Below are 57,671 nucleotides of genomic sequence, written 5' to 3'. Positions count from 1 at the left end.
GAGGGTTACGTTCACCAATCCCCACAAACTGACCTGCCGCCACTACTTTCACAATGCCCTCAGGCAAGTTTTCCACGGCGACGGTTTGGCCATGACCAAAAGCAATGCCTTGCTGTTGGTTGATCTCTACCACAGGGAGATCGACCAATGCCGTATCCATTGGTAACAATAAGCTGTCTAAATACGTCGACGGCGCTACTTCTTCGGTTTTGGCTTTATCAAGCAGCTGCTCAAGCTCTGCCAAGGTCACCATTTTATCACTAGGATAATGACCCACTTCGCTACGGTGCAACATAATAACGTGGGCACCACAGCCAAGCTTTTCGCCTAAGTCATCGACAATGGTACGAATGTAAGTGCCCTTTGATACGTGCACTGTCATTTGTATTTGCTGACTGGCCTCATCGTATTCGTCTAAAGTAATGCTATAAACATTAATCTTGCGACATTTACGCGGTACTTCAATGCCCTCGCGAGCATACTTATATAAAGGTTGCCCCTGATACTTTAATGCCGAGTACATTGACGGGTATTGATCGGACTCGCCTAAAAAGCTCGCTACTTCACGCTCTAACTGGTCGTTACTAATATCCACAGGACGAGTCTCGACAATCTCACCATCGGAGTCCGAGGTCGTGGTACGCTCCCCCAATTGTGCTCTAACCACATACGTTTTATCGGTATCAAGCAAAAACTGAGTAAACTTAGTCGCTTCACCAAAGCAAATGGGTAACATTCCCGTCGCCAGTGGATCTAAAGCTCCTGTGTGTCCTGCTTTTTGAGCAAAATAAATGCCTTTTGCCTGTTGCAGCGCCTTATTAGAAGAAATACCTTGCGGCTTATGTAACAATAAAATGCCGTCAACAGCACGGCCTTTACTACGCCGAGCCATTAGTCTTCCTCTTGATCTTTGCCTTCGGACTCCGGACCACGCTTAGCATTGTCTTCTTTAATCACAGAATCGACTAAGTTAGAAATGCGCATGCCTTCCATCAGTGAATTATCAATCACAAACTTAAGCTCTGGCATGATACGGGCGCGAATACGCTTACCCAGCAACGAACGGATATACCCCGTTGCTTCATTTAAAATAGCCGCACTTTGTTTGGTTTTGTCTTCATCGCTGGTATTTAATACCGTGATAAACACCTTTGCATAAGACAGGTCACGAGATACCTCAACCGCAGAAACAGTCACCATGCCCAATCTTGGGTCTTTAATTTCGCGCTGTAAAATCACCGCAATTTCTTTTTGAATTTGCTGTGCTACACGATCTGTACGAGAAAATTCTCTCATTTTCACCACTTAAAAGTTAACAATCTATGAGATCACAAATGGGGGCTAGCGCCCCCATCTCAAGTATTTTAGTAACTTACAGTTAAAGCGAGCGCTCTACCTGAACCGTTTCAAATACTTCGATTTGGTCACCGACTTTAACGTCGTTGTAGTTCTTAACGCCAATACCACATTCCATGCCGCTACGAACATCCGCTACGTCGTCTTTGAAGCGACGTAGTGACTCAAGCTCACCTTCGTAGATAACCACGTTATCACGAAGAACACGAATAGGTGCACTACGCTTAACTACGCCTTCAGTAACCATACAGCCGGCAATAGCACCAATTTTCGGTGACTTAAACACGTCACGTACTTCAGCAAGACCAATGATCTCTTGCTTAAATTCTGGAGCTAGCATGCCTGACATCGCCTGCTTCACTTCTTCAATCAAGCTGTAGATAACGCTGTAGTAACGTAGATCTAGGTTTTCAGCTTCGATTACCTTACGTGCAGAAGCGTCGGCACGGACGTTAAAGCCAACAATGATTGCATTTGATGCTGCTGCAAGCGTTGCGTCTGTCTCAGTGATACCACCTACACCAGAGCCAACAATCTTAACTTTCACTTCTTCCGTTGACAGTTTAGTCAATGAATCAGCAATTGCTTCAATTGAGCCTTGTACGTCGGCTTTAAGTACAATGTTCACCTCAGAAACATCACCTTCGGTCATGTTAGAGAACATGTTTTCAAGCTTGGCTTTTTGCTGACGCGCTAGCTTCACTTCGCGGTATTTACCTTGACGGTAAAGTGCCACTTCACGTGCTTTACGCTCATCGCGAACGACAGTAGCTTCGTCACCAGCAGCTGGTACACCAGAAAGACCTAAGATCTCAACTGGAATTGACGGACCTGCCGATTTCACATCTTTACCGTTCTCGTCTTTCATAGCACGAACACGGCCATACTCTAAGCCACACAGTACGATATCGCCTTGGTTTAGGGTACCTGACTGAACTAGGATTGATGCCACTGGACCACGGCCTTTATCAAGACGCGATTCAATAACCACACCCGATGCCATGCCTTCTTTTGATGCTTGCAATTCAAGTAGCTCAGACTGCATTAGAATGGCTTCTAGTAGCTCATCAATACCAAGACCGGTTTTCGCTGAAATGTGCACAAACTGAGTTTCACCACCCCACTCTTCTGGGATAACGTCTAGTTGTGCTAGCTCGTTTTTAACGCGGTCTGGGTCAATGCCCTCTTTATCCATTTTGTTTACCGCAATGATAAGCGGTACTTCTGCTGCTTTGGCGTGCTGCACAGCTTCTTTGGTCTGTGGCATTACACCATCGTCTGCTGCCACTACAAGTACCACGATATCTGTCGCCTTCGCACCACGTGCACGCATTGAAGTAAACGCTGCGTGTCCCGGAGTATCTAGGAAGGTGATCATGCTGCCACCGGTTTCAACGTGGTAAGCACCGATATGCTGGGTAATACCACCGGCTTCTCCATCAGCAACCTTGGCTTTACGGATGTAATCCAGCGTTGATGTTTTACCGTGGTCAACGTGACCCATAACCGTAACAACTGGCGCACGCGGTTCAAGCGAGCCTTCGTCACTGCGGTCTTGAAGTACTTTTTCTTCTAGCTCATTTTCTTTCACTAGAACAACTTTGTGACCCATTTCTTCGGCAACTAGCTGGGCAGTTTCTTGATCGATAACTTGGTTAATGGTCACCATGTCACCCATCTTCATCATGGTTTTCACCACTTCTGCACCTTTAACAGCCATGCGTGAAGCAAGCTCTGCTACGGTGATGGTTTCACTGATGCGAACTTCTTGTTTCACTTCAGCGGCCGGCTTTTGGAAGCCATGCTGTAATGAAGTCGGGGCTTTAAGCTTACCTTTTTTGCCTCTTTGTCTTCTGTTCGACTCTGCAGCATCGTCTCTACCAGACTTTTTCTTCTTCTTACGGCGAGCGCTTTTCTCTTCACGAGCATCTGACTCGTCTTCTGCTTCTCGGGCGTAAGTTGAAGTGGTTAAGTGGTGATCTGAGTTTTCCTCACGACGACGACGCTCTTCTTCTTCCGCTTTCCAGCGAGCTTCGTTTTCTTCGGCTAAACGACGAGCTTCAGCAGCTTGACGCTCGGCTTCTTCTTCGGCTTTTTTCAGTGCGGCTGCTTCTGCTTCTTGACGCAGGCGCTCTGCTTCTTTACGTTCTTTCTCTTGTTGCGCGCTATCCACTTCTTTACTCTGCTTATCATTGGCTTGGGCTGGGCGATCGGCATTTGCTTTTCGCTTCGCCTCTTCTTTAGCTTTGCGCTCGGCTTCCTCTTTGGCCTTGCGTTCAGCTTCTTCGCGCGCTTTGCGCTCAGCTTCTTCTTTGGCCTTTTGCTCTGCTTCTTGCTGAGCCTTCAACTCTGCTTCTTTGCGCGCAGCTTCCTCTGCAGCTAAGCGTTCTTGCTCTTTTTGCTGCTCGATTGCGCTCTTTTTAACGTAAGTGCGCTTCTTACGGACTTCTACAGATACCGACTTTGCTTTACCAGACGAGTTAACACTTAGGGTGCTTTTACTCTTACGCTGTAGAGTCATGCGCTCAGGACCGGTTGACCCAGTGCCACCATGTTGCTTGCTTAGGTGGTCAAGCAACTTAGCCTTTTCGGATTCAGTAACTTGGTCGCCCTCGGCTTTTGTGATCCCTGCATCTTTTAACTGCTGTAGTAATTTATCAACAGTTGTACCAATACTCTCGGCTAGTTTATTAATGCTCACTTCTGCCATACGTGATGTTACCTCCGTTAATAAATTACTCTTCGTTGAACCAACAAATGTTACGTGCAGCCATGATTAACTCACCAGCTTGCTCTTCTGACAGCTCTGAAATTTCAACTAAGTCATCAATCCCCTGCTCAGCAAGGTCTTCAAGTGTAACAATACCTTTGCTAGCGAAAACATAAGCGTCGTGACGCTCAAGTCCTTCTAGTGCTAGTAGGTCTTCTGCAGGTTCTGCATTTTCTAGACTTTCTTCATCGCGAAGTGCTTTAGTGGTAAGTGCATCTTTTGCACGATTACGTAGCTCTTCAACAGTGTCTTCATCTAAACCATCAATTTCTAAAAACTCAGCAACGGGTACGTAGGCTACTTCTTCTAATGTTGAGAAGCCTTCGTTAATTAGTAATGTTGCAAAGTCATCGTCAATATCTAAGTGTTCGGTGAACAGATTGATCAGTTTGTCTGATTCTTCAGCGTTTTTACGCTCCATCTCTTCTACCGTCATCACATTTAGTTCCCAACCTGTAAGTTGGCTGGCTAAACGTACGTTTTGACCGTTACGACCAATGGCTTGCGCAAGGTTATCGGCCTCTACCGCAATTTCCATGGTGCGAGTGTCTTCATCCATTACGATTGAAGCCACTTCTGCCGGTGCCATGGCATTGATCACAAATTGCGCTGGGTTATCATCATACAACACGATATCAACACGCTCACCACCAAGTTCGGTAGAAACGGCTTGCACACGTGCACCACGCATACCCACGCACGCACCCACAGGGTCGATACGCTTATCGTTTGATTTCACCGCAATTTTAGCACGAGAACCAGGATCACGTGCAGCACCTTTAAGCTCAATCATCTCCTCGCCAATTTCAGGTACCTCAATGCGGAATAATTCCATCAACATATCTGGTTTTGAACGAGTTACAAAAAGCTGTGCACCACGTGCTTCAGGCTTCACTTCATAAAGTAAACCACGTACACGGTCACCTGGACGGAAGCTTTCACGCGGTAGCATGTCTTCACGGTAAATAACCGCTTCAGCGTTGTTGCCTAAATCAATAACGATGGCATCACGCGTGGCCTTTTTAACCACACCCGTTACCAGCTCGCCTTGCTGATCTTTATAAGCATCAACCACTAATGCCCGCTCAGCTTCACGTACTTTTTGTACGATAACCTGTTTTGCCATTTGCGTTGTAATGCGGTCAAACTTGATTGACTCAATTTGTTCTTCAACAAAGTCATCAAGTTGAATTTCTGGCTCGTCAACCTGTGCAGCTTCAATGGTGATTTCCGCGTAAGGGTTTTCTAAAGAGCCATCTTCTTGTGGTTCAACCACTCGCCAACGGCGGAAAGTATCGTACTCACCGGTTTTACGGTCGATTGAGACACGAACGTCAATTTCACCGTCATGCTTCTTTTTTGTTGCTGTCGCTAGTGCGAACTCTAATGCTTCAAAAATCTTTTCTCTTGGGACTGCTTTTTCATTGGAAACAGCTTCTGCCACCAACAATATTTCTTTTGCCATAGGTAATGCCTCGCTTGCCCTTGTCCTTCGCACTCAAAGTTAGAATTTTGCGATGATATTGGCACGTTCAATGTTGCTCAACATCAGAATAAATTCCTGACCGTCAACCTTTAACGTGATCATATCGCCATTAACTGCTACTAAATCGCCTTTAAAGTTACGGCGACCTTCTTGCGGAAGCTTTGTACGCAAACGTACTTCTTCTCCCACTGCCTCTTCATAATGAGCTTGTTTGAATAGTGGTCTGTCAACTCCTGGAGAAGATACTTCCAAACTGTATTCATTGGTGATCGGGTCTTCAACATCTAAGATAGCACTGACTTGACGACTAACTTCGGCGCAGTCATCTACAGTAATACCGTTTTCATGGTCAATATACACACGTAGTGTAGAATGACGCCCAGCTTGGACAAACTCAAGACCGAGTAATTCAAAGCCACAGGCAGCAACCGCAGGCTCCAACATTTCAGTCAATTCTTGCTCGAGTTTTGACACAGAACTCCTCCATACACAAACAAAAAAAGGGCTTATAGCCCCCAATCATAGCTGCTTGATCTTGGGCTCAGGGTAACCCTTACGCCAGATACGACAACGCCCCGAACCAAGCGGGGCGTCACACGAATAACAAACTGTGTGGCCAAAGGCCGTGCTTGGTTTGCGAGCTGTCTCAGCCAAATTAAATTACGCTTAAGTCAATAAGCAATAATCTAAACGCAAAACGCGCATTACTAAGAATGCGCGAGATCAAAGAATAAATCTTTAAACTTGGTTGCGGGAGCCGGATTTGAACCGACGACCTTCGGGTTATGAGCCCGACGAGCTACCAGGCTGCTCCATCCCGCGCCAACACATAAAACGCAAAAACTGTTTTACTTCTGTCTTCAAAGAAGTGGACATCGGATTTGAACCGACGACCTTCGGCACTTTCAAAGTAACGAGCCCAACAAACTATCAGACCGCTCCATCCCGCGCCAACACATAAAACGCAAAAACTGTTTTACTTCTGTCTTCAAAGAAGTGGACATCGAATGGTAAACGATGACCTTCGGTCTTAATGTTCACAACGGCGTTAACCCGTTAGAACTGCCTAAATATGTTGCGTATTATAAAGACAGTAGCGCGGGATAGCAACCATCAATTAGCACTATCTGTTACTATTCTGCCCCTCAGAAGCTCGCTATTTCAGACCCTTTTATTGAATTTTCCCGATCACCAACTCATTCCTTAATGAGTACTATTTTACGCCCTCTTAGCGCTCTTTTTAGGCTCGTGAATAATGCATCATAAGCCGTCAGGCCAAAGCGCCCCACCTAAACCATTTGTCTTTTATATTTGTAAGTTAAGTCGCACACTGGTTAAGAAAAAGTCTACTAACAATGAAAGTTTGACTATACTTACATTTCCAGCGATTGGTTTTGAGCAAAGGATCCGCTCTTCAACTCACATTTGAAGAGGCGCTTATGAGCATTACCCCTTATCAATATCAGCTTTTGACTCAAACGCTTGCCAGCATTCGGCCTAACTTCCATGGCTTTTGCACCTCATGGCAAACCCAACTATTGCGTTACGACCTCAACATGGAAGTGCCAAGCAACACCAAACAATTAATCATCTGGGAGCATCAGATTTTTGACTTTATTCAAAACTGTGTGATGCGTCTGCCACAGCAAAGCAACCTACTCTACTACTTACAAAAGCAAAAACAGGTGATGGTGTTTCTTGGTACTGCAGAGCAAGACATCAGCGTATTACTAACCACGTTTATTGCCAGCTTAAAACGTCAATTGGGTCGACATTTTACTCATGCGGCTCACAATGCTTGGCAAAAAGCCTTACTTATCATCAAAAACATGCTACTTGAACAATTGTTTGGCAAAAAAAACGTGGTGGCACTAAAAGATTTTAAACAGGCACAAGTTCACGCTACTTAAGCGCTAGTAGAGCAGTGAATTCAGCGTGACTTCTAACCGCCCTAAGCTTACACTCATACAAAAGTTAATTAGGGCCAACAAAATGATTAAACAAACATTTTTTGCACTGCTAGTGACTGCAGCTGTCACCGGGTGTGATGCGTTACAGGATTCGAAAGCGCAACTTGAGCAAGACTACCTGTCACAACATCAACAATTACAACAAGCAATAACGCAAATTCGTGAACAAGGTATAGCCTCGGTAAAAGCCAGTGCCGAAACAGGCAGCGTCGCGGCTTGCGTGGCCACACAATTAGATGCCGACCCGATGGGAGCACTGGCCACTGTCGAGGGGGCGCTGCAAGATAACGCCAACCTTGGAGACATTTTAGCCGCGGTGGAAAACCTATCGACGCAAGAGATCTCACTGGACCAGCTGCCCGAATTAATTCAACAAGGTGCAGACACAGTACGCTACCTCAAGACTTTACTCAGCGAGTACGATTTGTCAGAGTTAAAACAGCAGGCCACCGACTTATTGGCAACCGGTGAAGCAAAAAGCGAAGACGTTGGCGCCCATTTACGAACATTAATAGAGTCTTGCCAAACAAAGTGAGCAAAAGCGCTGAACGCTTCGTAGTATGTCACTATGTGTTGCAGCAAAATGTGAACTATAAACGTGAAGATCGGACTTTATTTATTCGATAACGATTGCCGCCTGAGTGACAATATCGCGCTCAGGCAGCTACGAGAAAAAGCAGACCATTTGGTTTGTGTTTATTTTCCCAGTCCTAGCATTTGGACCGCGAGAAAGTCGCAAACGGAAAAATCAACGTGCGTTAAGGCATTTCAGCAAAATACCCTCTATGCGTTACAAACTGAACTCAACCAGTATCAGCAAACCCTTTTTACTTTGCCTGATCCACTTGCTCTTAGCCATCTTATTCAATTAATTAAAGACCTCAACATCAGCCATGTGGCGCGCTCAGTGCACCCTGGGTATGATGAGCAAAAAGTATGGCAAGCACTACAACATGAATTACTCGACGTTGAGTTTATTTCAGCATACAGCGCCACCTTGTTTAACTTAACAGAACTGCCCATATCCTTATCTGAGCTACCGCCAAGCTTTACTCCATTTAGGAAAAAAGTTGATCAGCTTGAGGTCCGTGAAGCACAGGCAAAACCCTCGAGTCTGCCTCCCCTGCCTCACTCAGCAAATACCCTAAGTTACTTAACCCCTGTGGCAGTTAAGTCCTTACCAGCCTGCCGCTTTAATGCGGGTTCCCACGCCGCAAAGGCCTATTTAGCCGACTACTTTAGCGACGCAACAGCACAGCATTACAAGCAAACTCGAAATGCCCTAATGGGACAACGCTTTTCTACTCAATTTAGTCCTTATCTAGCCTCAGGTGCAATCAGCCCAGTGGAAGTCGTCGCCGCATTACAGCAACACGAGCAGCAGTTTGGTAGCAATGAGTCGACCTACTGGATTTGGTTTGAATTATTATGGCGTGAGTATTTTCACTGGTATAGCCTAAAACATGGCGAACGACTATTCGCATTTTCTGGCGTTAAAGGTAAAACGCCAAAAACCAGCTTTTACCCCGAGCGCTATCACAAATGGTGTGAAGGTAAAACGCCATCACCTTTAATCAATGCCATTATGAACGAGTTGAACGCCACAGGTTGGATCTCCAATCGTGCCAGACAAATCACCGCCAGTTATTTTGTCAATGAGTTGCAGCTGGATTGGCGATACGGTGCCGCATACTTTGAGCAGCGGCTTATTGACTATGATGTCGCGGCCAACTGGGGCAACTGGCAGTACATCGCGGGAGTGGGCGCCGATCCGCGTGGTGGCCGCCACTTTAATATTACCAAGCAACAGCAGCAATTTGACCCTAATGGTGACTACATCAAGGCGTGGCAAGGCAAATCCTATCCAGACTTGGATAGTCGTGACTATGTAGACTGGCCCAAGGAGTGAGATGTGAGCAAACTAAATGGAAAGTATCAAGGTATTAGGCTTATTTTGGGGGATCAACTGAATGCGAACCATTCTTGGTTTAATGATAACAAGCCAGATTACCTTTATGTCATTGCTGAATTACATCAAGAAACCAGCTACACCAAGCACCACGTGCAGAAAGTATGTGCTTTTTTTAAGGCGATGGAAAACTTTGCTACGGCGCTGCGCTCTGCAGGCTTCCATGTCCTGCACCTCACTTTAGATGACAGCAAAAAGTACGCCAACCTCGACGCCTTAATTCAACAGCTCTGTCAGCAATATCAGGTACAAAGTTTTCAATATCAACGCCCAGATGAATACCGCCTACTGCGCCAGCTTGAACAACTGAAACTCGATGAGTTGAATGTTAAAGTCTATGACAGTGAACATTTCTTAGTGGGTTATGATGAGTTCGATGACTACCTCAGCGCTGGCAAGCATGCCACCATGGAGTTTTTCTACCGTAAACTCAGACGTCGTTTTAATATTTTAATGCAAGACGACGAGCCTGAAGGCGGCGAGTGGAACTTTGATGCCAACAACCGCAACAAGCTGAAAAAAAGCGACTTAAAAGAGATCCCCGAACCCTTATGTTTCAGCGATGATGTCAGTGACATTTTAACCCGAATCGAAAAGCACAACGTCAATACCATAGGGCAAGCGAACAAACAGCTGCTGTGGCCTACCACCCGAGCACAAGCCAAGGAGTTACTGCAGTTTTTCTGTGATCACTTGCTTATACGTTTCGGTCAATTTCAAGATGCCATGACCTGCAATAGTGAGCATCAGTGGTCTTTGTATCATTCGAGGTTATCGTTTGCACTCAACAGCAAAATGTTGCACCCCAAGCAGGTTATCGATACCGCTATCGAGGCTTATCGTAACAATAAGGACATTGACATTGCACAAGTGGAAGGGTTTGTGCGCCAAATCCTCGGCTGGCGTGAGTTCATTCGCGCGATTTACTGGTTGAATATGCCTGATTATGGCAACAAAAATTATTTATTGGCGCAGCGTAATTTACCGCAGTACTTCTGGCATGGTGAGACCAAAATGCGCTGCCTTAACGCCACCATTAAGCAAAGTCTTGACTACGCTTATGCGCACCATATTCAGCGCCTAATGGTTACAGGGAATTTTTGCTTACTTACGGGCATTCACCCAGACCAAGTCGATGACTGGTACTTGGGAATTTACATCGACGCCATCGAATGGGTTGAAATGCCTAATACTCGAGGTATGACCCAATTTGCTGACCACGGCATTGTGGCCACTAAACCCTATGCTGCCAGCGGCAACTACATCAACAAAATGAGTGATTACTGCCGCGATTGCCATTATGACGTTAAGCAAAAAAGCACTGATAATGCCTGTCCATTAAACAGTTTGTACTGGCACTTTATGGTACGACATCAAGAGAAGTTTGCTAAAAACCACCGTATAGGCATGATTTATCGCAATTGGCAAAAACAAGACGAAGCCACACAACAAGCGACACTTGAGCGGGCACAATGGTGCTTAGACAACATAGAATCGCTGTAACTAAGCAGAAGTTGGCGCTTAAAACAGGCGCCAACGCCGCTTTTTGGTTTTTACTTCATGCACCCAGTTCACTTCAATGGTAGTCACCGCCAAAGTATCGCGAGTGCGTTTCGAGATAAGCTCATAGCTGACACTCTCAGCTGAACTAAAATCCAGCTCGTATTGAAACTGATTGACCTGTGCCCAGCATTGCAGAATTTTCTTAGATACGCTCTCTCGCAGGCAGTAGTTGCCAGTTTCAGGGGCATTCACCGTGATTTTAACATCGGCATAGCAGGTACGTCCTTGGTTCAATGCCACACATTTGCTCGGCACCGCATGGAGTATTCCAACCGGATCTTTACTATCAGCCAAGGCGCCGAAAGATGCCGAAAAGCCGGTCAACATTAGCGTCCATATTGCCAACTTAGAACACATACTTCACTCCAGAAAAGAACACTCTGGCGTGACGTGAGCGCACCAATGGGCTATCTAAGGTATTTTTAGAGCCCATTAACCAAGAAGCGCCGGCACTAAACACCCAGTCTTTGGCAATGGGGTAGTTCAATTGTAACTGTGCAAACACCGATGACGCGGCGCCTGGTTGATAGGGAAATAAGTAACCATTGCTTTCTGCTTCGCCAACACCGAAGTAATAATTATTAAAGTTGCTGGAGTAATAGTTAGCGCCAAAGTTCAGCCAGAGATCCCAGTTTCTAAGCTCAAAGGTACGGGTTGCTTCAAGGTGAAAAATCCAACCTTCAGTGTCGCCAAAGACATCATAGGCAAGCTCAGCGACAGCCAAAAACTCCCCCACATGGCGATAATAAGAAAACCCTAACGAGTTATCTTGTTTGCGCCGACTGATCCCCTTCAGCTCTGGCACAACGGCATTAGAGTCATCATAGCCACGTTCGCTGAATGGCAACATATAACTGCCATAAATCGCATCTACGCCCCAGTTGCCTTGGTCTACGATTTGATAGCCAATGTCAGAGCCACCAAAAAAGTCACCGGAATGAGAGTTAAGGTAAAAGTTTTTATATTCAAGTTCGGCATCAATTAAGATGGTGCCATGGCGAAAAGTAGGATCGGCTCCCGCCAGCTCTGGCATGCTCATATCGATATAAAACGCACCGAAACTTAACTGCCAAGCAAACTCGTCTTCATACAAACTTTCACTGTGCTCTTTCGAAGCCACGCAGAGAGGGAGCAACAAGGCAATGAACAGCATTAAATTTTTCATAATTATTATCGTTAACGCGGGACAGCTGAGGGTGTACCGGAGATCATACCTGAGTCATTTCTGAGCAACAAGTTTCTTTTAATAAACAATAAAAACACTAAAACCTTAACTTTATTTTAATTAAATTTTCACACAAATTCTCTTAAATATCGAGCTTTAACTGCGCTCACGCATCACTATGTCAACCACAAAGAGGCAACTATGCTCAAGTACATCTTACCTGTTGCGGCCTTAATGGCCTGCTCTAAAGCCGACGCATTCAGTCAAGAAACCCATAAACGCATTGTGATTGATGCGGTCAATTACATGGCCCAACACCCCACCACAACTCAATACGCTAAGCTACAAGCCTATGCACAGGCCAACAATATGTCGGTTGCGCAATTGGCTGATGTACTTGGTCAAGCGGCATTTGACGTGGATGATTTTGAGGACACTTTCTTTTGTGGCGCCATTACCGGAGACTGCGTGCAAGCTCCTTTGTGGGGAGCTGCCGAAAGTATTGTCAAATACACCAGCTATTGGCACTTTCAAAACCATACCCAAGGTCCAGATAGTCATGGTAACGATTTTGGTGGCTATAATTATGAAAAACTCACGGTATGGGGCGACATAGACAATATGGCTGCGACCTGGTTAAAAGGCGATTACCTCGATGATGGTCAAGGAGGTGAAACCGGTTGGTTTAGTGCGGATGACAGCGAGTACAATAGCTATGGCATCACCGAAAAGCACTACCGCATTGATAGCCACTCGAGTTACAGCATGTACGATGACTTCGAAGAAATGCCCTTTCAACCAATCGATAATCTCGGCCAATACTGGTATCAAAGCTATGTCGACAGTGGAAACCCACAAGTATTAGGGTTTGTTTTCCATACCACGGATTTACTTCAGCCTCATCACACTTGGACCACTTCAGCACTGAATCATGCCGGTTGGGAGTCGTGGGTAAAAGACTATTATGACCAAGAATCTTTAAATGACTTCACCCTAGTAAGCCAAGCCATGACCAGCTTTAGTCCAGTAGACACCAATTCAAGCGATATCCGCCCATTACTCACCCAAGGCGGGGCATTTTCTTATGCTCAAGGCGGCATCGTTTTAAACTCTAAAGACCATTACGACCGTGTGGATACTGCAAAACAAGTGATCCCGCACGCCATTGCCATGGTTGTGCACCTGCTTAACCACGCCATGGAAGTAAGATAATGGTCTTACGCGTGTTTTTATTGGTAGGCTTTCTTAGCCTACCTGCTTTTGCCACAGAGACCATTTCACCTGGGCTGGTAAAGCTGGTGCATCAGCTCTACTTGGCGCAAGGGCGGGAAGTCAGCACAGCACAAACTAAGCAGCAGCTATTACAAAATCAGTTTTTACTCAGCCTTTCGCTATGTAAAGCAAGTCCATGCCAGTGCAGCACAGTTTAGTCAGCGTCAGGATGCTGTTGAGTTTCGCCAAGCAGTGCAAGCTAGTTCCTGGCAAGACGCGGTAAAACACTTACAGCCCTCCCTAGTCTGGCAAGCCCAGTTAATGCCAATTAATCGCGACAGCCAACCACGTTGGCAGACACAGCTGGCTTTCACTTTAGAGCCGGGCACAATAAGCCCAGTGATCAGAACGCCAGCGGCCAAATGGCTGGTTCTGACCACGCAATCGCCTGTAACAGACTACTACCCAGTCGATAGCGAAACCGTGCGCTACCAAGCTATGCAGACACTAACTCGGCAAGTCGCCCAGCAGCGCTTTAATGACAAGTACACCGCTTGGCTCAAGCAACGTAAGGAGCAGTTATAATGAACCTCTGGCGCTGGCTGGTTATTATGGTGTTGCTGAGCTTAGTGGCGCACTTTGTCTTTACTTATGCACCGGTGAGATGGCAAAACGCAACAACCCAAGCGCTACCGGCGACCACGGTGGCAAAAGCCAAGGCGCCTTTACCCAAGCCCGCTCCTAACAACCCAGCAACTCAAGCAGCACAGTCTAATACAGCGGTTTCAGCTAAAGTGAAAGCCATCACCGCGCCAAGTTATTTGCCACCCATTGCAACACGGCAGCAATCAGGCTCAAATTATCTGGGCGATTTGGCCGATAAGCACGCCTATCAAGCTTACTTAGATGACCAAGAAGTGGCATTAAAAAGAAGTTATATCGACGCGGTCGATACCAAGGTGGCAACATTAGAACGCCTGTTACAGCGCGGTATTAAAGCTGGGCTGCCGCAACCACAGCTGCAACAAGCCAGAGACAAAATAGCCGGGCTAAAACAGCTGCAGGAGGAGCTTAAACAGGCGTTGGACGGCAAGTCGCGCTAATTAACTTGCAAGGTCACTTCACCGCTAATCACTTTCGGATTTCGCATTACCGCATTGAGCATCATATCTAACTGTCCGCCTTGATACTGACTCAATACTTCTTCTAACACGCTCTTAGGCGTGCTGGGGTTAGTTAAAAGCGCTAAGTGCATCGCAAAGTCTCGCTTAAAGCTTAGAAAAATAAGCGTATTGCGAGGAGTTGCAGGGTTTTGTGCTACGGCCACATCAATCACATCACCGTGAGCGGGGAAGTACTCAATAAGCCCCTCTAATTTTACTGCCGCCGTCGTTTCATCTTTCGCGGTTGCCAACGCGTCAACATGCCGCTGCATAAATAGCAGTATATAAAGCGCTAACAACACCACCCCTGCCCACAACACTAAATGACCGTATTTGACTGCTAATACCAGACCATCGACATGCATATCATGCCGTGCGGCGTGCATTTTGAGAAAGAAATAACTAAAAATCGTACTGAGCAGCCAGAGCAAAAAGCTGTATACCAACATCATGTCCACGCCACTGTCTGAGGCAAATGGCGAGAAACTAACGTCATGGTGAAACTGCGCCGACATTTGAAACAACACCGTGAAAAAAATAGCGGTGAGAACTAACGACCCTCCACCGGATTTTAGTAATAACACTAACTTAGCTTTTAATTCCATGGTTTCCTCGGCAAACACATATCAACCAGTGTCACCCTACAGGGAAACAACACGAAAATACACCTCAGCGAAGACGCCAAAAAGCGAATAACAGTGGGCTAAAAGCAGTCAAGCTCACGGTATCGTTTATATATGCAAGATAGACTACGCAGTGATAGCCAAGTTACAACACCTTGTTTGATGGACTAAAAAAGCGCTGTAACAAGGTTGTATATATTGCTTCTATTGCTTCTAAGTCAGCGACAGAAACACGCTCATTCACTTGGTGGATGGTGTCGTTCTTAACCCCGCACTCAATCACTTGGGTTTTGTCTGAGGCAAAAAAGCGTCCGTCAGAGGTGCCACCTGCAGTGCTCAGTGCTGGGTATTGTCCTGTGCTTTGGTGCACGGCTTGCTCGACTAAAGCTAAGAAACATCCTTGCCCTTGATGGCCGGTGTAAAATGACTCACATGGTCGCTCCCAAGTGATCTCATGGGGGCCATTAAAACGTGCTAATGTTGCCTCTATATACTCTTTCACTTCGGCGCTTTTGTAAGCATGGCTATAACGAATATTAAAGGTGATCTCGCATTTAGCCGGCACTAAGTTATCAACAATATTGGGGACAGTAACCCCAGTTACTTGCAAGCTGGTTTGTGAGCCTGCTTCATCTTTCCACCATGGTAGCTCAGCAAGCTGGCTCACCATTTTGCCAGCCGTGTGAGCGGCGTTGCTGGTTTGTTCTGGATACGCCACATGCCCAGCTTTTCCTTGCACCGTCACTCTGCCCGAGATAGCCCCGCGACGACCGTTTTTAATGGTATCTCCCACCTGATGATGAGATGTGGGTTCGCCCACTAAACAAGCATCAAGTTCGACACCTCGTTTGGCCAAGCGCTCGGCAATGACTTTTGAACCAAACTCAGCCTCCCCTTCTTCATCTGAGGTGAGTAGCCAATAAAAGTCCCCTTGCAAAGACTGCTTTGTTTCTAGCAAAGCTTTGCTTGCTGACAGCATGGCAGCCACCGCCCCTTTCATATCGGCAGCTCCTCGGCCGTACACCACTCCATCAATCACTGTGGCACTAAAAGGCGGCACCAGCCAGCCTTCGTCGCTGGCGGGCACTACATCAACATGGCCGGAAAAGGCCAGAGCCGGCCCCTTGCCAAAATGATAGTGCGCAATCAAGTTTTTAACCCCTGATACCTCGAACTGTTCAACGGTAAAACCCAGCGCGGATAATTGCTGTGCCATAAAAGTGATGGTACCGGCATCACACGGAGTCACTGAGGGGGCTTGGATCAACCGAGTTAAGGTGTTTAGGGTATCAGAATGTTTTACCAGTTGGGGTTTACGTTGTGTGGCCATGTAAAAATCACGCTTGGGAAACTTTAATGCTATTAAAAAGCGCCACTTTGACCACAGCATTGCACTTTTAATGCAATTCCATGACAGCCAAAACTTAATCTAAATCAAGTTTTCAGAAATTTCTGAAACCTGGCAATTTAAAAATTGATCTAGGACAGTTTTTCACCCTGCCACTGCCCTTATGATGACCTCATTGAAAACGAATACTCACACATAAAGAGTTATACCTCGCATAGGTTCAGGAGAAGAAAATGAAAACTTTAAGCGCTGCACTTTTATCAACCCTACTGGTTGCTGCTCCCTTCGCTCAAGCAAAACTCAGCGTGAATGTTGGTGCTATCAATGTTAACCCTGACAACACAGCATCTGCTATCAATGAAAATAACGCCCTTGGCTTAGTTGCTGACTCAAATACTCAGCTAGGTATTACGTTTGACTACCAATATAGCGATAACGTGGTATTTGAATTAGTAGCGGCAACGCCGTTCTCACACACAGTTGAAGGCGCAGGCGGTTTGGCGGGTGCAGACATTGCCGATGTAAAACACCTACCACCAACGCTACTGGCACAATACCACTTCTTTGATGCCACGGCTAAGTTCCGCCCATTTGTTGGTGCCGGCCTTAACTACACAGTGTTCTTTGACGAAGAGCCAAGTGCAGCACTAAAAGCAACACTAGGTACTAATGACGTGGAGTTGGATTTAGACAGCTCATTTGGTATCGCATTACAGCTTGGCTTTAATTACGACTTAAATGAAAAATGGGGTCTGCATGGCATGATCTCAAAAATCGATATCAACACTGACGCAACCGTGTATGCAAATGGCGCTAAAGCTCTGACCTCAGACGTTGAGCTTGACCCAGTAGTTGCTATGTTCGGTGTTAAATACAAGTTCTAAGCAAATAATTTACTGTTACTTTCTCAATCCCCAAGGCCACAATGATGTGGCCTTTTTTATAGCCAAAACAATGCTATTTATTGATGGCGACCATTATTACTTTTTTTCGCCTCGAGCATGGCTTTCCAATGCATAATTTCTGCAGGCAAGATAGGCACCTCACCATCAAAGCCAGCCACCTCTAACATTTCTTCTACGCTCACCACGCCACCTTTGCGCTTAAACACACCGCGCACATAAGCAATAGCATGTAAGCCTCGAGAGGAATGAAACTTTTGTTCAATATAAAAGTATTTATGATCCCAGCCCACCAAACGCGTTGACACCGTAAACTTCTGCATTGGTTTAATATCACGTATGTAGGTGATAGCGGTGGCATTGACAATAGGAAACCAACGGCGCTTCATCACTGCAGCAAATAACCCAACGCGCTCGGTCATCCAAGTGCGCGCTAAATCCATAAACGCCAAGTAGCGGGAATTGGTGAGGTGCATGTTAATGTCACAGTCGCTCGGCAGCGCTCGATACTCAATATCAACAGACTCTAAAATGGAGTCAGTGACGGCGCGGTTTTTTCTTATTTTCCAAAATAATAGCAATAAGCGGAAATATAAATTCATAGTAATGGTCTTACCAGTCAATCGTGTTTCGATTCTAGCATAGCGAGCAGGTTTATCATCCCATTATTTATTACTGACGAAATGACGTATTTATCATCCCCCATGCACCTAGACACTTGCAGTAACTCTGCCGGTAATCTAAATTAAAGAAAAAACAGAAGTGAACCTATGAACAAATTAACCTCGCTTGTTGCCACCACGTTAGTGCTTTTTTCAAGTGCTTGCTTCGCCGATTTCGACTATCAGGGTAAAGGCACCCTGACCTACCCTACTGGAGTTGAAAAAGCCTTTGAGTTTGGCTTTGGCTGGCAAAAATCCGCTGAAAAGTTTCGTATCGGCAGTAATAACTACGATATGTCAGAACTGCCTGAATCCTACTCCGTGGCCATTACTCTCAGTAAAGATGATACTCGAGTCTGGGTGCAAGAGTTTAACCAAGGATTTATTTCCGGCTTTACTTGGCAGATTGCAGACCACACCATTTCACTGCAGAAAAAGCAATTTAAAGACGCCGTTAAAGGCAATTATGTGCTCAGTGTCAATGGCATTGATTACTTTTTTGCTCGCGATAATGTCAGTATCACTTTGTCATTCAAAGACGAAGGCATAGAAAACATTAAAGTGGATGGGGTAACTAAGGATATGGGCACAAAATCTTAATCTAGCCACCGAGCCATAGGTGGTGACTCGGGAGCTTTGATTGTCTCTACACTTTCACTGTTTTACGATTAATACCGTACTCGCGCAACTTATTGGCCACTGCAGTGTGGCTTAATCCTAGGCGTTTAGCTAACTGTCTTGAGCTTGGGTAAGCCGGATATAACTTTCTTAATAAGGTCGCCTCAAAACGTTTTACCGCTTGGTCTAACGTGCCTTCAAAATCCGATTCCAAATAGCCTAAATCATGAGTAAAGCTTGGCAAGTTAAGGTGCTCAGTACGTAACTCTTTATCATCCAGCAACGACACTGCACGATAAATCGCGTTTTCCAGCTGCCTAACATTGCCTGGCCAAGGATACTGCTCTAACAATTCAATGCACTCAGGGGCAATGGTGGGAGCCGCGTGGCCATTTTGCTGGGCATATTTTTGAATAAAGTGCTCAGCGAGTGGGCCAATGTCCGCCTTTCTGTCTCGTAAGGGCGCAATCTCTAGGGTCAAGACATTGATGCGATAATAAAGATCTTCTCTGAAGCCGCCTTCTTGCACCATGGCCGGTAAATCTTTTTGAGTCGCGGCAATGATCCGTACATTGACCTTAACCTCGTTCTCATCGCCTACTTTTCTAAACGTACCATCTTGTAAAAAGCGCAGTAGTTTGGTCTGGAGCTGCGTGGACATTTCACCCACTTCATCTAAAAACACCGTGCCACCATCCGCTTGCTCTAACACACCTCGCTTCGGCGCGGCATTTTCCTCGTACCCAGCATAACCAAACAGTTCAGATTCGGCAACGTCGTCGGGTAAAGACGCACAAGACAAAGCAATAAAAGGCTTTAAAGAACGATTCGAAGCATAGTGACAGGCCCGAGCTAACAGTTCTTTTCCGGTACCCGTTTCGCCAGTAATGAGTATTGGCGCCTCAAGCTGCGCCATCTTACGCGCCTCTCTGACCACTCTGCGCATGGCGGTGCTGTGATTATGAATGGTGGCAAAGCTTTCTTGACCATAACGACGAAAGGCGCTCACTTGCTGGCCTAGACGTGATTGTGACTTAATATTAATTACCGCGCCCGCCAACACGTCTCCTTCTCCCCCTTGGGGCACCGAGATCGGCAATATGTCGGCAATGTAATCTTCGCCGCCCACTTCGACTCGGGTCGTTTGGCCTAAGACTTCTTTGCCCTCTAACCAACGAGTAAAATTAAATCCCTTAAGCAAGTTATTAATGTTCGCGTCTATTACTTCTTGCTGCGGTAGGTTTAAATCACGACACGCCGCATCGTTACAATGGCGCACCCATCCTTTGGCATCAATTGAAATCACACCATCAGGCAAAGCACTTAACAACGTGTTGAGCTCGTTGTGCTCACGTTCAGAGGGTAAATAAGCAGTAGTACGCACATCTTCCACACCATCAATTAAGCGTATTTCTGGCATGATCTTTTGAAACTGCTCGAATTCAATGGGCGGAAAACTAACGTACATACGGCAGTTAACAGAGTCGACTTCAATGCCTTTTAAGTCAACTTGATAACTTACCAAAATATTTAGTATTTCTTGGGCAATACCAATACGGTCAGCACAATGTATCTCTAGACGCATCTATTCCTCGAAGCGGATTTCAACAAGTGACGGGATCATACTCTAAGAATAGCTGGCCGACTAGCAAAACGTAAACAATATTGAACAGCTTTTTGTGCAATCAAGTGCCTTTACGGTAAATCAAGGTGCTTGCTGCGAGTGCAACTGCCTCAGGTTTTGCTGTTAATGCTTGTTAAAAAGGAGTATTTATTGCCACCCACTTGCTTTTCGGATATAATAAAAAAGGACTAGAAACATTCACAGGGTGTATGATTACTTTATTCACTTCATATAGATAGGCAGTTTAGCAATGAAAAGAACTCTACCCGTATTAATGTTAATTTTGCTAAGTGCTTGCTCAGTTGAAGACCCAAACGATACCGGAACGTCGCAGCTAGACCAACAAGAAAAAGAACAACAAGACAAACAAGATAATACCGCCCTCAATGCTAGCGTAAAGCTGCTCAGCGATGCACAACTTCCCATCAGCAACGCAACCATACAAAGCGGCAACCTCGAGCTTACCTCAAATGCCAATGGTGAAGTGGACTTATCTCAGCTTAGCTTAGGTAATCATATTGTTGAGATTAGCCACCCAGATTATCTGCCCCTAGTCATGACGGTGTCTCTAAATGAAAAAGACACGCAAGAATTCGACGTAACATTAACCCCGCGCTCAAGCTCAGTTAAAACCTTGTTATTTGCTGGTGATACCATGTTCGGCAGACGCTATTTTAATCCTGAACTGATCACCATGGGCAATAGCCTACCCAGCTCGTCTGATGCTCTTATTCAACCGAGTACCGCCGCTCAGGATGCCAGAAACATTGTGCGCTTTATGCATCCTTTGTTTGACCATGTGGACTTTGCCTCGGTTAACCTCGAATCCCCCGTGCTGGAAAACCCAATCAGTGTCCATCCAACAAAAGAGTACGCATTCTTTAGTTTACCGGACTCACTTTCAGCCCTTAACGACCTCAATATTAACTACGTGGCACTTGGTAATAACCACGTTTACGATTACCTTGATGCAGGGCTTAATGACACACTTATGAACGTCGAACGCTTTGGCCTGCAGCACAGTGGTGCAGGAACCACAGCAACCGCTGCCTATGCCCCATTTACAATGGCGTTAGGTGAAGCCACGCTCAGTTTAATATCAGCAACGTCCATCACCGGTGAGAAACATGACATCAGCTACATTGCAACGGATAGCAAAGCCGGTGCGGCTGATTTAACCAATACCGAGGCATTGCGCAATACCATTGTGGCGGCGAAAAGTAATGACCAATTCGTTATTACCCAACTCCATGGCGGCGATGAATACTCCTATGCCCCAACGGCCTACATTGATAACCGCTTTAAAGCCGCGGCGCAAAGCGGTGCTGACTTAATGATTGCCCACCACCCTCATGTGGCGCAAGGGTTTGCTGTTTATGATGGCGTCCCGGCTATTTTAGGCTTAGGTAATTTTGTGTTTGAACAAGCGCGTCTAGAAACATTTTTAGGAGTGATCACCGTGGTGGAGCTAGACACCGCAGGTGAGCCAACAATCAATAGTTTAAAAGCTTACCCAGTGTATCTTGAAGATTATGTCCCGAAACTGGTGAGTGGTGATTTGAGTAATCTGTTATTGAAAAGAATTGCCGAGTTTTCTGCGCCTGAAGTCGGTATTTCACTTCACTCCGGCTACGCTGAGGTAACCTTTGATAAGCCGGTAGAGCCAAAAGCAAGCCACCAGAAAACGCTGGTTTTAGAGCCAGGTGAGCACATCATCGATTTAAGACAATACGCGCAAAGCCACCAATTTCTGAGTAAATTACAAAGTTCTAATGACGCGGTTGAGCTTACCCTCGGCCGTGACCTACTCTTTTTCGGTGATTTTGAAGATTGGGATACCGACGATGAAGTGGCTGAAGTGTCACGCTGGTTACATGAGGCCCAAGATATTAGCCCCTGTTTAACTGGCGCTTACCGTGGTAGTCAAGGCTTATGCCTGCAACGTACGCAATACAATGAAACGGCCACTCGCGTGCCGTTTAAACATACGGTTCGTACCATGCCAATCACCCCAGCGGCCAGCACGCAAGCGGCCTATCACGAACTTTCTTTAATTGGTTATGCCAAAGGCAGTAATGCCGGTGAGTTCAGTGCCGACATTCGCATACTAACGCCGGAAGACAGCTTAATTTTTTCCGAGACATTCCCGGTGCTAAAAGCTGCTGGCGATTACGACTGGCAGAGCTTTCGTCATGATATTACCCTACCAGACGACTCCGTCGTCCTAGGTGAAGAAGCAATGCCAGCGCGAGGCGTGCAATTCGGTCTTGCCATGCAACCGCCTGCCAGCGGTGAAGCAGCATTGCTACTGGATGATATGGCGATGATTTCATGGCAACGACCTTTGCAACTTGAAAGCCAACAATGGCAAACAAAACAAATACATGGCTTCGAATTTATTGCAGTAAAGAGTAGCGAGACCGTTGAATTGACCCTAAGCTTTAGTCAACAATAATAGAAATACAGCTTTTATGTCGATATTTTCTCAAAGTCAGTTTTTTAGACCGCAAAAACAGTGGTGGCTTTTTATTAGCCTCTACCTGCTACTGTCTTTACTGGCTCTGACCAATTTCTACAAACAAGTTAATTTTTATAGCTTACAGTGGTTCAACCAATTTAATCCCAGCACGCAATCTGAAGTGGCGTTAATTGAAGCGCAAAACTTGCCGCAGCAACATACCGCGCTGATGCAATCTCTTATAGCCTCCGAGCCTAAGGCCGTGGTGGTACTCTCAGACACACAATTGGAGCAACACCATAAGCCACTGAGCTACTACCCACTGCAAGACCCTGAGTATTGCTTAACTCGAAGTCAGCACTGGTTTGCCACCAGCATTCAACTGCAACGCCCAAATAGGCCTTGCACGGTGGTGTGGTCTCGCATTTTTGATAACAACGCCGAATACCATAATAAAATTGTCGACGCGCTGCTGCCTTTACACGCACTGCCGAAATACACCGCCGAGCGAGTCATATCAGGAGACGTCTTTGCCGCCCAATTGCAAAACAAAACTCTGTTAGTAGCTCAACGAAGCCAGCTGTATAACAACCTAGTGTCAACCAGTGGCAAAGACATCTGGCCACCACTTTATCTGCAAGCACTGATAGCCAATAGCTTTGCCAACGACCGTTTTGTGGCGCAATTATCTGACAGCATCACATTTCCTCTGGTTTTTTTACTGTCTATTGCCTTGTTAATTTGCTACCAGAAACTCACTACAAAACAAAACTTTACGCTGGCAGTTACCGCTAACCTATTGGTTATTCTTAGCAGCTATCTATGCTATCGCTTTTATGCCCTGTTGTTGCCGGTTGGCGAATTATCAACGGCTATTTGGTTAACGCTGTTGTGGACTTTTATGGTGCTGCGTTTTTCAGAAGAAGCCAAACTCAGCGCACTATTGCTAAGAGCCCAGCAGCGTATGACGGGGCGCTACCTTCCGCGCCAGTTTACTGAGCTTGAGGAGCCATGGGATGCCATTGTTCGCTTAGTAAACCAGCAGTTGAATCTCAATCAAAGTATTTTCTTAACGCGCTTGGAAGGTGACCATCGGGTATCAGAGATCAGAGCGGTCAACTGCCAACTGGATGATATTTTGGAGCAGCGCCGCGATTACCAAAGAGCTCCATATAGCGATGCCATTAAAGCCTCAGGTGTCGTTAGAGTAACGCGCCCTTTCTTTAAGCACCGGGCAGAGCAAGAGCAGCAATACATAGCACCGTTAATGTACGCTGGCGATATTCGTGGCTTTTGGGCGCTAACGGTATCGCCGCAGCCTGATTTCGATGAACAGGCGTTTTGTCACAATGTTAATGCCTTTGCGAAACAAGTGGGCGAGCTGTTATTCCACCATAAAATATACTCTGCGGAACAATCCAAACGCAATAGTCTGCTGGCGAAGGTCATGACCTTCTCGGTCAAGGCGTCAATCGCTTCACAGGTGAGAACCGCCGTTCTCAACATGGAGCAAAAACTGACGGCCATTGAGAGTGTCTTTAATCAGTTACACAGTGCCAGTGTGTTGTTTAACTTATTTGGCCAAATTGTTCAGGTTAATGAGTCTCTTGAGCAGTTCGCCAAACGCCATCAGATCACCATCTTTGATATGTCTGCGTTAGATTTGCTGTGCTTTTGCAGCGAATTAACTCTAGCGCAAGCACGCGGAAAATTGCGTTACCTGACACTCAAACAAGGTAAGGTCACTATACCGGTGTACCTCGATGAACACTTTTATTTATTGAGTATTCGCTCTTTAATAAAGCAACCGAACAACGCCGACACCACCTCGCCGTTCGAAAGCAGCGGTCTGTTGTTTGAATTTTTTGACTTAAGCGCGCAACTGCAGCATACCGATAACGCGACACAATTGCTGCAACGCTTGTCAGAGCAACTGCAAAATTCAACATCTAATGACGATGGAGTGAATCACTAAATGGAGTGGCTAATACCGCTATTTCCGGCGTCAGGAGGGCTGGGTCAGTCTGTTATTACTTGTGTTTGGATTGGTATTGCGGTGGTGGCTTTTTTCAACCTGCGTTTTGGCTTTCCGTTAACTGGACTGGTAGTGCCCGGTTACTTAGTACCCTTGTTTATCATCAGTCCGACCTCGGCGTGGGTCATCATTATTGAAGCCGTGATGGTATACGCACTGATGCGTTGGCTGGCGAAATCGCTGCTAGAGCGCCTGGGTTTTGCTGAAATGTTTGGTCGTGACCGCTTTTTTGCCATTGTGTTACTCAGTATTTTGGTGCGTGTGGTCATGGATGTGGTGGTATGGCCTTGGCTTGGAGGCTATCTAAGCCTTTGGGATATTACTTTTGATTATGCCAACCAGCTCTACAGTTTAGGGCTTATCATTATTGCCCTGACTGCCAATGTCATGTGGAACAGCGGCTTTTGGTATGGTGCCAAAGTCACCGCTATCCAGTTGCTAGTGACCTACCTTATCATTCGCTTTGGTCTGATTGCTTTCACTAACTTTAATATTGCCAACTTAGCAGTCATGTATGAAGCCGTGGCCGCTTCCATTATTGCCGCGCCAAAAGCTTACATTATTCTCATTATTACCGCTTTTATCGCTTCTCGAGCCAACCTTAAGTATGGCTGGGAGTTTAATGGCATCATGCTGCCGGCGTTATTGGCGCTGCAGTTAATGCAACCAACCAAACTGCTTACCTCTTTAATTGAAACCGCGATTATTCTTTGCTTTGGCTACCTGCTGCTGACGTTTACCCGGTTAAAGCACGCCCATATTGAAGGTGCGCGGCTGATTTTACTGTTTTTTAATATTGGTTTTGTCTACAAGCTACTACTGAACTATGCCGTCATTGCCTATTTCCCCAGCTTGAAAGTGACTGACACCTTCGCGTTTGGCTATATGCTATCGACCTTATTGGCGCTCAAAATCTATCAGAAAAACACCCTAGGGTTAGTGCTAAGAGCCACCTTCCAAACTTCCATTGTCGGTGGTTTTATTGCTATTTGTATTGGTTTTATCATCATGACCATCCCCACTTTGTTTACCACTAATCACGCACAACTAGTAACACCAAAGGGGCAACAAACCTCACTCAGCCAAACCATTAACGACTATCAAAGCCGGCTTTACACCCAAAGCCAAGTTGTGACACAGGCCAGCCAACATGTTTATCAACAGCAGCGCCATTATTTTCGCCAGGCCATTATGATGCTTAACGAATCGGGTATAGAGCGCTATGTCGAAGCCGCTGACTTACTGGCTCGAGCCAATTTTAGCGTCCGTCGACAAGGCGCGTTTATTGTTATTGAAGACAATCAACAGCAGCTCAGTCGTGGTTTGTTTGTTATTAACCTATCGCCACAACGGCAACACAGCATCAGTGTGCCTTTCCCAACGTCAGAGCGCACGGCGGCGGAGGCCAGCGAAATCTTACTGCAAGCTTGGCAAAGTAAAGCGTTAGCCCTAGGCAGCGCTAAACTGATGCCGGATGGCCAAAGTAACACCAAGCAGAGTGCTTTTTATCAAGACTTTTTCGCGGCCATGGCAAACACCGATGTGGTGCAGTTACGCGAGCTAACCCGCCATGTCCGAGAGACAATGCAACAACAGGGGCACAGTAGCGAGGCACAAATGTGGATTTACAACCGCATTCCTGAGTCGGTGCAACAAACCCAAATCAGGCAGCTATTTACTATCAATACCGCCCAGTTTGGCATTGCTGGCCGTGAAAGTTTGCCCTTCAGCGGCTACCCCGGCAATCTGGTTGAGGTATACCTCGACTCCAATAGCTACTCGAGCTTGCTGGCCGCTGTGGAAAAACAATCCCAAACCCATGCAAAGCGACCATTAAACACCATAAACATGGAATTGACTGAACGCGTTGCAGCATTTAGTGAACACATTAGCGCTAAAGGCAGCGGTCAGTTTCAACTGCTAAGTCAGCAACAGGCGGCGCTGTGGGAGTTTGAAGTGATAAAACCACTGCTATCGCTATCTCAGGACCCTGCCATTTATACCTCGCCAAAAGTACTCAAAAACCGACTGCAGCAAATTAATGAAACGGCAGGACAACTGGCTTATCAAGTGGAGTTACTGAGCAGCAACAGCGGCCAGTATGTGGTGTTGGCGCCGCAACCAATGCCTACAGCATATGCCCTTGGTCAAGGCATGTATGTCATCGCTTTAGGCGCAAAAGACGACTTAACCATCGCTGTACCGCGGCCTTTATTTGAAAGCAATACCTTACAGTTTGCCAGCCAGCTGATGTTCACAACCCAAGCTAAGCTATTACTGATAGCGGGTGCTCACCCTGAGGCAAACGCCCATGCCAATGTGTTGTCGGCCAGTAATATCACCACCTTGTTTAATGTGGTACACCAAAGCACACAACGGTTTTACCAACACTCTGCGCTGTTGAACTTGCAGATCCGCAGCCACAGTGCCCCCTCTGCAGTGCGGCCATCGGCACTGGCGTTGCAAAACACCTTTATCGATGAACGGTATCAATCGACGGTTCGCCGTTTACAAGATGCGCTATCGAGCTTAGGTGTCACCACCCAACTCGTGCAAGGTCAACAGGCAACCCGCGGACTGGAGCTGGGTACCACGCCACAATCAGGTTATCAGCTCTTTACCACTCACAGTGAACAGGCTGCACTGTGGTTAGCCGCAGACTATAAGTCGCACTTTGCGCAGTCACAAGAAGTATTAAAGGAGCGCTTGTTAGCGATTTCTGAGACCTTGCAGCTTGCCTCGCTCAACCTTGCAGCACTGGCACCGAGCGACTGGGCACCGGCTCCAACGGCGCTGCTATCTACCTTACAAAGCGCAACGGCAAAATACGCTCAAGAGCATAACCTGCCTGCACTTTATAACGTTTGTGTGAAGGCAGCACCAGACTGTCGTATTCAAGCATTCGAAACCATGCAATTTGCTGAGCTGGGGCTGGCTTTTTATATTTCTGATAAGCTCGCTGCGCTCTATTTCCCCAAGCGAGATCGGGTGATCGATTTCCAATATTATCAACATGCTGTGTCGCAGGGTCGCTATGTATTGGATTAAAAAGAGCATTATCATTCTCGCTTATTTGCTGTTGGCGGCAACGGCTGTGATGCTTGGCAATACCTTGCTCACTTGGCTCAGCTCTGCCGAGCCCACCATCAACAGCACTGAGTTCAATACCCGCTCACAAGTACATTGGCTAAGTGACAGCAAAGCATTGCACTACTTTTATCCAGCTAAACGCGCCGTGTCATTGCGGGTGTTATCTAATGGTATTTTTGCCAGCCAACCGCTAGACAGCGAGCCTGTCCACTATGCCATTGAATACAAACTGCTTGATGCCAGTGAGCAGGTTGTTTATCAGGGCGTCTATCATCACGCTGCCAAAGCCGTATCAATCGGACAACAACAGCAAGTAAAACAAATCATTGAAGACCGCGAAGTGTTGCATGTCGCTTCCGGGCAATCGTTTTATCTACCCAGAGAGCACGTTGCCAATGCCACGGTCTTAAGCCTTAGACTGATCCCTGAAAGCGCTCAATTACAAGGGGTGGTTGTGCGAGTCCATGCAAAAACCAGCAACAGCAATACCAACCCGACTAAGGCCTGGTTGCAACGTCCAACCGAATGGCGTCAACGGGTAATGAATTACCATAGCATTGGCGCCACTGCCCTCACTGATGAAGAAAAGTTCAACGCGGTGCGCTATGACTGGCAAAAATTAGCCCCTCAAGGACTGCCCAATGTGGGTTTTAAAGCCGACCGTCTGTACGAATCGCTGCCGTTTAATGTCGCCAACCCCGAGTTTATGTCGCAGGTCAACCTAGATAAGCTGGTAGTGGATGGTCACCGCCAAGTAAGCTTCCGGGCAATGCCTGGCTCGTATTCAGTGGTCGCCAACGACCCCTCTGCCTTACAGTTTATGTGGCATGATTTAACTCAGCAGCAAGCACCGCGGGTGTTAACCAGCGCGCCAGTAACCCCAGAAACCGCCAAAGTATCTATTACTGAGCCCGGCCTTATCACAATCGCTGCTACAGCCCCCCAGGCAATCGAGATTATTAGCGCCGATGAGCAAAAAATAAGGCCACTGCACAGTTATTATTACGCCATATCACAACAGCAAAGTGTCAGCTTTAACGTTGAACCAGATAGCAACTTGGCACTTGAGTGGCGAGCTCCTATAGGCACTGAATTGACCATCAAGTTATTTGCTAATGGACAGTTACAGGAGCAGTACCAGGTTAACGCCACCGCTGAATTATCCCCCTTTGATCGCTTAATTAGTGAGGACACCCAGCGCCTGGATATTAATGAACCAGAGCGGCGCTATCTCGCGCCTGCGAGCAGCATTGATAGAATCGAGATCCACAGTGAGCAAGCGCTGGTTCGCTTGCAATCACGTAATGACAACTTTCATTATCGTCGTATCCGCTGTCTCGAGTTTTGCCAACCGCCGCAAGCCAATCAAGGTGATGTCAATGCTTGGTTTAATCAAGACGCCATTGATCATCACCTGTTTGTGCAACAACAGCGCTTAGCTAGGGTGCGGCTGTTTGAGTCGCCACCTGAAATACCAGAGCCACTTCCCCATTATGCCAGTCGGGATTTAAGTGCGGATTTGACCACATCGGCGGTGGCTTTGCTGCCCATTAGCAACAATTATTATCAACCCAAAACACAACTTCAAGAGTATGAGTATCAACAAGTGAACCCTGCTGAGATAACGCAGCTGCCAACAGCACCGCGCTACCCCATTGATGTCATCGTGCAGCAAACAGCGCCGCCCTTTTTGTATGAAACTGAGCTATCTCGCCTTGAACCTGACACCACCATGCGCCGTGCTTTTATCAACTATGGCGAGGCTCGCAGTCATCGTAAAGTGAGGTTGTATAAGCTTGACCAGCAGCAACCCCTGACCCTTAATTTGAATAACACTCCACAGCCTACGGCTTTGATTATCAAAGTGTTTAACAGTAAACCTATGGCTGAAATACGGGCGGATGTTAGTCTTAGTGGTGGGCCACGGGCACACTTTAGTGACCACTACACCATTAGCAAAAGAACGGAAGTATTAACGGCTCAGCAGCCAAAAGAGCAGTTATTCTTGCACCCTAACATCACTAAATTATATGAATATCCTGCTATTAGCGTTATCTTAAATGAAGATTTAAAACACATGAATAACATCAGCGTGCGGTTTTCGACTCCTGTTTGGCTCAGTATCATGGCACAACACACTCAACCAACTCCAACAATGAATTGGTGGCGCAATGAACATCCGTAGTCTTATGTTTCTGGCATTAATGCTCAGCCATGGCGCCATTGCGGTGCCAACACCAGCGACCATGAGCGAATGGTTTACCCAGCCAAAGTCACTGCCTGGCTGGGGGCTTGAAACCCGCGACAGCAGCTTTGTTTTACAGCCCCATAAACAAGGCAACCAACACGGTGAGGTGCACTTCAACCAAGAGCGTCAACATTGCATTATTTCAGTGCCACATCGTTTTTATGATAAGCACACCTTAACCATTGGCACAGCGCTGTTCCAACAAGCCTGCCAGCTACTGGTTACGAACACGCAACACCGTCACAGTGCTGAGCCAGGCGCTGCAAGCATGGATTACTCAAAACAATTAGTGAACATTCATAATGCCGCAATACAGGGTTATATATCGCTTTACCCTAATACCAAGGTGTTTCAAATTCATGGCTTTAGTCGCAACAAAAGGAGCACTACGGCGGGCAAAAACAGCGACATCATTTTGAGTCAAGGCCACAGCAACGACGTTAAACTTTGGCAAATGCAAGCCTGTTTTGCTGCCATTGGCTATCGAACAAAGGTTTACCCGCAACAAGTCACCGAGTTAGGTGGTACGCGCAATGTCTTACATGGACTGGGTATAAGACCTCACCATTTCATCCACATTGAGCTGAGTTACCAAGTAAGAAAACAACTTGTCTCTAATCAACAACAATTACAGCAGTTTAGCGAATGCGTGCAGTTATACTAACCTTATTGTTATTATTTAGCCCTCTGGCCCTAACTCAGTCTGCAGTGCTGGAAGATGCGGTGCAGTGGCTAGACATGAGCACCCAAGAGGTTGAGCAGAGGCGTGCCCAGCAGCCGTTCGCTAAAGGGCAAACTCGTTGGTTATTCCTGCCCCAATCGCACTGGCTCACCACCACCCCAGAAGCACTGCAGCACTTTCGCTTTAGCAGCGGAGAAACTCACGCACTGCAGCGTCAACTTGCGCCATCCGACTGGGTTTGTCGCGAGCAGCGTTGTCAACTTGCAGCAACAGCACACCACCGTGTGATCCAGGTTTCATTACCTGACACGCAGCCACCTCGCAGTCTGTCTATACGGCAAGGTGCCCTACAACAATACCGCTCAGCTTATCGCCGCGCCCTAACCTTACCTGGCCTAGAGGCAGTAACCTTACGTAGCCAGCAGCAGCGGGAGCGGTGGTTTTATTTAGAGCAGTCTCAGACCACTAAGATATACTTTCCAGCGGCAAAAAAATTGCGCCTCAGCGTCCGTAAAGATCTCCGCCACCAAACACGCAACGGCGAGGTGGTAATAAAAATTAATGAAGAGGTCGCGAGTATTATACCAGCGTCTGATATCCGTGCCGCGGAGTTCAAGGAGCGCGCCGTCAGTGTGCTAGCGGATGACTATATTGCGGTTCCCCAAGGGGCTTACCTCAGTATCACCAGTTCAGTGCCGGTGTATGTTGAACTGCGCCAAGCGCACCGCGGCATTTTTGATGATACCGTTGCCGCAAAAGAGCAAGAGCAGCTACTCAACCCTTATTGGTCAAAAGCTTTAGCCAAGACGCTAGAAGACATCTATTTGCAAGGTGATTTTAGCGCCTTGCAACAACGCTCCAGCGCTCCCTTGCTGGTGCAGAAGCGCCGTGAGTCGCTATTGCAGTTGGTCTCCAATGCGCAATTTATCACGCCAACGCTTAGCGATAGCGCCCAGCAACATAACTTAGTGGCATCGGTGTCATTGGGCGTGCGACTGGCTCGCAGCAACCTATATACTAATCAGCAGCCACAGCAACTTAGCTATTATCCGTTGCCACAGAAGCTCAACTACTCGATGGCCCATTTGCCTCGTGTTGACCAGCAAGTCACCCTGTATATCAGGGCTTTCGCCAACACCCAGTTATTACTGCAAAGTGATGATAAAGACCACAAGCTGACGTTAACTGCCAGTCCGCACTTTCAACGTATAACCGTGCCGCTCAGCCATACCGCAACCAAGCTCAGCATTCAAAAGCTAAACTCTCATTCCGTCGACATTGCCGTGCGGGTTAACACCCTTGCAGCACTGCCAAAACACACCCTTTTAACTCAACATACGCTGGCTCAAAGCTCACTTATTGACACGCTAATTGCCAAGCAACAACAACATAGAGCCGCCTCATACCAGCTGGGGTTGAGTAACTTAATACCGCCTACGGTTAAGCCGTATGGTTCTGAGCAACGCTTCGATGCCATGCGCCATCTGGCTGAGTTACAGTTGAATATGGCTTCAGAGCCCCTTGCAACATTAAAGGGGCTCGAGCCATATCTTGATCAGCATAGTCCGGAAGTACTGCAAGTGGCTTGGCAGCTTCGGCACAAACTGTTAAAACAGCTAAATAACCATGGCAGCGCAGAGTTACTGTTAAAGTCTCTGCTGGTTACAGACTCGCCGGAACTGCAGAACTTTGCTGCGCGCACGTTGCTGGCCGCCTATCAAGAAGCTGGAGACAATATTCAGGCAGTGGGCTTATGCGCCGCGTATTTATCGGCTGAGCCGGCCTGTCAGCGTTTTACCCTGAGCTACTTGCTCGATGCACATTATAATAACGAAGCAGCTTGGTATAGTGAGTCGTTCCCTGCTACGGCAAAACAAACCAGCGCTTTACTTTCGCGCAGCAACAGCACCAAACCAGCGCCTCAATACCACATTAGACACAGTGGCAAAACCGTTATTTCAGGTCTAAGTGGCGCCTCTGAGCGCCACCGCTTAGATGACTCCGCGGCCATTCGAGTCACAGCGCAAGCCCCCTTAACGGTCAATATTAGCGCTCGAGGTAAATTCACAGGCGCTGACAGCAACACCGTTCAGTGGTTGTTTTACCAGCTGCAAGAAGCCACGCACATTGTGCCTATTTTTGCAGATGTTGCCAGCAACTACCAAGAGCAGGCCTCTAAGCAGCGGCTCTCCATCGCCTCATCAGCAAGGGTTGAGCTGCAGCCTGGTGAGACACTCACTTTATTTTCCTCTTATGACCTGCTGCTTGATATCGCTGCGCAGCCGTTAGCTGCGCCATTGCTAACCAGCCACAGCTTAGCGGCACCTCTGTTGCCAGATCTTACTCGGGATCACCCAACAAGACTCGATGTGTCGCATTGGCGCCTCGCCATCAACGCACTGTACCACCTCAGTCAACAGACTTTAAGCAACCACCAGTACAACAATATATTGCATCGCTTACAGCCGTATAGGGCTGATTCACCAAGCTTTAATGCACTCTACTCTCGGCTTCTGGGGTTTGGTCGCTGGCAACAACTCGAGCAATATATCAGCTATGCTGGCACGCAGAAGGTCAACACTGAGGGTAACGCGAGCCAAAGTTATGCCCAACAACTGAGTAATCATTTAACTGGGACCATGGTATCGGCCTTACAGCTTAGACCTCATGAAACGCTTGCCATGGATTTGTCTCAGTTTGCACCGCAGCGGCTCAGAATACGGCTGCAGTTTTATGGCAATCGTTATATCAAAACCGCCGCAGCCCAGGTGAGCATCAATACCGCCAACACAACCGAGGTGGTGACACTTAAGCCCGGGGATACCGGCTACTTTGGCATTAAGCCACACGAGCTCGGCGCTATTGAGTTTACTTGGCGCAATGGCGCTTGGGGTCAGAGTGTCAACATACAGCCGCAATACTTTGATGGTCAGTCGTGGCAAAACATCACCGTGGACAAGCGGCCAATTTTCTACCGCGCCACAGAGCAGCAGCCTGCGGTGGCATTACTTAAGCAAGACAGCCGCATCAAACTAGAGCGTATCCAAAACGGCATTCGCCAAGAGTCAGTCTACTTTCACCCTGCCGGTAAAGTGGCTCTTTCAGGTGGTTCAGAGCAAACCTTAGTGCGCCTTTCTCGCTGGCAGCTGCGCCCTACTCTTAGCCAAATAGCACTACAACCGTTGCGGCCATTGGTGGTTAAGCCCGAGCCCTCACCGGCTCTTGGCAAACGGCCACAAGACTTCCATCACTCCAGCATAATTGCAGATCAAAGCAAGCTTGGAGTAAGCGCCTTTGCCTCGTTCGATTATGACGACATTACCTTAACCACCGCACCAACGTCTGCTCGCGTAAGCCAAGACTTCGGCGTGGCTCTTCGCTGGCAGCGCAACAATCACTGGTACCATGTTGAAGGGGTATACAGCAAAAAAGCCGATTACTACGATAGCTACGCTTTAAACGGCACTTACCACTGGCTCGCTGATGATCATAATTGGTTTGGCGAGCTCAATATCCGTAACCGTTGGCAAAACACAGCAACCGTCGGTGACTTAGCGAGAACCTCACAGCTGGCCGTTAAACTGGGTCAAATCACGCGCTATAACTCAGGCTGGCGTCAAACTTGGTGGTGGCAACCTTATTACTATGATACCAGTATTGGCAAAGACGAATTTATAGCTGATGACCAAATATCGCCTGATATGTATTCCTTTTTCCGTCAAAACCACCACAGTGGCTGGCGTGCGCGTTATGGTTGGCGTTACCAGCCGTGGCTAGACAGTTACTTTGATGCTAACGCCACCTTAGTGTCTAACTCCGATTGGCACAGCCTCGACAGTGCGACTTTCACACTTGATTGGCAACAGTTTTATCAAGGCCATATGATTAACGTTGGGCTCAGCTCCAGTTACGTGTTTGCCGACGCCAATCGGCCTAATGCCACTTGGCAGTACCTCAGTCACTTGGGTTGGCAAACCGATATCCAGTTTTCAGACACCTTATCGGGGTGGATAGGCATTAATTGGACTCAAGACTGGTTCTACAATCACCATCAGCTGGGGTTGCAGCTTCACTTTGGCAATATGCCACAAACCCTGTATGCCCCTTTTGCCCCCGATGAGCTGTTATTTCGCTCCTTGCGAGTCCAGCACCTAATAGAGCAAAGTTCGTATGATTTCTGACTCTCTGAAAGCGCGCCTAGAAGCATTCTTTTTTGCCGATACCGAGAAGTTTTGGTTTCGGCTGCAACGTCATCAATTCCATCGCTTGCTTGATGAGCTCGGTGACTGGGAGTTATTGCAAAACCGGCCCGAAACCGAGTCCGAAGATGACTGGCTGCTACTGCAAAGCATTGCCTTTTTGCGCCATAAAATAACCACGATTAACGACCAACTGGCACGGCTTGAGGTCAATCACAACCACTTTTTACAACGTGTGCAAAGCACCGAGTTTAGCAAAGAAAAGCAACTGCATATTCTCGATTACGCCAAACAATTGGGTGCTTCGAGCCGTGAGTTAGAACAAGACAGTAAAGCCTTCGCGCGCTGGTTCGATGAAGCCGCCATGAGCGCACGTTATCAAGATAAAGTGTCGCGGCAAATGCAATTGCTTAAATTTTTAATGACTAAACTGGGAACCCTTAGCAATCGCTACCTAAAAAGCAATCAACACAGCCTGGCAGCGGCCTTTACGCGCTTAGATATCGAACCCTTTTTTGTCACTTTACTGGGCCAAAGTCAAAACCAATTTATTCAACACAGCCTGGTTCGAGCATTGGTCAACATGATAGCAACCGTGCACGACCTCGGTGCTGAGCATGAACTCAGTGCCGACCTCATTGCCCAGTTAATTGAGCTGCTGGAGTCAGAGCAACTGCATTATTTGGCCATTGCCGATGTCCTTGAAATCCTTATCCATCAGCGGCCAACGTATATTCGTGCCCACATGTGGGCTATGGCACAGAGCGATGATGCCACCGCGGACTATCAAGCCGTTAATGCCGATGCACTGTACCTTTTGAGTGTTATGCCGAAAATTTTGGTGGATCAAGTCAAGCTCAATGACAAAGACTTTTCGTTGTTACAGGTACTTGCGGAGCATAATTTGCCCCGGGTAAGACAAGCCACCTTAGAGTATATGGCTTTTTATCCCACGGACTTTGCCACTAAGCTTTTACAGCAGCGCTTTGCAGCGGAACTCGACAACGCAGTGCGCTTTACCTTATTAAAGCAAATCACCGCACCTAGGTTTGTCCAACATGATGTGGCTTTTACTCTGTGGAGTAACACCCTACAAGGCAACTACCACCCCCAAATTAAACGTTTAGCATTAGAGCTCAGTGCCAAAGTCATGCTGAATATGCAAACAGATTCGTGCGCGCCAGAGGAGTGCTTCCAGCGCTTTATTGCGCTACTGAATGCTTGCCTAGAAACAGAGCAAGTAACCAGTGTTTGTCGTCATATCACTCGGGCGCGAGAGCAGTTAGCGAGCTTCTATCAGCAACACATTGTTTCTGAGCTTTATGCCGGACTTGAAAGCCGCAGTGAATTTACTCTCAGCTCTGACGTTAGTCGCGACAACCTTGGCCGCGCCTTATCTTATTTAGCCCAGCACAATCAAAGCATGAACGCGGAACGTCACCGCGGCGGCTGGCGGGTGATACAACACTACAAGCTGGCGCGGCGTTTTTGGCGACTTTGCCATGAGTTAAGAACTCCGGCTACCGATAAACGCCAAGGCTTCTCCCACTCAAAAGCCAAAAAACCCAGCCTTGACGTTCATGTACCCAGTTGCACCACCGCGGAGATCAGCGCCACTCGATTACCTGGCGAGTTACAATACCTGCAAAGCGAACAAAGCAGTCGCGGTCATTTACCCTTACTGGACTTTTTGCTCAGCGTACTGACCCACGACCACCGCACAGAAGTGGCGAAAACCTACACTCCAGATGGCATCTTAGCGGTGGCACCACCGCCCTCTTTACTGCGACGACTGAAAGCATACTGGTTAATTTCGTGGCAATACGCCGAGCTGGATGAGTTGCGCAAAGGCAATCAAACCGAACAACAAAAATACCTGCACACCCTAAGAGACATGGGCTTCGACATTCAACTGCTCCCTTATGGCAATATTGGCAAGGCGCAGTTTCCACTCACACCTGATCTTAAGACGCTGTTCAACGGCGCTGCGATTATGCCTTTTTTATCCACGCTTTGGGGCAACTTTAAAGAGTACTTCAGCGCGGTATACCAAAACACGCTTTCTCAGCTGGTGTTTTTTGTGGTGACCTTTATTAGCTATTTTTGGGCTCGGCATGCCTATGTTAGCCGTAAAATAAGGCGTGATCGCGAGCACATTCCGGTCTCTATTGGCGGCTGGGGCACGCGCGGAAAGTCCGGCACAGAGCGACTAAAATCGGCGTTATTTAGTAGCTTAGCGCTGCGTGTTATTAGTAAAACAACCGGCTGCGAGGCGATGCTCATTTACTCTAAAGTATCCGGTGAACAATATGAGGTTCCCCTTTTTCGTCCCTTCGACAAAGCCAGTATTTGGGAGCAAGCCGACGTGTTAGCCTTTGCAAAGTCAGTAAAGGCCGATGTGTTTTTGTGGGAGTGCATGGGGTTGACCCCGCGCTACGTAAAAATTTTGGTTCGCTGGATGAAAGACAATTTTGCAACCATTACCAATGCTTACCCAGATCATGAAGACATTCTTGGCCCTTCCGGATATGACGTGGCCCAGGAAATGACCGCATTTATTGGCCAAAACACCCAGGTATTCACGGCCGAACAAAATATGGCACCGGTGCTCAACCTCGCGGCGAGACAAAAAAACACCTCCTTAATCCAAACTCACTGGGGGGAAGGATTTCAAATCACGCCCGACGTTCTCGCCAAATACAGCTACTTTGAGCACCCCGATAACATTGCCTTGGTGGCAAAAATGGCGCAATACATTGGCATCAGTAAAGATTATGTTTATAAGGAAACGGCAGCCAGAGTGCTTCCGGATGTTGGCGTACTGCAACAGTTTCCCACGGCCCAGGTGGCGGGAGTACAACAAACCTTTATCAACAGTATGTCTGCCAACGAGCGCTTAGCAACACTGGAAAACTGGCGCCGCCTTAACATCGTTGAGCAAGGCCAAGATGGCCGCATTATCGCGTTAATAAACAATCGCAATGACCGCATCGCCCGTTCACAAGTGTTTGCCAATATTTTGGTGCATGATCTGAGTTTTGATGACATTGTGGTGATTGGCAGTAATGTTGATGGCTTTGAGCAATATTTCCAGTCTGCGTTACAACAGCAATTACACCGGATCATGCAAAATAGCGACAAACAGACCCTAACCTCACTATTGCAACGCTTTCGTATGGACAGCAGTGCCACAACCATGGCAGCTCTGGTTACTAATACCTTGCCAGATATCCCTGCAGACTGTCACCTCGATGCCGTGAAATTAGAGCAACACCTCGACTTGAGCCATGCCACTCATCGCTCCCTGTTGCAGCGCGTTAAACTGTGGCAGTTAGGGCAAACACTGGCACAACTAGCACCGGCACCTCAACATAGCGACCAAGTGGAAACCTTTGCCAGTGCCATCACAAAACTAAAATGCCATGTCATTCATCATTTTGATATCTCACCTGACGAGCTTACCAACGACATTGCCAACTTAGCCCTCCAGCAAGAGCGGCAAATTATTGTGGGGATGCAAAATATTAAGGGCCCGGGCTTAGGTTACGTCTATATGTGGCAAAAATGGCACCTGCTAAACAAGCATTGTGAGCGCTTGTTTAGTCGCGCCATTAGTCAAACTGAATTTCGCGCTAGCATCCACTTTATTTTACAACAGCCCCACCTGAGCTTATTGGAGTGCCAGTTTTTACAGGAGCAAATCGCCGCGTTAAAAGCACTGCCTATCGCGCAAAATGAGTTTTGCCAAGCAGAACTTGAGCAAATTCAACAACGGGTAGAACAAGGACTGGTAGCGGTAGAGCGCCATGAGCAGACCACCACAGCAAGACCGCTGATGACGTTTTTACTAAAAGTTGCCGAATCCTTTTTAGAGGCGGGTGAAGCGGTTAAAAGGAAAAAGCTGGCGACGCAAATTTACCAAGACATTGCCAGCTTTCGTATTTCCATTGAGCGGGCCACCACCTTGCTACATGCACTGAATAAATCGCAAAAAGCCGGTTGGCTAAGCACCAAAGAGAAACCTGGTAAGTCTAACTAATCTCACTGTTGCACCACTAGCATATAAATGAGCTTGATGATGAGGGTGATCATCAACAGTGGCAGCACATATTTGGCATACTTTTGCATTTTATCCAGCCCTAGGCGCTGTTGGTAGCGTTCCAGCAAAGGGATCAACACCAGCAGTGCTAGCACCAAACTGACGAGTAAAATAACAACATTCATATCCTGTCCTAATGGGTTGATAGTGGCAGTAATGCCGTGCTGGGAGTTCAGTTGCTCCTACTCCATTAGCTTGCCATCATGAGCGTCACAAACGCAACCGAGCAATGTTACTTTTACTATTTCCAATTTCAATAATTGCCGTTATGCTAACAACACATCAGACCAGTTTAAGACTTTCTCATGAAAACAGCGATTACCGAATTACTAAACATTGAAAAACCCTTAATTTTACCCGGAATGAGTTGGATTTCCACGCCTGAGCTGGTCGCCGCAGTCAGTAATGCCGGTGGCTTGGGTATTTTAGCAACGGGGCCATTGAGCCAAGCAGAAACGCAAGCCGCCATTGCGAAAATACGCCAGCTCACCGACAAACCTTTTGGTGTCGGTGTGACCTTGATGATGCCCGGCGCCAAAGCGAATGCCAAGGTGGCCTTGGACGCCCAGGTCCCGGTCATTAACTTCTCTTTAGGTAAGGGAGACTGGCTAGTGCAAGAAGCAAAAAAATACGGCGGAAAAGTGATTGCCACTGTGGTCACGCAAAAACATGCTTTGGCAGCCCAGCGCTCTGGCGTTGATGCCTTATTAGTGACTGGCCATGAAGCAGCGGCACACGGCGGTGCAGTCACCTCTTTGTGCTTAGTCCCCAGTATCGCCGATATTGTCGATATTCCCATTATTGCCGCTGGGGGCTTTGCAGATGGCCGCGGTTTAGCCGCTGCATTGTCGCTAGGAGCTGATGCTGTAGCCATGGGCTCGCGCTTTGCCACCTCGGCGGAAAGCCCGCTACACCAAAATGTCAAAACCACGGTGGTAGCAAAAGACGTTGAACAAACCATTTACTCCAAAAACTTTGATGGCTTGTATGCCCGAGTAATGAAAACCCCAGCAGCAGAGCAAGCAACCAAGAAACCAATGAACTTCTTTATGGCGGTGGTAAAGTCCTTTAAAGCCGCGAAAATGGTTGATATGCCGCTGTGGAAATTACTCGCTGGACTGCTGTCGCAATTCGATAAGATCCGCATGCTGTCTTTGTTTGGCGCCGCCACCGAAAAACTCGAAGCCGCCACCATCAAAGGCGATCTTGATAATGGCGTGCAGTTTATTGGCCAATCACAAGGAGTGATTAACGACATAGAGTCGGTGGAAAAAATAGCAAGTCGAGTAATGACCGAGGCCGACACAGCGTTAAACAAATATAATCGCACCTAATAGCAGCGCTCTGCTGGCAGATAATTTGTTAAAGCGGTAAGATCCCTTGAGTTCTGACGAGTCTTGCGCCCGTACTGCTTACTCAGTATGGGGTTTTGGCTATGACTCGCTCAAGGTGCAGGCATTAAGGGAGCTTACCTAAACCCTATTTCGCCCGTTTTTTCTTATGCAATAAAGTGAAGTCCGATGCAGAAACACTATCTTTTTTACGTTGAACAACCCTATAGCTTTGCCATATTACGACCATTACAACAGGCCATAAGAGACAATGGCGATGTTGTTAAATGGTTTCTTAAGGGTGATAATGTTTCTGCCACTAGCCTAGCAGCGGATGAGCAGCAGCTTTGCAGCGTGGCAGCCGTCAAAGCCTTTAACCCCAGAGCCGTGTTCGTCCCGGGCAACGTGGTTCCAGACTTTTTCCCTGGCGCAAAAGTACAAGTGTTTCACGGCTTAGAATATAAAAAGAAAGGCCACTTTGGGATCCGAGGCTTTTTTGATTTATATTGTACCCATGGTCCCCTCACCACCGACCCTTTTAATCGCTTGGCTAAAAAACATGGCTACTTTTATGTTATCGAAACCGGATGGCCCAAGTTAGACCCATATTTTGACTACCATAAGTGCAACAACGAAAAACCCGTGTTGCTTTATGCACCAACTTTTTCACCTAACCTAACTTCGTTAGACGCCCTGTATGAGCCGCTGAAAGCCTTAGCTGAATCCGGCCAGTATAAAGTGCAGCTCAAGTTTCACCCAAAAACCAAGCCGCATTGGCAGAGCATGTATGCTGAATTGGAAGCCATAAAAGACTTTGCCATCGCCGCTGACGATAACTTGATGCCGCTTATCCAGCAGGCTGATGTGGTTATCTCAGACACCTCCAGTGCGGTCGATGAATCCCTGTTATTAGGTAAGCCGGTGATCACCTTTAATAACCAGCAACCGCAGCAAGCGCTATTAAACATAACCACAGCCGAACAACTACCACAGGCGGTGGAGCAAGCATTAAACCTCAGCCAACAACAAGCAGAAGAGATTGCTCACTACGTTGAGCAGGTTCACCCATACCAGGATGGCAATAGCGCTCAGCGCGTACTGAGTGCAACAGAAACAGTCATTGCCGCCGGGCTAAAGCGCAAACCTCTTAACCTATTGCGCCGCTACAAGATCCGAAAAGCACTGAATTATATGAAATTAAAGTAGGCGAAACGGGTCATAGGACTATATTAAGCATCTTGCTCACTATCCATCAGGTCGGCCATCCGTGCGATTAGCTCCGCTTCACTGTAGTCATGCTGATGGGTAGCTATGGTCCAAATATGGCCGAACGGGTCTTGCAACGTCCCCGCCCTATCGCCATAAAACTGCTCGCATACCGCAGATACTTCGGTTGCACCAGCAGCAAGTGCACGCTGAAAAGTGCTATCAACATCATCAACGTAAAGCAGCAAAGACACACTGGTTCCACCCAGTGTTGCAGGAGCTTGTTGTGGCAGTGCTTGGCAACCATCACAAAGCATAAAGTGGGAGTCTGCCACCTTGATCTCAGCGTGAACAATACCGCCATCGGGCATGGGAAGCTGGCGTTTCAGTTCAGCTGCAAATGCTTGGCGATAAAACTCAATCGCTTTTGCAGTGCCTTGCACAGTTAAGTATGGGGTAATGGCATGATACCCTTTAGGACGAGAGGCTGTGGCCATGAGCAACTCCTATCACTAAAACTCAGGTATCATAACCATAGTCGATATTCGCTTATTTGTAGAGTGCGACCCGCGGCTCACGGGTAAGACTTATTACTTCGCTTTCACCGTCACAGAAATGGCGCAGTGATCGCTGAGCATTTGATCTTCTTGCATCTGTTTAAAAAAGTGCACCTTAGGCTCATACTGCACCGCAGCATATAAAGGCTCACTAAAGAGGATATGGTCAATCGGTGCCGGGTATCGTGGGTGACACCCCTTCATGGTTGCCGTGACATTGTAACTTTGAATGCCTTCGCTCAACTCTGACCAAAAGCGGTTATCGTTTGCTGCCAAACGATGATTAAAGTCTCCAAGCACAATCGCAGGCTGATTTTGCTGTTGTTGTAACCACGCTTTTAACACCGGTAATTGTGCACCAATTAAGTCACAGGCAGGCTTGTCTGATTGAGAATAGTTGGCCACAAAGCAGCCACTTTTTAGATGCACATTCAACAGGCTAATATCACCCAGCGGTGTGGCGACATTGACCTCTAAACCATGGCGCAGTCCCACTCGCTGTAATGCCAAGCTAGCCAAGTCTTGATGAGCGTTTACCTTTAGGCCCTTACGAATGGCAAAGGCGGTTTTTTGTTGTGTCGAGGTGTGGTTGCTACCACGACATTCGTAGGCAGGACTGTCTTGACGGTCAGAGAGAATAAACTGCCATTTTGTGTTATCAAACACCTGCTCTAATGCCGCCACGGAATGGACCTCTTGTAAAGCCACGATATCAGCCTCTAAGCCCTCGGCATAACGACGCAATGCCTGAATCTCCCGCGCATTTCTGGGTTTACAGCCAGTGTTTGCGGGATAGGCAAGGTGCTCAATGTTCCAACTTGCTACGCGCAGCCGCGATTCAGACTCACTCTGCGAGGTCGGCTCTAAAGAGGAGGTGGCATTGCTGCAGCCATTGGTAAAAAATATCGCGGCGGCAACAAAAGCTGTTGCCAATACGTTGCTTTTCATAGTGCTCTCTATTGTAAAAAGGATTTTATTATTGATGTGTTTTATTTCAGCTTGATGATGCTACTTTATCGTAAAGTCAATGATACGCTATGTGCACTCGGGTGCGCTACATTTTCGCTTTAAGTTACGATAATGCCCTGTGGCAATGAGCACAGAGCCTAATACGGTGAGTGGCACTTCGACCAAAGCGCTCACCGGGGCAACTAGCAGAGGCAAAATTAGACAGCTGCAACCTACACCAACTAATAACAACACGCTCTTAGAGCCATGTTGTTTAAACCCCGCCAGCACCGCCAGCAGGCTAATAGGTAACACGGCAGCCAACAGCCAAGTATGCACCGCTTCGTTGCTTAGCAGCGCCAACCCAGCCACATAAGGCAGGACGGCAACCAGTAGTGGCAGCACCAAGCAATGCACAATACACAAGGACGATAGGCCTATCGCCACATTGTCTGCGAAAATCTGAGTTTTCATCTAAGGTCCTCACCAATAAAAGTGATAATATAACATATATCAATCGATTTATTAATGAGAACTCAATCAATTAATGAAAAAAAGTTTTCAGTATTTTCACAGCATAGTGAATTAAACCATTGAGTCGAAATGCTTCGCGGCTTTTGACAAGGGCTCGACGCTCTCGGCAATGCTGTCTTGGTGACCGTTACTTAATCGCTCTGTCAGTGCCGCCGGCTTGCCAAATAAGTACCCTTGCATGTAATTAACGCGCATCTCTCGGAGCACTTCGGCTTCGGCCTCGCTTTCAATTCCTTCGGCGATCACCTCAACACCGTTATCGTGAGCCAATTGAATTAAGTGAGAAACAATATTTTGTTTATGACGATTGATGTGGATGTTGCGCACCAGATCCATGTCTATCTTAATGTAGTCGGGGCGCAGTTGTGCCATCATATTTAAACTCGACCAGCCAGAGCCAATGTCGTCCAAAGCAACCCCAAAACCACAGCTGCGATAAAACGCCAATATCCCCTTCAAATGATTAATATCACGAGCTTGGTGGGTTTCGGTCACCTCAAACACAATGTCTTCAGGGCGAAATCCCAGTTCATTAATGGCAGTAGCAGTAGAACGCAGACAATAAGAAGGGTCGTAAATGCTCGATGGATTAAAATTAATAAATACCTTGCCTGAAAGCTGTGCACGAGCAGCATGCTCTACCGCCGAGCGACGGGCGATAAGGTCAACCGAATACAACAAACCACTCTGATCGGCTAAATTAAACACAAAGGCAGGTGGTACCACGTTGTTGTCCTCATCAAACAGACGAAACAATGACTCATGGCCGAATATTTTCGGCTCTTGAGCGGTGGAATCCGCGTGCACAATCGGCTGATACCAACTTTGGTAACTTTCTTTTTCAACCGCAGTTTTAATCCAGCGGGCTTGAAAGCGCCTTACCATGGTTTCTACGCTGGCCACTCTGGCAATGGCAACTAAATCGGGGGCTTCTGGTGTGCTGGTTGTGGTGACTTTAGACTGGCCAAACTCAGGGCCAGAAAGACAACCACCAAGACTGGTTAAAAATGCCGTGATTTCTTCGCGCGCCAGTGTTACTCGAATACACTTATCGTTGGCGTGCATTGACTCCCAGTTGTTCTCACCACACATCATGGCAACATTGTTGAAGGCATTGCCACTGGGTAAGAAAAGCCAAAAGTAGGTTGTATCAAAAAAATAGTCGTCAATTGTTTCACAGTCTGGACACCACATAGCCGCTCCTCCATTAATTATTACCCACAGGCATACGAAACGAATAACTTATTTGTTCACATTGACTTGAATTGAACTAAATCAACACGTCATTCGTACACCTACCTCTGTTGTGTTACTAGGGGTATTCATGTCTTTATTCTCAAGCTTTAAAAATCAATTTCACCAGCAAATTTTAGATCAAGCCGTCGATGCCGTGATTGCTATTGATGAACACAACTGTGTTCAATACTACAATCGCGCAGCCGAGAAATTATGGGGTTTTAGCGCCCAAGAAGTCATTGGTGAAAATGTAAAAATGCTGGTACCAAGCGAGTTTAGAGGCAATCACGATAACTATGTAAATCACCATCGCAATACCGGACAAGACAAGCTGGTGGGTAGCAGTGTTGAGCTGTATATTGAGACTAAAAACAAGCAAAAAGTGTGGTGTTCTTTGTCACTGTCCAAGCTCGAGGTAAAAGGCAAGCGCTGGTACTCCGCCATTGTTAAAGACATTACAGAGGAGCGCGAGACCAAGCAGCTATTTAACCAAACCCTTGAGCAATGTGTTGATGGCGTAGTTACCATTGACGAACACAACAACGTGATCTTTTTTAACCGCGCCGCCCAACAGATTTGGCAGTGCGACCGTGAGCAAGTCATCGGTAAAAACGTCAAAGCGCTGGTGCCTGCGCCTTTTAAAGCCAACCATGATGACAAAGTAAATCACAACCGCCGCACCGGCGAAGACAAGCTGGTGGGTACATCGGTTGACCTAAATATTGAAACCTTTAGCGGCGAATCGAAATGGGTGTCTCTAGCGCTGTCGAAAATTAAACTCGACGAGCGCATTTTATACACCGCGTTTGTGCGCGATATCACAGAGGAATATTTAGCACGTAGCGAATTCAAACGGCTGTCGTTGGTGGCCAATAACACCAGCAATGCCGTAGTGATAACCGACTCTCAAGGGTTGGTGGAATATGTAAACAGTGGCTTTACTGCCATGACCGGCTATACCTTAGAGGAAGTGCGCGGACAAAAACCGGGCCACTTATTACAAGGTGAGCACACCGACGCCGATACGGTGCAAACCATTCGTGACAACCTCAAAGCACAACAAGCTTTTTACCAAGAAATTTTGAACTACCATAAGGATGGCACACCTTATTGGATTTCTTTGGCCATTGACCCTGTGTTTGATAACAATGGTCAACTTATTCACTATGTGGCTATTCAAGCCGACATTAACGACACCAAAAAGCGCTCGTTAGAAAACGACGTGCGCTTGCATGCCATTAATGCCACCAGCTTAATGCTTGAGCTCAGCCCAGACGGAAAACTGCTCGATGCCAACAACCTGTTACTGGAAAGCTTAGGTTGCAGCAGCCAGACTGAACTGCAATCCCATGTTGGTAATTTTGCTAAGCTGTTTAAGCAACACGACTGGCAAGCGGCAGTCAGCGGTGAAAGCATTAAAGCCGACATTAAAACCCAAAGTAAGCAAGGTAAAAGCCTGACACTGAGCCTGGACACCACTGCCATTACTGACCTCAATGGCAAGGTTACCAGCGTATTGGTTTATGCCGATGATGTCTCGGAGAAAAATGCGGTAGTAGAAGAAACTTACGTGGCGATGTCAGAAGTGCTGGATAAAATCAGTGGTATTGTTCAGTCGATTAATAAGATTTCCAATCAAACCAATTTACTGGCGCTTAATGCTGCCATTGAAGCGGCCCGTGCTGGTGAGAGTGGCCGTGGCTTTGCCGTGGTGGCAGACGAAGTGCGCGACTTGGCCGGCAGCTCCACTCAGTCCGCCGAACAAATCGAAGCCTTGATCGCTCAAACTCGTGAACACGTTGAGCACTTGTCAGCCTATTTGGGCAATTAACGTTGCAATACTAATCGCGGCGTAATCTTACGCCGTATTATTGCTATCGCAAGCAAAGAGAGAAGTACATTGAGTAACCGAAATCGCAGTGTGCCATCATCACGCTTCAGCCGCCTTGCCCATTTTGGTGGCCTTGCAGGTAAAGTGGCCTCCAATGTGATGGTCGCAGGAGCCAAACAAGTGTTACGTGGAGAGCGCCCTGAACGTCATAAATTATTGCTGCAAAGCAATAACATTCAGGCTCTCGCCGATAAGCTGTCGCATCTCAGAGGCGCTGCCATGAAGCTAGGTCAGCTGTTATCTATGGACGCCGGTGAGCTGCTTCCTGCGGAGCTCAGTGTATTACTCGAACGCCTGCGTGCCGAGGCAACCCCCATGCCGCATAAACAACTGGTGCAGGTGTTAAAAGCTGAGCTTGGCAACGATTGGCTCGACAAATTTAGTCACGTTGAACTGCAAAGTTTCGCCCAAGCGTCTATTGGTCAAGTGCACCGCGGCAACGCTGAAAATGGCCAAGCCCTAGCAATTAAAATTCAATACCCTGGAGTGGCACAAAGCATTCATAGCGACGTTGATAACGTTATGAGCTTAATTAAGTTAAGCGGCTTATTACCTAAGGAGCTTAACCTTGAACCACTGGTTGCGGAGGCCAAAACACAACTGTTAAACGAAACCGACTACCACCAAGAAGCGCAGTACTTAAGCCAATTTGCCAGCACACTTAGCCAAGACTCACGCTTTAAGGTGCCCAAGGTCTTCCCCGAGCTCAGTAGCGGCCACATTTTAACTATGGAGTTTGTTGCCGGCGAGCCACTGGAAGCCATGACCGCCTTGGAGCAAACTAGGCGCAATGACATGGTGTTTGCCCTGATAGAGCTGTTCTTTCAAGAACTGTTTGAAATTGGCTTAATGCAAACCGACCCGAACTTTGCCAATTACCTGTATAACCCCTCAACGCAGCAACTGGTGTTACTGGATTTTGGCGCTACTCGAGCTATAACCCGCGACATTGCCGGTGGCTACCGCGCCCTTCTCACCGCCGCTTTGAATGAGGATCGCGACGCCCTTGATAAAGCCGCAGTGGACATTGGCTACTTTGATGCCGACATCGAGCAAAGCTATCGCGATGCCGTACTGGAGCTATTTATGCTGGCAACCACGCCACTGCGAAGCCAAGGCGCATTTGACTTCGGTAACAGCAATCTGGCTAAAACCATCAGTGAACAAGGCATGCAGCTGAGCACTCAATCAAAGCAGTGGCACTCGCCACCGGTGGATGCCTTATTTATTCATCGTAAGCTTGCAGGGCTTTATTTAATCGCCGCAAAGCTCGGCGCTAAGGTAGACTTAACGCCTTTGTATCGCTACTTACGGGTTTAAAACATGCTCTTTAATACACCGTCTTTGCGGATAAAATGATGGTGTAGTGCACCACCCATGTGCAGCAGTAATACTGCAATCAGCAACAGCACTGCATAACCATGAAATTCGCGAAAAAAGCCATAGAGGCGAATATCAGCAATAAACACAGCTGGTATGGTGAAAAGCTCAAAAACCGATACTGGCCGCGCGCCAAAGTATTGCATTGCCAGCCCACTGACGGGGATAGCCACCATTAAGGTATACAGCAACCCGTGACTAACCCGCGCCGCAACCGCTTGCCAACGGGGAATATCACTTGGCAAGGGCACAGACGCAGAACGCCATTTTATCACTAAGCGCACTATCACCAGCAGCGCAGCAACAACGCCAAAAGATTTATGCCAAAACAATAAGGTTAACTGCCACGGCTCAAGACTTTTTACCATAGTGGCTCCTGCCATAATTAAAGAAAGTAGCAGTAGCGCCATGGCCCAATGTACAATACGCATACTGAGGGGAAATTTAACTGGGTTATTGCTCATTGTCACTTTCCTTCACGGCATTGAATAACTGCTCTTTAGCACGGCGGCGATACGACTCAGCATAAGCGGCTGAACGGGCGCGTAAAATAGGGTCGGCGGTGGCAGCAACTCCGGTGGGCAACACCAAGGGATCGAAGTTCATGCCATGGCAGGGTCCATCAAGTTGCGGCTGCCACTGCTCAATGGTGATGGTGCCGGCATTAATTTGCGTGCGGTCCGAGGGCCAGCGTTTTGCGGGATCATTTTCATCATCACTGGGCTCTGCCAACGTGAACTGCCAGGCAAATTCAACCGGCGCTTGCAGTAACCGCTCAGCCAGCTCATTTTGCAAGGCATCTTTGCCATCATGCTGACTGGCCTGTGGCTTGGCCAGCGGCGTCATTTGCCAGCGTACGGCCTGACGCTGACCTTGCTCATTAACGAGATAAAAGGCATTAATGCTGTGATAGGTTTCTGTGGCCAAACTCGAGGTCGGTTGATAGTCACGCTTCCACGCCAAGAAGTCGGCGCTCTCAGGGTGTTCGGCAAAAAAGGTCTGGATCGCCTCTGCGCCTTGCTTAATCGCCACCAGCTGTTGGTAGAAGCTATGAGGGCTAGACACGGCCATCACTGGCGGGGTATTCATGGCAATATTAAAGCGCTCAGCGCCACTAACAAAGGTTAGTGCCAAGCTGCGCACTGGGGCTTTTAAATCTGGTGCATAAGGGTTGTTGCCGGCAATCGAAAAGCGGCCAATAAACTTGCTCACTCCTTTGGCGAATAGGTCGCTTTGGGAAAACTTGCTGAGGTTACCATTAGCGTTAAACTCACCGGCAATACATATTCCCTTGGCATGAGCTCGGCGAAAACCTGGAAATTCGCTGTCCCCTTGCTGTAAATCAACAAACTGCTGCGCTGTGACTGTTGGCGCCGCGGCCAAACTCACTGCACTGTAACAGGCAAGAGCCAGTATCCCCACTCGATAACCTATAAAGGTTGCTATGTGTGTTACTTTCAATGCGACCAAATTGCCTCCTTAGATGTTTAATCACTTGCCAACTCCCCCACTAGACCCAAGTAACAGAGAAAAAATTTCATCGCCAAGGAGTGCATTGCTTAATACGCTTAATTCCTGTACTCTTGCCCGCCGCCTATACAAGAGTAACGAATCATGAGCTTTAGCCATTTAGGTTTAGCGCCCGAAATCAATCAAGCCGTTGTCGATCAAGGCTACGACAAGCCCACCGCCATCCAAGAGCAAGCCATTCCTGCTATTTTAGCGGGCAAAGACGTAATGGCCGCAGCCCAAACTGGAACGGGGAAAACGGCAGGCTTTACCCTACCGCTACTGCAAAATCTCAGTGGCGGAGCAAAGCCAAAGGCAAACCGTGTTAGAGCTTTAGTGCTAACCCCAACCCGAGAGCTGGCCGATCAAGTGTGGCAAAGCGTTACCTTATACGCAAAGCATTTACCGCTCAGTTGTGAAGTGGTTTATGGCGGGGTGAAAATCAACCCACAAATGATGAAGCTGCGTAAAGGGGTGGACGTATTAGTCGCAACTCCAGGACGCTTGCTCGATTTGCATCAGCAAAATGCGGTTAACTTTGCCGATTTGGAAGTGCTCATTTTAGATGAAGCCGACCGCATGCTAGACATGGGTTTTATTCATGACATTAAAAAGATCATCAAGGTGCTGCCGGCACGCAGACAAAACCTCATGTTCTCGGCCACCTTTTCGGAAGAAATTCGCACTCTTGCAAAAGGCTTGATCCACGACCCAGTTGAAGTCTCGGTTGCACCAGCCAATAGCACCGCCAAAAGCGTGACTCAATGGGCCTACCCGGTTGATAAAAGCAAACGTACTGGGCTATTAAAGCATTTAATCTCCAGTAATAACTGGCAACAAGTGCTGGTTTTTACGCGCACCAAACACGGTGCTAACCGCTTGGTTAAAGACCTCGAAAAAGACAAAATCAATGCCGCCGCGATTCATGGCAATAAGAGCCAAAGTGCTCGTATGAAAGCCCTCGCAGGCTTTAAAAGTGGTGACGTAAGAGTGCTTGTGGCCACCGATATTGTTGCTCGAGGCTTAGATATTCAAGAGCTTCCCCACGTTATCAACTACGATTTACCGAATGTCTATGAAGACTATGTTCACCGTATTGGTCGGACTGGCCGCGCTGGAGCATCTGGTGAAGCCATTTCATTCGTGACCCAAGAAACCGCCACTGATTTATTTGGTATTGAACGACTTATTCAACAATTAGTTCCGCGTATTATTGAGCCGGGGTTTGAGCCGAAGTTAGCCGTACCTGAGTCTAAGTTGGATACGCGCCCAATTAAGCCGAAAAAACCCAAAAAACCCAAAAAACCAAAGAAAGCCAAAGCTTCTGACGATAACAGTGGTCAGGCTAAACCCAAAGCCAAGCCAAAACCACGCTCTCAGCACGGAGAAAAACCGAGCGCGAATAGCAACAAGCCACGTAGAAGACCAAGACGCGGTGGCACCGGCAGTAGCCAAGCTAAGGCCGCTAGGCCAAACCCCAACGCATAATACGTTAAATTAAGAGATAGCCATTTTGACTCAGCAACTATTTTCCAGCACCTCGCTCTCCAGCGCGCTACTCGATAACCTCAGCGCACTGGGGTATGAAACCATGACCGAGATCCAGGCCAAGGCCTTGCCCTTAATCCTTGAGGGAAAAGACGTGATTGGCCAGGGGAAAACCGGCTCTGGCAAAACCGCCGCCTTTGCTTTGGGGCTGTTGCACAACCTCAATGTTAAACGTTTTAGAGTGCAAGCCTTGGTGGTGTGTCCAACCCGAGAGCTGGCCGACCAAGTGGCTGTTGAAATTCGCAAACTGGCACGTGCTATTCACAATATTAAGGTGCTCACTTTGTGCGGTGGCGCCCCCATGGGACCACAAATAGGCTCTTTAGAGCATGGTGCTCACATTATTGTTGGCACCCCAGGGCGTATTGAAGAACACCTCAGAAAAGGTCGTTTATGCTTGGATGAAGTAAATACTTTTATTCTCGATGAAGCCGATCGCATGCTGGAGATGGGCTTTGAGGTGCCGTTACAATGCATTATTGACCACTGCCCGAAAGCACGCCAAAACTTACTCTTTAGCGCCACCTATCCGCCGCAAATTAAGCAGCTAGCTCAACATGTTATGCAGCAGCCAGAAAAAGTAACGGTCACAGCAACCCATGATGACAGCAGCATAGAGCAGCACTTTTATGAAGTACAAAATAACGATGAGCGGCTAGTGGCAGCGCAAAAGTTGTTGCTGCAGTTTCAGCCAAGCTCTGCAGTGGTGTTTTGTAATACCAAAGCCGAGTGCCAAACCGTATGCGATAGCTTGCAACAATTAGGCTTTGATGCTGCAGCGCTTCATGGTGATTTGGAGCAGAAGGACCGCGATCGTACCTTAGTACGCTTTGCTAATCGCAGTGTAACCATCCTAATTGCCACCGATGTCGCCGCTCGCGGCCTAGATGTGGATCACGTTGAATTAGTGCTTAATTACCATATTGCCCACGACCCTGAAGTTCACGTACACCGTGTGGGTCGCACCGGCCGTGCGGGCAATAAAGGCGTCGCCTGCTCCATTATGAGTTATAAAGAGTCTCATAAGGTCAATGCCTTGGAAGACTATCTTGATATCACCGTTTCGCCATCGCCATTACCCAGTGACGCGGTATTAAATAACCAGATAAACCGCGCTGCCATGATCACCTTACAAATTGATGGTGGTAAAAAAGCCAAGTTACGACCTGGCGATATTCTTGGCGCACTTACCGCCAATAATGCCATTCAAGGCAGCCAAATTGGTAAAATTAAAGTCACGGCAATAACCTCTTATGTTGCCGTTGAGCGCAAGATTGCCCCATTAGCGCTGAAAACCCTGAGCGAAGGGAAAATGAAAGGCCGCCACTTCAGAGCGCGAAAACTAACTCGTTAGCGCAACCTGAGACACTTCGAGGTGGCGCCCAGCTAAGCGCGCCGCCTTGGATTATCCTTTTTGTTAGAAAAACCTTGCCTTTATTACTCGCCTTAGGTATTCTACTCAACTTGCTTGTTATTTCCTCTCATGCAACAAGCACTGCAGTAATGCCTCCTTGCCCTGATCCAGTAAGTCCGCATCAACGTAATAACAAGAGCTTAATATAGTCAGGCGAAATACAGCTGTGTCACATTTATCAGCGCACAGCGTTGGGGATTCGCTAAAACTGTAATGAAGCTCGTTTATAGTAAAAACAACTAGCTAAAAAGCTAAACGTTAAAAAGTGAGTTTTATTATGTCTTATACACATAACGGTACAAAGATCCGTATTGAGCAGCCAATTCGCTCAATCTCGGTGAACAAATCTAGGGTCGTATTTGCTGATGGCGCTGGCCGCAAGGTCACCCAGTTTGCCAATGGCAACGAAGCCCGCCAATTTCTTAATTGGCTAACCTCAGCGGTTTAATACTACGCTGACGCGCCAAGCCGCGGCAAAGCTAAGCACTTTTTGCTCTTGCCCACTTGGCGCACACCTCCACATAAACCATTAATACTGATCCCTAACCTCCTCCAGCACGTTTAACTTTGTTCACAACTTACTGTAACCGACCAAGGTGAAGCGAATGTTCTCTCTATTTAAACGCGACCCAAAAAAGAAAATGCGCAAAGAGTATGACGCGCTATTAGAAAAAGCCATGCACGCACAACGTAACGGCGATATCAGAACCTATTCGATGTTAACCGCAGACGCTGAAGCGCTTTGGTTAAGAATTGAGGCCCACGATAAAGAAACGGCATCCTAGCCATATACCACAGTGTTGGTCAGTGACCTTAACGGCAACGTTTATTATGGCAACTGGCCAAGATAGATGTCACTGTCTTTATGTGTTTGGCTGGTGCATAGCCACCAATATCCACCTTTTTGGTCTTTTTTGCCAGCGTTCACATGTAAACAACTTTCTGGAACTGCAATACTTATCTGCTTATTAAGGTTACTGTCGTAGAGCTCGATACGTCGCCCTTGAGGGCCTTTTTGTAACACCGCCAACTGGCCTGCCAGCAAAAAGGCATTGATATTCGCAGCCGGTGTTGCCTTGGTGATACTTCCCCAATGCAGTGATTGCTCCTTTACCACGATTGCTAGACCATCTCGGTCCTGCCCAGCAAACTTCACATTCTCTGGTTGCCAACGCTTATTGTTGCCAGAAGACAGGTTGTGGCTGTAGAGCTTACCTGAGTGGCTTTGAAAAACGATACGGTCATCAACTTGCCAAGTAAACACTCGATCGCATGGCTCAGGGGTTGTTAATGTCGTGTCTCCACCCAACTCTTTACCGATAATAGTCAGCTTACCAGCAACACATAATGCTAAACCGTCACCACGGTCAGACCAAACCATTGGCGCAATAAACTCTTCCTCGTTGGGGTTATCAAATAATAACCGTTGCTGTCCAGCTGCATCCAAATACACTTTGGGCGTACCTGAGCGCTTAGATAAATAGGCTATTTCACCAAGGTGATTGACGCTCCCTTGATAGTCGAGGTACTTGCTATCCACAGCTGTATGTTGGACGTTAAAGTCGGTCCAATATAAGTCACTGTCATTGTGTTCATACACCGCAACAAAACTATCATCAGCGTACTGCCGAGCGATGAGGTTTTTATTATCTGCCACAAGATCTAAGATATTTTGCTGCTCGAGCACATAAAGCTCACCACTGAGGGTATCGACAAGCTGCAGCTGTTGTTGTTGAGGTTGCCAAGCCAAAGTTGCAAAGGCGGGGACCTCAGCACTCAGGGTAATCAAGCTATTATCAGGCAGCAGTTGCAATAATCTGCCAGCATCACCTGCAGAATACTGGATCATCACGCCATTGCCGGTGGTCGCAAAGGCGACATTTTTTAACTTCGCTGGTAATGGTTTTACGGTATTGACTTGCATTGTTTCTAAGTCGAGTTCCACTAATGCGTAGCTTTGCGCTTTGACCGCTAGCAGTAACTTAGTCGCAGATAACGGCGCGGCAGCTAATACTTTTTGCCATAAAGGAAACTCCCCGAGTAAGGCACTGACCCCGGCCCCCTGCTCTAATTGATCAATACGAATAAGTGAGATGGGTTGGGTTTTATTGCGTTTAAACACCAATAAACTGTCATTATCATGCCAAACATACGTCAGCACTCCTTGTGCTGCCTTTATCACTTTAGTCTCACTCGCCCCAGACGATACTTGCTGTTGAAACAGCAATTGTCGAGTTTCTCCCGCTCGAATATAAGCTAAGTGTTCACCTGACGGGCTAAAGCGTGGGTTGTATTCCCTGTCTTGACTGAAAGTTATCTGCTCAGTTGCAGGACTCTCGCTTGGGACCATGAAAAAGAGCAAGACCAATAACGTCGCCACAAGACTTAAAAACACGCTGATGTTTTTAATGCTAAACCAAGCCCTTGGGGTACTGCTCACCTCAGTGTCTGCAATTAAGCGATAACCCAACTTAGGGTGTGTAAACAGCACTTGTGGATGTTGGCTTGAATCTTCCAGCGCTCTTCGGATCAAAGCAATGATACGCTGAACTGAGCTGGGGGAAAAAACTCGACCAGGCCAAATAGCCGAAAAAATAGCTTGTTGCGATACCACTTCACCAGCATGTTGTCGTAAAAAGCATAACACCGCCATTGCTTTAGGCTCTAAAGTATTGACTTGGTTATCCTTTTGCACTGTGCCTTTGCTCGGAGAGACCTGCCAGCCTCCAACTTCAAAATCTGACATCCTTCTGAAATCCCTAGATATATTTTCCCTAAGATTAACCTTAGAAATTTTTAAGCGTTTCTCAATTGCCACTTTCTCAGTAAAGCGCAAATTGGCCTGAGCGTATCAAAAAACAGGAGATCACAATGAAACGCCATGCTTTATTATTTATCATTCAATTCTTTGCCTTAGCTGCTGTCTATGCCAGTCCAGCAAAATTGGGACAACACTTTACGATAGAATCCACCCATTTAAAACAATCTCGAAATATTGTTGTGTCAGTGCCCGAATACTATGACACTGAGCCTCATCAACGTTATCCAGTGCTTTACGTAACCGATGCTGCGGCGCAGTTTGATCACTTGTCTAGCACCATAAACTACATTGGCGGTACCGTCAGCCCAATGATCGTTGTGGGTATTTATCAGCAAGACCGCCGCGATGAAATGATGCCCTTTGACCAAAAAAGCCAACCGCGCCAAAAGAGCCAGCGCTTTTTAAAGTTTATCGCCGACGAAGTGAAACCATTTATAAAGGAAAAGTTTCGTACCGTAGATCACAGTCTGTTGGCCGGTCACTCGATTGGTGGTGCTTTCACCCTTCATGCTTATTTAACTCAGCCACAAGAGTTCGATGTTTTCATAGCACTGAGCCCGAGCTTAGCGTGGGGGAATGAACAAATGTTAGAACTATTACCAGCACACCTCAACCGCACAGGCCAGCCAACACTGCATGTTTATTTTGAAGGGATCACGCCATTTCCAACACCAGCAAAAAGCTATAAAGCGCTGAGTGCTCTGTTTGCTAACGCCAAAGAGCAAGATAAGCTCGCAATTGACATCAGGAATGATGAAGATCACGTATCTATTACTCACTATGGTGTCTATACCTCGTTAAAAGCCATATACCATGACTGGTTTTTATATATTCCAGAAATAGTCAAAGATAAAACCGCGTTTACTAGCCACTTTTCGAATCTATCTCGACGTCTTGGATTTAATGTTAAACCGAGTGAGTACTATATTCGTGGACTGGTAGGAGCAATGCTGGATCAAAACCAAATTGACACGGCGCAGTACATTGCCAGCGAAGCGGTAAAATTATACCCCAACTCACATCAAAGCTTTGAGCGTCTTGCAGAAGTAGCAGTAGCGAAGCAGCAAACTAGCACAGCGCGCAAGCACTTAAACCAAGCGCTGCAATTAGCCAGCACTGATGAAGTGAAAGTGCGGATAAAAGAAAGCATTTCTGAACTTTAGATAACTTGCCAGCGCCATGGTTTTTTATCATGGCGCTGTGAGTCGCACTTTTAACGCTTAAGCAGCGCCTTTAATTCAGGATCCGTAATATCCGCTTGGGCTAACTGGTTAAGCAGCCGCTGTGATGCGGTGTTATCATTATTCAGGCGATATAACTGACTCAGACGGTATTTGGCCCAGGTTTTCGGTGGGTGTCCGGGCTCTAGCGTCTCTGTAAGGTATTGCTCTAGCGCCATTATCCCCGACTTGATAAAGCGTTCTGCCAACACCGCAGTACGACCTAACTGATATAAACTGGCAATGCGGTGGTAATTAAGCCCCGCTGCCGATGGTGGGCTCTGAGCTTTAGTAAAGCAGCGCTGCGCCAATTCGTAATACTTCTTTTGCTGTGCTGCAAGCCCTGCTTTAAATAGCCACTCTTGGTCTTTACCAGCCTCTGCTAAGCGAGTTTTTATATATTCTATCAGGGTTTGATCGTCACTTTGCTCGCTATGGTAGTTAAGCGTCAGCAATGCTGCTTTATGACTATCGATGGCATCGACACTCTCTATCTGTTGCCATGCTTTTTTACTCGAGCCACCAGCAATGGCTGGGGCTGAGAGGTAAAAGTAAAACAGTCCAGTGTGTGCTTCTAGGTGATTTGGCTCGGTTGCAATAGCCTGCAAAAAGGCCTCCTCTATGGCACTGGCATAACTGGGTTTAGCTAAAATAAACGCGTCTTTAATCAGCTCAGCATTGGTTAATCCTAGCCAATAATATTCATCGGCGTGATTAGGGGATTGCGTTATCGCCTGCTCGAAATACTCCAGTGCCTCTTCAAACTCACCTTGTTGATAGTAAATTCGGCCTAGGTAATACCACGCCGTATTTGCGTCTTGCTGTTGTAATTGT

General features: G+C 47.3%; 46 protein-coding genes and 1 tRNA gene (2 of these 47 cut by a window edge). 26 read left to right on the top strand and 21 right to left on the bottom strand.

Annotated features, from left to right (window positions below; all coding sequences use genetic code 11):
* The 6 genes from truB to ACNKW2_RS04660 form a co-directional block, all read right to left on the bottom strand.
* On the bottom strand, positions 1-892 hold the 5' portion of the coding sequence (truB, locus tag ACNKW2_RS04685) for a tRNA pseudouridine(55) synthase TruB (RefSeq protein ID WP_419147493.1). It extends 53 nt beyond the left edge of the window; the window shows 892 of its 945 coding nt (coding positions 1-892); its start codon is at positions 890-892; its stop codon lies beyond the left edge, outside the window.
* On the bottom strand, positions 892-1,296 hold the full coding sequence (gene rbfA / locus ACNKW2_RS04680) for a 30S ribosome-binding factor RbfA (RefSeq protein ID WP_336567072.1): 405 nt from the start codon (positions 1,294-1,296) through the stop codon (positions 892-894). The genes truB and rbfA overlap by 1 nt, the downstream gene beginning before the upstream one ends.
* A gap of 82 nt (positions 1,297-1,378) precedes the next feature.
* Complete coding sequence (infB, locus tag ACNKW2_RS04675) at positions 1,379-4,066, bottom strand: translation initiation factor IF-2 (protein ID WP_336567073.1); 2,688 nt, start codon at positions 4,064-4,066, stop codon at positions 1,379-1,381.
* A gap of 25 nt (positions 4,067-4,091) precedes the next feature.
* Entirely contained in the window at positions 4,092-5,591 is a 1,500-nt protein-coding gene (gene nusA, locus ACNKW2_RS04670) for a transcription termination factor NusA (protein WP_419147492.1), read from the bottom strand.
* 39 nt (positions 5,592-5,630) lie between these two features.
* Positions 5,631-6,086: a ribosome maturation factor RimP gene (gene rimP, locus ACNKW2_RS04665; protein ID WP_336567077.1), complete on the bottom strand. Its 456-nt coding sequence runs from the start codon at positions 6,084-6,086 to the stop codon at positions 5,631-5,633.
* 271 nt (positions 6,087-6,357) lie between these two features.
* A tRNA-Met gene (locus ACNKW2_RS04660) sits at positions 6,358-6,434 on the bottom strand.
* 617 nt (positions 6,435-7,051) lie between these two features.
* Here ACNKW2_RS04660 and ACNKW2_RS04655 point away from each other — a divergent pair.
* The 4 genes from ACNKW2_RS04655 to ACNKW2_RS04640 all read left to right on the top strand — a co-directional run bounded on the left by ACNKW2_RS04655 (position 7,052) and on the right by ACNKW2_RS04640 (position 11,054).
* Positions 7,052-7,522: a hypothetical protein gene (locus tag ACNKW2_RS04655; protein WP_336567079.1), complete on the top strand. Its 471-nt coding sequence runs from the start codon at positions 7,052-7,054 to the stop codon at positions 7,520-7,522.
* Positions 7,523-7,604: 82 nt separating this feature from the next.
* Complete coding sequence (locus ACNKW2_RS04650; protein ID WP_419147491.1) at positions 7,605-8,117, top strand: hypothetical protein; 513 nt, start codon at positions 7,605-7,607, stop codon at positions 8,115-8,117.
* A 63-nt stretch (positions 8,118-8,180) separates the two neighbouring features.
* Complete coding sequence (locus ACNKW2_RS04645) at positions 8,181-9,491, top strand: DASH family cryptochrome (protein ID WP_419147490.1); 1,311 nt, start codon at positions 8,181-8,183, stop codon at positions 9,489-9,491.
* 3 nt (positions 9,492-9,494) lie between these two features.
* A complete protein-coding gene (locus ACNKW2_RS04640; protein WP_419147489.1) occupies positions 9,495-11,054 on the top strand; it encodes a cryptochrome/photolyase family protein in 1,560 nt (519 codons plus the stop codon).
* Between the two features lie 18 nt (positions 11,055-11,072).
* On the opposite strand, the gene ACNKW2_RS04635 is transcribed toward ACNKW2_RS04640, so the two are convergent.
* Both ACNKW2_RS04635 and ACNKW2_RS04630 read right to left on the bottom strand, forming a co-directional pair.
* Positions 11,073-11,471 (bottom strand): DUF3019 domain-containing protein, encoded by a 399-nt coding sequence (locus ACNKW2_RS04635; RefSeq protein WP_419147488.1) that lies wholly within the window; start codon positions 11,469-11,471, stop codon positions 11,073-11,075.
* A complete protein-coding gene (locus ACNKW2_RS04630; RefSeq protein WP_336567088.1) occupies positions 11,461-12,279 on the bottom strand; it encodes a MipA/OmpV family protein in 819 nt (272 codons plus the stop codon). Before ACNKW2_RS04630 ends, ACNKW2_RS04635 begins: the two co-directional genes overlap by 11 nt.
* Before the next feature lie 201 nt (positions 12,280-12,480).
* Here ACNKW2_RS04630 and ACNKW2_RS04625 point away from each other — a divergent pair, with 201 nt between their 5' ends.
* The 4 genes from ACNKW2_RS04625 to ACNKW2_RS04610 are packed head-to-tail and all read left to right on the top strand — an operon-like array spanning position 12,481 to position 14,594.
* Complete coding sequence (locus ACNKW2_RS04625; protein WP_419147487.1) at positions 12,481-13,491, top strand: phospholipase C/P1 nuclease family protein; 1,011 nt, start codon at positions 12,481-12,483, stop codon at positions 13,489-13,491.
* The gene (locus ACNKW2_RS04620) at positions 13,491-13,709 is read left to right on the top strand and encodes a hypothetical protein (protein WP_419147486.1); all 219 of its coding nucleotides are present in this window, start codon (positions 13,491-13,493) and stop codon (positions 13,707-13,709) included. Before ACNKW2_RS04625 ends, ACNKW2_RS04620 begins: the two co-directional genes overlap by 1 nt.
* Before the next feature lie 34 nt (positions 13,710-13,743).
* Positions 13,744-14,076 carry a hypothetical protein gene (locus tag ACNKW2_RS04615; RefSeq protein ID WP_419147485.1) on the top strand — a complete coding sequence of 111 codons (333 nt, stop codon included), beginning with the start codon at positions 13,744-13,746 and terminating at the stop codon, positions 14,074-14,076.
* Entirely contained in the window at positions 14,076-14,594 is a 519-nt protein-coding gene (locus tag ACNKW2_RS04610; RefSeq protein ID WP_419147484.1) for a hypothetical protein, read from the top strand. The genes ACNKW2_RS04615 and ACNKW2_RS04610 overlap by 1 nt, the downstream gene beginning before the upstream one ends.
* Here ACNKW2_RS04610 and ACNKW2_RS04605 read toward each other — a convergent pair.
* Both ACNKW2_RS04605 and dapE read right to left on the bottom strand, forming a co-directional pair.
* Positions 14,591-15,259: a hypothetical protein gene (locus ACNKW2_RS04605; RefSeq protein WP_419147483.1), complete on the bottom strand. Its 669-nt coding sequence runs from the start codon at positions 15,257-15,259 to the stop codon at positions 14,591-14,593. The two genes, ACNKW2_RS04610 and ACNKW2_RS04605, sit on opposite strands and share 4 nt — an antisense overlap.
* A 163-nt stretch (positions 15,260-15,422) precedes the next feature.
* Entirely contained in the window at positions 15,423-16,607 is a 1,185-nt protein-coding gene (dapE, locus tag ACNKW2_RS04600) for a succinyl-diaminopimelate desuccinylase (protein WP_419147482.1), read from the bottom strand.
* A 251-nt stretch (positions 16,608-16,858) separates the two neighbouring features.
* On the opposite strand from dapE, the gene ACNKW2_RS04595 reads away from it, so the two are divergent.
* Positions 16,859-17,509: an OmpW/AlkL family protein gene (locus tag ACNKW2_RS04595; protein WP_336567095.1), complete on the top strand. Its 651-nt coding sequence runs from the start codon at positions 16,859-16,861 to the stop codon at positions 17,507-17,509.
* Positions 17,510-17,586: 77 nt separating this feature from the next.
* Here ACNKW2_RS04595 and ACNKW2_RS04590 read toward each other — a convergent pair whose 3' ends face one another.
* On the bottom strand, positions 17,587-18,129 hold the full coding sequence (locus ACNKW2_RS04590) for an acyl-CoA thioesterase (protein ID WP_419147481.1): 543 nt from the start codon (positions 18,127-18,129) through the stop codon (positions 17,587-17,589).
* A 168-nt stretch (positions 18,130-18,297) separates the two neighbouring features.
* On the opposite strand from ACNKW2_RS04590, the gene ACNKW2_RS04585 reads away from it, so the two are divergent.
* Positions 18,298-18,789, top strand: coding sequence for a hypothetical protein (locus tag ACNKW2_RS04585; protein WP_419147480.1), 492 nt, complete (start codon positions 18,298-18,300; stop codon positions 18,787-18,789).
* A gap of 46 nt (positions 18,790-18,835) precedes the next feature.
* On the opposite strand, the gene tyrR is transcribed toward ACNKW2_RS04585, so the two are convergent.
* On the bottom strand, positions 18,836-20,392 hold the full coding sequence (gene tyrR / locus ACNKW2_RS04580; protein ID WP_336567100.1) for a transcriptional regulator TyrR: 1,557 nt from the start codon (positions 20,390-20,392) through the stop codon (positions 18,836-18,838).
* 289 nt (positions 20,393-20,681) lie between these two features.
* On the opposite strand from tyrR, the gene ACNKW2_RS04575 reads away from it, so the two are divergent.
* From ACNKW2_RS04575 to ACNKW2_RS04545, 7 genes are read left to right on the top strand one after another with little or no spacing between them, the layout of a single operon-like run.
* On the top strand, positions 20,682-22,886 hold the full coding sequence (locus ACNKW2_RS04575) for a CapA family protein (RefSeq protein WP_419147479.1): 2,205 nt from the start codon (positions 20,682-20,684) through the stop codon (positions 22,884-22,886).
* 16 nt (positions 22,887-22,902) lie between these two features.
* Entirely contained in the window at positions 22,903-24,864 is a 1,962-nt protein-coding gene (locus ACNKW2_RS04570) for a hypothetical protein (protein ID WP_419147478.1), read from the top strand.
* Positions 24,865-27,972 (top strand): poly-gamma-glutamate biosynthesis protein PgsC/CapC, encoded by a 3,108-nt coding sequence (locus ACNKW2_RS04565; protein WP_419147477.1) that lies wholly within the window; start codon positions 24,865-24,867, stop codon positions 27,970-27,972.
* Positions 27,959-30,199 (top strand): hypothetical protein, encoded by a 2,241-nt coding sequence (locus ACNKW2_RS04560; RefSeq protein WP_419147476.1) that lies wholly within the window; start codon positions 27,959-27,961, stop codon positions 30,197-30,199. Before ACNKW2_RS04565 ends, ACNKW2_RS04560 begins: the two co-directional genes overlap by 14 nt.
* Positions 30,186-30,926, top strand: coding sequence for a hypothetical protein (locus ACNKW2_RS04555; RefSeq protein ID WP_419147475.1), 741 nt, complete (start codon positions 30,186-30,188; stop codon positions 30,924-30,926). Before ACNKW2_RS04560 ends, ACNKW2_RS04555 begins: the two co-directional genes overlap by 14 nt.
* The gene (locus tag ACNKW2_RS04550; RefSeq protein ID WP_419147474.1) at positions 30,908-35,125 is read left to right on the top strand and encodes a hypothetical protein; all 4,218 of its coding nucleotides are present in this window, start codon (positions 30,908-30,910) and stop codon (positions 35,123-35,125) included. Before ACNKW2_RS04555 ends, ACNKW2_RS04550 begins: the two co-directional genes overlap by 19 nt.
* Positions 35,115-39,182 carry a poly-gamma-glutamate synthase PgsB gene (locus ACNKW2_RS04545; protein ID WP_419147473.1) on the top strand — a complete coding sequence of 1,356 codons (4,068 nt, stop codon included), beginning with the start codon at positions 35,115-35,117 and terminating at the stop codon, positions 39,180-39,182. Before ACNKW2_RS04550 ends, ACNKW2_RS04545 begins: the two co-directional genes overlap by 11 nt.
* 2 nt (positions 39,183-39,184) lie before the next feature.
* Here ACNKW2_RS04545 and ACNKW2_RS04540 read toward each other — a convergent pair whose 3' ends face one another.
* The gene (locus ACNKW2_RS04540) at positions 39,185-39,367 is read right to left on the bottom strand and encodes a hypothetical protein (RefSeq protein ID WP_419147472.1); all 183 of its coding nucleotides are present in this window, start codon (positions 39,365-39,367) and stop codon (positions 39,185-39,187) included.
* Between the two features lie 180 nt (positions 39,368-39,547).
* Between ACNKW2_RS04540 and ACNKW2_RS04535 the strand changes: the two genes are divergently transcribed.
* Both ACNKW2_RS04535 and ACNKW2_RS04530 read left to right on the top strand, forming a co-directional pair.
* Complete coding sequence (locus ACNKW2_RS04535) at positions 39,548-40,576, top strand: NAD(P)H-dependent flavin oxidoreductase (RefSeq protein ID WP_419147471.1); 1,029 nt, start codon at positions 39,548-39,550, stop codon at positions 40,574-40,576.
* A gap of 186 nt (positions 40,577-40,762) precedes the next feature.
* The gene (locus tag ACNKW2_RS04530; RefSeq protein WP_419147470.1) at positions 40,763-41,779 is read left to right on the top strand and encodes a CDP-glycerol glycerophosphotransferase family protein; all 1,017 of its coding nucleotides are present in this window, start codon (positions 40,763-40,765) and stop codon (positions 41,777-41,779) included.
* A gap of 23 nt (positions 41,780-41,802) precedes the next feature.
* Here ACNKW2_RS04530 and ACNKW2_RS04525 read toward each other — a convergent pair whose 3' ends face one another.
* The 4 genes from ACNKW2_RS04525 to ACNKW2_RS04510 all read right to left on the bottom strand — a co-directional run bounded on the left by ACNKW2_RS04525 (position 41,803) and on the right by ACNKW2_RS04510 (position 45,012).
* Positions 41,803-42,276 carry a VOC family protein gene (locus ACNKW2_RS04525; RefSeq protein WP_419147469.1) on the bottom strand — a complete coding sequence of 158 codons (474 nt, stop codon included), beginning with the start codon at positions 42,274-42,276 and terminating at the stop codon, positions 41,803-41,805.
* 93 nt (positions 42,277-42,369) lie between these two features.
* A complete protein-coding gene (locus ACNKW2_RS04520; RefSeq protein WP_419147468.1) occupies positions 42,370-43,284 on the bottom strand; it encodes an endonuclease/exonuclease/phosphatase family protein in 915 nt (304 codons plus the stop codon).
* Positions 43,285-43,371: 87 nt separating this feature from the next.
* The gene (locus tag ACNKW2_RS04515; protein ID WP_419147467.1) at positions 43,372-43,758 is read right to left on the bottom strand and encodes a MerC domain-containing protein; all 387 of its coding nucleotides are present in this window, start codon (positions 43,756-43,758) and stop codon (positions 43,372-43,374) included.
* Between the two features lie 111 nt (positions 43,759-43,869).
* Positions 43,870-45,012, bottom strand: a complete 1,143-nt coding sequence (locus tag ACNKW2_RS04510; RefSeq protein WP_419147466.1) for an EAL domain-containing protein — start codon at positions 45,010-45,012, stop codon at positions 43,870-43,872.
* A 130-nt stretch (positions 45,013-45,142) separates the two neighbouring features.
* Between ACNKW2_RS04510 and ACNKW2_RS04505 the strand changes: the two genes are divergently transcribed.
* Positions 45,143-46,885 carry a PAS domain S-box protein gene (locus ACNKW2_RS04505; RefSeq protein ID WP_419147465.1) on the top strand — a complete coding sequence of 581 codons (1,743 nt, stop codon included), beginning with the start codon at positions 45,143-45,145 and terminating at the stop codon, positions 46,883-46,885.
* A 69-nt stretch (positions 46,886-46,954) separates the two neighbouring features.
* Positions 46,955-48,265 (top strand): ABC1 kinase family protein, encoded by a 1,311-nt coding sequence (locus ACNKW2_RS04500; RefSeq protein ID WP_419147464.1) that lies wholly within the window; start codon positions 46,955-46,957, stop codon positions 48,263-48,265.
* On the opposite strand, the gene ACNKW2_RS04495 is transcribed toward ACNKW2_RS04500, so the two are convergent.
* Both ACNKW2_RS04495 and ACNKW2_RS04490 read right to left on the bottom strand, forming a co-directional pair.
* Positions 48,262-48,789 (bottom strand): cytochrome b, encoded by a 528-nt coding sequence (locus ACNKW2_RS04495; protein WP_419147463.1) that lies wholly within the window; start codon positions 48,787-48,789, stop codon positions 48,262-48,264. The genes ACNKW2_RS04500 and ACNKW2_RS04495 overlap by 4 nt on opposite strands.
* Positions 48,779-49,786 carry a catalase family peroxidase gene (locus tag ACNKW2_RS04490; protein WP_419147507.1) on the bottom strand — a complete coding sequence of 336 codons (1,008 nt, stop codon included), beginning with the start codon at positions 49,784-49,786 and terminating at the stop codon, positions 48,779-48,781. The genes ACNKW2_RS04495 and ACNKW2_RS04490 overlap by 11 nt, the downstream gene beginning before the upstream one ends.
* Positions 49,787-49,939: 153 nt before the next feature.
* Between ACNKW2_RS04490 and ACNKW2_RS04485 the strand changes: the two genes are divergently transcribed.
* From ACNKW2_RS04485 to ACNKW2_RS04470, 4 genes are all read left to right on the top strand, one after another.
* Positions 49,940-51,322, top strand: a complete 1,383-nt coding sequence (locus tag ACNKW2_RS04485) for a DEAD/DEAH box helicase (RefSeq protein ID WP_419147462.1) — start codon at positions 49,940-49,942, stop codon at positions 51,320-51,322.
* Between the two features lie 25 nt (positions 51,323-51,347).
* Positions 51,348-52,736, top strand: a complete 1,389-nt coding sequence (gene dbpA, locus ACNKW2_RS04480) for an ATP-dependent RNA helicase DbpA (RefSeq protein ID WP_419147461.1) — start codon at positions 51,348-51,350, stop codon at positions 52,734-52,736.
* Positions 52,737-53,073: 337 nt separating this feature from the next.
* Positions 53,074-53,244 carry a hypothetical protein gene (locus ACNKW2_RS04475; RefSeq protein WP_419147460.1) on the top strand — a complete coding sequence of 57 codons (171 nt, stop codon included), beginning with the start codon at positions 53,074-53,076 and terminating at the stop codon, positions 53,242-53,244.
* 157 nt (positions 53,245-53,401) lie between these two features.
* Positions 53,402-53,581, top strand: a complete 180-nt coding sequence (locus tag ACNKW2_RS04470) for a DUF6435 family protein (RefSeq protein WP_419147459.1) — start codon at positions 53,402-53,404, stop codon at positions 53,579-53,581.
* A gap of 44 nt (positions 53,582-53,625) precedes the next feature.
* On the opposite strand, the gene ACNKW2_RS04465 is transcribed toward ACNKW2_RS04470, so the two are convergent.
* The gene (locus ACNKW2_RS04465; RefSeq protein ID WP_419147458.1) at positions 53,626-55,542 is read right to left on the bottom strand and encodes a winged helix-turn-helix domain-containing protein; all 1,917 of its coding nucleotides are present in this window, start codon (positions 55,540-55,542) and stop codon (positions 53,626-53,628) included.
* Between the two features lie 125 nt (positions 55,543-55,667).
* Here ACNKW2_RS04465 and ACNKW2_RS04460 point away from each other — a divergent pair, with 125 nt between their 5' ends.
* The gene (locus ACNKW2_RS04460) at positions 55,668-56,780 is read left to right on the top strand and encodes an alpha/beta hydrolase-fold protein (RefSeq protein WP_419147457.1); all 1,113 of its coding nucleotides are present in this window, start codon (positions 55,668-55,670) and stop codon (positions 56,778-56,780) included.
* 50 nt (positions 56,781-56,830) lie between these two features.
* Here ACNKW2_RS04460 and ACNKW2_RS04455 read toward each other — a convergent pair whose 3' ends face one another.
* On the bottom strand, positions 56,831-57,671 hold the 3' portion of the coding sequence (locus ACNKW2_RS04455) for a tetratricopeptide repeat protein (protein WP_419147456.1). 146 nt of this gene lie beyond the right edge of the window; only the last 841 of its 987 coding nucleotides appear in the window; its start codon lies beyond the right edge, outside the window — the gene reads right to left on this strand; the stop codon is at positions 56,831-56,833.

The sequence above is a fragment of the Pseudoalteromonas 'SMAR' genome (assembly GCF_048515945.1).
GTDB lineage: Bacteria > Pseudomonadota > Gammaproteobacteria > Enterobacterales > Alteromonadaceae > Pseudoalteromonas.
The sequence above is the reverse complement of the archived record's forward strand: the minus strand, read 5'-3'. Positions and strand labels throughout refer to the sequence as shown.

Coding starts and splice junctions, on each gene's coding strand:
- rbfA (WP_336567072.1), bottom strand. CDS start 1,296: ATGAGAGAATTTTCTCGTACAGATCGTGTAGCACAGCAAATTCAAAAA.
- infB (WP_336567073.1), bottom strand. CDS start 4,066: ATGGCAGAAGTGAGCATTAATAAACTAGCCGAGAGTATTGGTACAACT.
- nusA (WP_419147492.1), bottom strand. CDS start 5,591: ATGGCAAAAGAAATATTGTTGGTGGCAGAAGCTGTTTCCAATGAAAAA.
- ACNKW2_RS04655 (WP_336567079.1), top strand. CDS start 7,052: ATGAGCATTACCCCTTATCAATATCAGCTTTTGACTCAAACGCTTGCC.
- ACNKW2_RS04650 (WP_419147491.1), top strand. CDS start 7,605: ATGATTAAACAAACATTTTTTGCACTGCTAGTGACTGCAGCTGTCACC.
- ACNKW2_RS04635 (WP_419147488.1), bottom strand. CDS start 11,471: ATGTGTTCTAAGTTGGCAATATGGACGCTAATGTTGACCGGCTTTTCG.
- ACNKW2_RS04630 (WP_336567088.1), bottom strand. CDS start 12,279: ATGAAAAATTTAATGCTGTTCATTGCCTTGTTGCTCCCTCTCTGCGTG.
- ACNKW2_RS04625 (WP_419147487.1), top strand. CDS start 12,481: ATGCTCAAGTACATCTTACCTGTTGCGGCCTTAATGGCCTGCTCTAAA.
- ACNKW2_RS04620 (WP_419147486.1), top strand. CDS start 13,491: ATGGTCTTACGCGTGTTTTTATTGGTAGGCTTTCTTAGCCTACCTGCT.
- ACNKW2_RS04610 (WP_419147484.1), top strand. CDS start 14,076: ATGAACCTCTGGCGCTGGCTGGTTATTATGGTGTTGCTGAGCTTAGTG.
- ACNKW2_RS04605 (WP_419147483.1), bottom strand. CDS start 15,259: ATGGAATTAAAAGCTAAGTTAGTGTTATTACTAAAATCCGGTGGAGGG.
- dapE (WP_419147482.1), bottom strand. CDS start 16,607: ATGGCCACACAACGTAAACCCCAACTGGTAAAACATTCTGATACCCTA.
- ACNKW2_RS04595 (WP_336567095.1), top strand. CDS start 16,859: ATGAAAACTTTAAGCGCTGCACTTTTATCAACCCTACTGGTTGCTGCT.
- ACNKW2_RS04590 (WP_419147481.1), bottom strand. CDS start 18,129: ATGAATTTATATTTCCGCTTATTGCTATTATTTTGGAAAATAAGAAAA.
- ACNKW2_RS04585 (WP_419147480.1), top strand. CDS start 18,298: ATGAACAAATTAACCTCGCTTGTTGCCACCACGTTAGTGCTTTTTTCA.
- tyrR (WP_336567100.1), bottom strand. CDS start 20,392: ATGCGTCTAGAGATACATTGTGCTGACCGTATTGGTATTGCCCAAGAA.
- ACNKW2_RS04575 (WP_419147479.1), top strand. CDS start 20,682: ATGAAAAGAACTCTACCCGTATTAATGTTAATTTTGCTAAGTGCTTGC.
- ACNKW2_RS04570 (WP_419147478.1), top strand. CDS start 22,903: ATGTCGATATTTTCTCAAAGTCAGTTTTTTAGACCGCAAAAACAGTGG.
- ACNKW2_RS04565 (WP_419147477.1), top strand. CDS start 24,865: ATGGAGTGGCTAATACCGCTATTTCCGGCGTCAGGAGGGCTGGGTCAG.
- ACNKW2_RS04560 (WP_419147476.1), top strand. CDS start 27,959: ATGTATTGGATTAAAAAGAGCATTATCATTCTCGCTTATTTGCTGTTG.
- ACNKW2_RS04555 (WP_419147475.1), top strand. CDS start 30,186: ATGAACATCCGTAGTCTTATGTTTCTGGCATTAATGCTCAGCCATGGC.
- ACNKW2_RS04550 (WP_419147474.1), top strand. CDS start 30,908: ATGCGTGCAGTTATACTAACCTTATTGTTATTATTTAGCCCTCTGGCC.
- ACNKW2_RS04545 (WP_419147473.1), top strand. CDS start 35,115: ATGATTTCTGACTCTCTGAAAGCGCGCCTAGAAGCATTCTTTTTTGCC.
- ACNKW2_RS04540 (WP_419147472.1), bottom strand. CDS start 39,367: ATGAATGTTGTTATTTTACTCGTCAGTTTGGTGCTAGCACTGCTGGTG.
- ACNKW2_RS04535 (WP_419147471.1), top strand. CDS start 39,548: ATGAAAACAGCGATTACCGAATTACTAAACATTGAAAAACCCTTAATT.
- ACNKW2_RS04530 (WP_419147470.1), top strand. CDS start 40,763: ATGCAGAAACACTATCTTTTTTACGTTGAACAACCCTATAGCTTTGCC.
- ACNKW2_RS04525 (WP_419147469.1), bottom strand. CDS start 42,276: ATGGCCACAGCCTCTCGTCCTAAAGGGTATCATGCCATTACCCCATAC.
- ACNKW2_RS04520 (WP_419147468.1), bottom strand. CDS start 43,284: ATGAAAAGCAACGTATTGGCAACAGCTTTTGTTGCCGCCGCGATATTT.
- ACNKW2_RS04515 (WP_419147467.1), bottom strand. CDS start 43,758: ATGAAAACTCAGATTTTCGCAGACAATGTGGCGATAGGCCTATCGTCC.
- ACNKW2_RS04510 (WP_419147466.1), bottom strand. CDS start 45,012: ATGTGGTGTCCAGACTGTGAAACAATTGACGACTATTTTTTTGATACA.
- ACNKW2_RS04505 (WP_419147465.1), top strand. CDS start 45,143: ATGTCTTTATTCTCAAGCTTTAAAAATCAATTTCACCAGCAAATTTTA.
- ACNKW2_RS04495 (WP_419147463.1), bottom strand. CDS start 48,789: ATGAGCAATAACCCAGTTAAATTTCCCCTCAGTATGCGTATTGTACAT.
- ACNKW2_RS04485 (WP_419147462.1), top strand. CDS start 49,940: ATGAGCTTTAGCCATTTAGGTTTAGCGCCCGAAATCAATCAAGCCGTT.
- ACNKW2_RS04475 (WP_419147460.1), top strand. CDS start 53,074: ATGTCTTATACACATAACGGTACAAAGATCCGTATTGAGCAGCCAATT.
- ACNKW2_RS04470 (WP_419147459.1), top strand. CDS start 53,402: ATGTTCTCTCTATTTAAACGCGACCCAAAAAAGAAAATGCGCAAAGAG.
- ACNKW2_RS04465 (WP_419147458.1), bottom strand. CDS start 55,542: ATGTCAGATTTTGAAGTTGGAGGCTGGCAGGTCTCTCCGAGCAAAGGC.
- ACNKW2_RS04460 (WP_419147457.1), top strand. CDS start 55,668: ATGAAACGCCATGCTTTATTATTTATCATTCAATTCTTTGCCTTAGCT.